The organism is Alphaproteobacteria bacterium, from assembly GCA_019635875.1.
In the GTDB taxonomy this organism is placed as follows: domain Bacteria; phylum Pseudomonadota; class Alphaproteobacteria; order Reyranellales; family Reyranellaceae; genus JAFAZJ01.
Genome location: JAHBYP010000001.1, coordinates 1,170,732 through 1,228,402 on the forward strand (window position 1 = coordinate 1,170,732; position 57,671 = coordinate 1,228,402).

Sequence of the window (57,671 nt, forward strand, 5' to 3'; positions counted from 1 at the left end):
ATTACCCCCTTCGGAAGACGCAGCCTGTTATATTGGCTTGAACCGTGCACGTAGAGGCTGGTCGTGCCGAGGTAAACTAGGGCATTGTCTCGCGTGACCGGCCGGTTTCGCATTTGAGACGAAATGATCGACGGGTTGCTGTAATTGCGCCGGTAGTCTGCGCCGATGCGCGGGCTCAGCATGAGCAGCGCGACGAGCTTGCCACCCAAGAGCCGACTGTAAGGCGGGATCGCGCCGCATGTAGTAATTTCCAGCAGATTTGCGCCCGCACGGCGACCCTTGAGCGCCTCGAGGATTATGTGGATGGCGCTGCGCACGGCTTCGATTTGAAGCACGGTGAGGGCGAGCGTGGGATCGGTTAGAGCCTCGCGATGGCGCGCGATCGTTATACGCGCCGACAAGAGCCGCGAAAGTGCCGTGGCGCGTTTCTTGGCGACTAGCTTCTTGCGAGCGCTGTGCATCCGGACATCTACGGATGCCTTAGGCTCGAGCTGTAGAATGTCGTCATCGACCGGTGGGGCATATTCGTCGGACCAATGGCCGGGATCAAAGGCATCGCGGTCAGCACCAATGACCTCTCGCAACAAAGCTTCTCGCCTCTGCGCGAAGTCCTTACCCTGGCGCGCCAAACGACGTATGAGTTCGTCATCGGGCGCTGCGACCTGCTCGGGCGTGACGAGATTGGTCCAGTCGATCTCTTCCAGCGATGTCGCGATCTGTTGCTCAAGCCATCGCACCTCGACATCCAGCGCTTCTGTGCCCTCGAACGACGCCTTGGTGAAGCGCTCAATGATGGTCTTCAAATGCCAGCCGATATAGGCTTCTCGCTTCTCGCCCATCTCGAGCGGACAATTGTTGAGCGCCGCGATGCCGATCACGGGGTGCGCGGGATGAGCTGCATCGCGGACGAGGTAGAGAAGCTGGCGGCCCGGCGTTGGCACTTGCGGGATTGACCAACTATAGCGGAAATACCGCCAGATCTCGCGGAGACGGCGCCCGGTGATCGCGTCGGCGGTGCCATCCGCCTCCTGAAGATAGGGCCGGATTGCAGTGGCCAAAGCCTCTCTGCCTTCGTCTCTTGCTTTCGACAGACGCTGGGCCAGCTCCCGCCCTTCCGCCATTAACAGCCGGACGCTTTTTCGTCCCAGTCGATCCTCACCCTCCATCTTCGCAATGAAATCGATGATTGCGGGGTGGCGACGTTGCTCCTCGACGACCGGTCGAAGCTCGTTGCGAAGGGAATCCTTGTTGGCGATCGTTTCTTGCGCGGAGCCTCCCGTTACCAGCTCCTTGGGATTTTCGAGCGCGAAGCCATAACCTTGTTCAATCACCCGCCAGCGCAGACGAGCAAGGTCGGTTAGCACCCTGACGCAAGCCTCATAGGCGAGCGCGGTCTTGCCGAGATTTGTTGCCGACCGGCACCAGGCGATCTCAGTTTCGAGGGCATCAATCATCTCGTCTCTTCGCCCATTACATTGGGCGTTGGAGAGCCTCATTGCAAAATCGTGGAATCGCTCGGCAGACTCGCCGTCGAGTGGTGGGTAAAGCGGAACGATCATTAGTGCGTCGGACGTTCGGCGAGTAGCCGCAGACAAGGCAAGCGGCTAGGAAGTTTGGCGGAAGGCGACACAGCGACCCTCACTACATCTTCAGCTCGCTGAAGAAGTCGTTGCCCTTGTCGTCGGTGACGATGAAGGCCGGGAAGTTCTCGACCTCGATGCGCCAGATCGCTTCCATGCCGAGCTCGGGATACTCCAGCACCTCGACCTTGCGGATGTTGTTCTTGGCCAGGATCGCGGCCGGGCCGCCGATCGAGCCGAGGTAGAAGCCCTTGTGCTTCCGGCAGGCGTCGACGACCTGCTGGCTGCGGTTGCCCTTGGCCAGCATCACCATCGAGCCGCCGGCGGCCTGGAACAGATCGACGTAGGAATCCATGCGGCCCGCGGTGGTTGGGCCGAAGGAGCCCGAGGCCATGCCCGTCGGCGTCTTGGCCGGACCGGCGTAGTAGACCGGGAAATCCTTGAAGTACTGCGGCAGGCCCTGGCCGGCGTCGAGCCGCTCCTTGAGCTTGGCATGCGCGGAGTCGCGCGCGACGATCAGCGTGCCGCTGAGGCTGACGCGCGTCTTCACGGGATGCTTCGTGAGCGTCGCGAGGGTGTGCGCCATGCCCTTGTTGAGATCGACCGGCACGACCTCGCCGGAGAGCTGCGTCGGCTCGACCTCGGGCAGATACTGCGCCGGGTTGGTCTCGAGCTGCTCGAGATAGACGCCGTCCCGGGTGATCTTGCCCATGGCCTGGCGGTCAGCGGAGCAGGAGACGCCGAGCCCGATCGGCACCGAAGCGCCGTGCCGCGCCAGCCGGATCACGCGCACGTCGTGGCAGAAATACTTGCCGCCGAACTGCGCGCCGATGCCCATCTTGCGCGTGAGATCGAGCACCTTCTGCTCCATCTCGCGGTCGCGGATGGCCACGCCGTGCTTGTTGCCCTCTCCCGGCAGGTTATCGAGGTAGCGCGTCGAGGCGAGCTTCACCGTCTTGAGGTTCAGCTCGGCCGAGGTGCCGCCGATGACGATGGCGAGGTGATAGGGCGGGCAGGCCGCGGTGCCGAGCGTGCGGATCTGGGTGTCGAGGAACTTCAGCAGCGAGGCCTCGTTCAGCACCGCCGGCGTCTGCTGGTAGAGGTAGCTCTTGTTGGCCGAGCCGCCGCCCTTGGCGATGAACAGGAATTTGTAGGCGTCGCCCTCGGTGGCGTAGATCTCGATCTGCGCCGGCAGGTTGGTGCCGGTCTGCGCCTCCTTGAACATCGAAAGCGGCGCGACCTGCGAGTAGCGCAAATTGGTCTCGGTGTAGGTCTTGAACACGCCCCTGGCGATCGCCGCCTCGTCGCCGCCGCCGGTCCAGACCCGCTGGCCCTTCTTGCCCATGACGATGGCGGTGCCGGTGTCCTGGCACATCGGCAGCACGCCGCCGGCCGAGATGTTGGCGTTCTTCAGGAGCTCCAGCGCCACGTACTTGTCGTTGGCCGTCGCCTCGGCATCGTCGAGGATCGAGGCGAGCTGCTTGAGATGGCCGGGCCGCAGCAGGTGCGAGATGTCGTGGAAGGCGGCGGCGGTCAGCGTCGTGATCGCTTCGGGATCGACGGTGAGCACCTCGGCGCCGTTGAGCGTCGTGGTGCCGACGAAATCCGACGTCAGCTTGCGGTACGGCGTGGCATCGTCGCCGAGCGGAAACATGTCCTGATAAACGAAATCGACCATCGCGCCCTCCGGGGTGGGCGTTGCCTACACGTGCCGGCCCGTCCAGGCAATGGCCGCGCGCCAGCCACGCCGCCCGATCACGATGGCGAGGAACGGGCGTCCTCTTCCCGGCCTGTTGTCGTGGTAGAGTGCTCGCCCGGTGGGCGCATGCCGACCGACCTCCAGTGGAGACGCGATCATGTCCGATCTGACGCCAGAGAATGTCCTGGTGATGCTGTCGCGGATCGGACTGAGCCAGAGCGAGGTGGCGCGCGTGGTCGGCGCGCAGGAGCGCACGGTGCGCCGCTGGCTGGGCGGCGAGCCCGGGCCCGATGGCGATGCCTTCCTGCCCTCGCCGCAGCACTGGCTGCGCCTGTTCAACCTGTGCAAGGCGCAGGATCGCGCCGCCGAGCAGGCGATGCGCCTGATCCGCCGGCTGCGGACCAACGCCGAGGAAACCGGCCGGCCGCTCGACCCGGTCAGCGTGCGGCTGGCACGCGACGATTCGGACGCGCGACGCGCCGGCATGCCGTTCCTGTCGGCCCATGTCGCCGTGGTGCGCCGGATCGTCGAGCGCTGCGAGGCGGAGCGGATTCCCTACGAGGTCGTCGCCATGGCGCCGTCGCCGCGGCGCGGTTAGCGCATCGAGCGGTTGGTCGGACGCATCTGTCATCCCGAGCGCAGCGAGGGATCCAGGGAAGCTGCCTGGATTCCTCGCTGCGCTCGGAATGACAGTGGAGGTGAAAAGGTTACTTCTTGCGGAAGGCGTCGAGGGCCACGACCTTGGCGTCGCCGTCCGTGGCCGGCTTGTCGTCCTTCATGTCCTCCGGCGTGACATGCATCGAGGCACTGTCGGCCGTCGCGGCGGTGCCGTCGGCCGGCGGCTGGTCAGTGCCGGGCGGGCCCGCCAGCGCCGGCAGCTTTTCCGGCGCCGGCAGCTGGCCGGCAGGCTGGTCGCGCTTCTCGAACTGCAGGCCGAATCGCACCGAGGGATCGACGAAGGCGAGCATGGCGGCGAACGGCACCTTCAGCCGCTCGTTGCGCTTGTTGAAGCTCACCGTGACCTCGAACGACTCCTCGCCGACCTCGAGACCCCAGTACTGGTGCTGCAGCACGATGGTCATGTCGTCGGGATACTTCTCGCGCAGATAGTCGGGCATCTCCACGCCCGGCGCCGTGGTGCGGAAGCTGATGTAGAAATGATGCGCGCCGGGCAGGCCGTCGGCCGCGATCATGCTCAGCACCCGGCGAACCACGGAGCGCAGCGCATCGTCGACCAGCGCGTCGTATTGCAGCTTGTCTGCCATTCTTTCGTCGGACCTCTAGGCTGAGACTTGGCCGCGCGCCGCGCCCATGTCAACCCGCGGCGTCACTGCTTGGTCCAGGTGATCCGGTAGATGCAACCATCGAGAAATTCCACCAGCGTGCTGCGCATGTTTCCCCCGTACGAGCGCACCGGCCGGCCGTCATAGGCGATGGTTACGGCCCTCAGCCCATCCTCGCCGATGCGGATCACCATCGGGCCGCCATAGGTCGTGCTCGCCTGCAGGACGCCGTTGGTCGCCGTGCCGGTGATGGTGAAGGAGCCCGTGCAGACGCGGCCGCGCGCATGGGTCTGCACGGAGGCGGTCGCCGACCAGCGCCCGTCGCCGGCATGCAGCGATGGCGGCGGCTTGCGCGCCGCCTCCTCGCGGCGACGGCGTTCGGCCTCGGCGGCGGCACGCCGACGCGCTTCCTCGGCCGCCGCCCGCGCCCGCGCTTCCTCCTCGGCTCTGCGCCTGGCTTCCTCCTGCGCGCGGCGTTGCGGATCGTCGGCCGCCGCCTTGCGTCGCGCCTCCTCCTCGGCCGCACGACGGCGTGCTTCCTCGGCGGCTGCACGGCGTGCCTCCTCGTCGGCGCGACGACGTGCCTCCTCGTCGGCGCGGCGACGTGCTTCCTCGTCGGCGCGGCGTCGCGCTTCCTCGTCGGCGCGGCGGCGTGCTTCCTCGTCGGCGCGGCGGCGTGCTTCCTCGTCGGCGCGGCGACGTGCTTCCTCGTCGGCGCGGCGGCGTGCTTCCTCGTCGGCACGGCGGCGAGCTTCCTCGTCGGCGCGACGGCGCGCTTCCTCCTCCGCGGCGCGGGCCCGCGCGGCCTCCTCGTCGGCGGCGCGCTGGCGGGCAGCCGCTTCCTCGATGCGGCGACGCTCGGCCTCGTCGGCGGCGGCCTTGGCGCGCGCGGCTTCGGCGGCGAGGTCGGCCTGACGGCGCTCCTCGGCGGCGCGTCGCTCGGCCTCGAGGCGGCGTTGTTCAGAGCCGTCGAACAGGCCGAGCCCGCCGGCGAACAGCAATCCGCCGCCGATGCCCAGCAGCAGGACCGCGAGCGTGCCGACGATCAGCGGCCAGCGCGCGGGTCTGGCCGGCGGATCGGCACGCGGCGAAAGGCGGCTGGGCGACTGCTCGCGCAGCGACGGCTGGCGGACCGACGGCTCGCGCATCGAAGGCTGGCGTTGCGATGGCAGCGGCGCGGCCGGCTGTGCGGGAGGCGCCATCGCCATCGCCTCCGACCTGCTCGAGCGCTGGCCGGCGATCACTGTCGGGAACTCGGCGCGGGTCGCCGAGAGGGTCGCGTCGGCCGGCATCGGCTCGTCGAACAGGATGGCCCGCCAGGCCGCCACCGATGGCGGACGGTTCTCCTTGCGCAGACCCAGCCCGGCATCGATGCCGGCAAGGAAGGAGTGGGGATACTTGCCCGCGGCCGCCTGCGCCGCCGGCACCATGCGGTCGTTGAGCAGGCGGGTCGTGGCGTCGGGCGGCGGCCAGCCTGTGATCGCCTCGTAGAGCGTCGCGGCCAGCGCGTAGATGTCGGTCCACGGACCCTGCTCGCCATCGGCGGCGTACTGCTCGGCGGGCGCGTAGCCCGGCGTGTAGACGCTGGTCATGGCATGCGTGCCGCTGCGCCTGGAGATGCGCGCGGCACCGAAATCGACCAGCACCGGCTGGCCGTTCGGCCGGATCAGGATATTGCCCGGCTTGATGTCGCGGTGCAGATAGCCGCGCGCATGCACGGCCTCCAGCCCGCTCAACAATTGCCGCGTGATCGGCATCAGGCGGTCGGCGGCCATGGGGCCGTCGCGATCGAGGATCAGCGCCAGGCTGCGCCCCTCGATCAGCTCCATGACCATGTAGCCGGTGCCGTTGGTTTCCATGAAATCGTGCACGGCCACGATGTTGGGCGCGCTCATCGCCGCCAGCGTGCGCGCCTCGTCGACGAAGCGCTGCAGGCCCCACTGGTAGAGCCGCGTGTCGGACTCGGTGCGCGGGCGGATCGTGGTGTCCTGCTCGCGCACAGCGACGTCGGCCGGCAGGTACTCCTTGATGGCGACGTCGCGGCGCAGGGCTTCGTCGCGCGCCCGGTAGGTGATCCCGAAGCCGCCTTCGCCCAGAACCGCGCTCAAGGTGTAGCGACCGACACGGTAGCCCGTCGGCAGCGCCACCAGTCGACCGCCCTCCATCCGGCCTGCCTCCGTCCCGGCACCTCAGTCCAGAAACCTGAGCATACGCTCACAACGCCGGACAGGAAACATCACGACTGCGCCAGCGGTAAGGCGAGTCAGAGGCGAAGCGGTGGATGAAATCAAGTGGAGGGGCTTCTGTTGCCCGGTGCCCCTCCGAACCGCGCTTACGTCCGCTGTTTAGGCGGCAGCAGCGAGTGCAACGTCGTTATCGTTGGCACTTCTGGTTTGGCCCGGTAACGGCGGTACCATGCCGAGCGAAAACTACGCCTTTACTGCGTCCGTCGATCCTGTTTCGCCCCCTCATGGTGGAGGCGCCGGGTACTGCCCCCGGGTCCGAGCCGCCTATGTCACGCAGCGTTTATCGCCATAGCCGGTTGCCCGGCAGGACCAATATAGGCGAGCGGGCGGGCGAAATGAAGGCCGCTGCGCTTTGAAGGTCCGGCATCCACAGGCAATATCGTCGGTAGGCACCGCGGAGCCGTGGGGCGGCCGGGGACATGGACCAGCAAGAAGGAGACCAGCGGGAGAGGCTGCTCACCACCACCAGCGCGGCGATCCTGCCGCTGGGCGTCGACGGCCATCCGCTGCACGGCCGCCAGGACCAGATCCGCGCCGTGGTCGAGCGCCGCCTGGGCCGGCGTCACGCCCTGCTGCTGGCCGAGGCCGAGCACCGGCCCGACAGCGACATCACCGACTGGTATTCGCCGGCCGCGGGCGCGGCCATCGGCGCGGCGGCGATGGACGAGGAAGGGCGCAACGCCCTGCGTGGCGAGATCGACGCCCTGCTGGCGGACATCGACCGGCTGGGTGGCGAGCTCGAGCGCGCCAAAGGCGCCGCCGCGCAGGCCGCCGGCCGCCATCTGAGGCTGGCGGCGCGACGGTCGCCCGACGATGCCTTCCTCTACCGCGTCGGCGAGCAGCCGGTGCTGGTCGCCTGGGGTCATGACGACACGCGGCCGGCGGTGAAGGTCGCGCCGCCGGTGGCCGCGGCAACGCCGGCCGCTGCCGTGCCGGCCGTCGCCGCAGCGGAGCCTCCGCCGCCACCGCCACCAGCGCCGACGCCGTTGCGGGAAACTGAAGAGAAAAAGCGCGGCGTCTTCCCCTGGCGGCTGATCGCTGCCGGACTGGCCGCGTTCCTCGCCGGCCTCGGCACTGCCTGGATCCTGGCGCGCTTCATGCCGCCATCCATCGTGCAGGTCGCCGACGATCAGCGGCGCGTGGTGCCGGTAACCGTCGTGCTGCAGCGGGAGATCGACCGGCTGCGCGAGGAGGGCGAGCAGCTGCGCGCGACCCTGGCATCCCTGCGCCAGGAGTTCGCGCGCAAGCACGCGCTCTGCCCGCCGCCCGGGCTCAAGCCGCAGGAGGAGCGCGTGGTGTGCACCCGCCCGCCGCGGCGGGCGCGCATGGTGGTGATCTTCGACACCTCCAACAGCATGGGCCTGCCGACCGACAGCCCCGAGGACATCGCCGATCTCGAGCGCCGCTGGGGCGCGGGCGATGCCGAGGCGCAGCGGCGCGGCATGGAGCTGGTGCGCGGCCCCGGGCACAAGCGCATCGACGACGCGCGCGCCGCCGCGCTCGGCCTGGTCGAGGCCATGCCGCCCAACATCGATGTCGGGCTGATCACCTTCCTCACGCGCTGCGAGGTCGGCGTCGACGTGCGCCCCGGCGAGCCGCGCGCCGACGTCGCCGAGGAGCTGCGCCGCGTGCAGCCGCGCGCCAGCACGCCGCTGGCCGCCGCGCTGCGGCTCGCCGCCTCGCAGCTCTCGACCGACCCGGCGATCGCCGCGGCGCAATCGATCGTGGTGATCACCGACGGCCACGAGGGCTGCGGCGGCGATCCCTGCGCCGCGGCGGCCGACCTGAAGGCGGCCTTCCCCTCGGTCAAGGTGCACGTCATCGACGTCGTCGGCATCTCGCGCCTGCAATGCGTCGCCGACATCACCGGCGGCTCGACCGTCGGCGCTCGCGACACCGGGCAGCTCAAGGCCGCGATGCGCCGCACCCAGGCGGCGATCGAGCAGGACGCCTGTCGTTAGGCTGTCATCCCGAGCGCAGCGAGGGATCCCGGCCAGCCGTAGATCCCTTGCTCGCTGCGCTCGGGATGACAAGTGCCTTAGTCGAACCTGCGTTGCGGCATCGGCGGCGCCGGATAGCGGCCCATCATGAGGTTCCAATACGTCCACGAGCGCCCGTCAAAGACGCCGGGCGGCGCGTGGTCGAGCGCTTCGCGCAAACCGTCGTCATCGACATGCTTGCGCAGCATCTTTACGTCGGCAGGGGTTCCATAAGTCAGAGCGTAGGCGATGAAATGTGCCGGATTGTTCAACGTCGCGGCCGGCTCTTTGAACCAGACGGTATTTCGAGCAACGTCTAACAGGTCAGGAAAGGGAGGGAGTGCTTTCATCGCGGAGTATCTGCGGCATTGAGGATCGGCGATAGACCCGGCAGCAGCCACGGCCGTTACGAGTCGTAGCCGTACATCGGCCGGCAATGTCGGCAGGTCGCCGTCTTCAAAGAAGCAAAGCGCCTTGAGCGGGATGAATGGATTGAAATGGGGCGCGTGGATGATTTCTGCGGCAGCCAGTGCCGTTGGCAGATCGATCCCCGCCATGATGAACGAATCGATTTCCACATAGTCCCTGGCTTCTGCTCGGGACGCCGTCATCCACAACAGCCGCGCAGCACGTTCGATCGCAGGAGTGATCCATACGGTCGGAAGATCAGCACTGGGTTGGGAGATTGTTGTCGATTTCCCCGTTTCGGTCCGCCGGGCAACGGCGATAGATTGGCGGTCAACCAAGGAAACCGCCATGCCCCTCTCGACCGACCAGAAAGCCGAAATCGACCAGCTGCGCGCCGACGCGACGCCGACGCGGCGTGCCGTGGCGCCGGCGCTGGAGGAGATCCTCTATCAGGCGTTGCCGGTGCTCGACCACGGCTTCGTGCGCGTCGTCGACTACATGGGCGACGACGCCGCGGTGGTGCAGGCGGCGCGCGTGTCGTACGGGCGCGGCACCAAGAAGGTCAGCGAGGACAAGGGGCTGATCAACTACCTCATGCGCCATCGCCACACGACGCCGTTCGAGATGTGCGAGATCAAGTACCACGTCAAGCTGCCGATCTTCGTGGCGCGCCAGTGGATCCGCCACCGCACCGCCAACGTCAACGAGTACTCGGCGCGCTACTCGATCCTCGACCGCGAGTTCTACATCCCCAGGCCCGAGCACCTCGCGGCGCAGAGCAAGGTCAACCGCCAGGGCCGCGACGCGGTGCTGGCCGGCAGGGAGGCCGAGCGCGTCTTCGAGATGCTGCGCAAGGATTCCGAGCTGGTCTACGAGCACTACATGGAGATGCTCAACGAGGGCGAGGACGGCGCAATGCTCGATCCCGAGCGCTCCGGCCTGGCGCGCGAGCTGGCGCGCATGAACCTGTCGCTGAACTTCTATACCCAATGGTACTGGAAGACCGACCTGCACAACCTCATGGGCTTCCTCTCGCTGCGCGCCGACGCGCATGCGCAGTACGAGATCCGCGCCTACGCCGACGTGATGATCGACACGCTCAGGCGCTGGACGCCCTTCTGCCACGAGGCGTTCATGGAATACCGCATGGGCGGCGCGCATCTCTCGGAGAAGGGCCTGACGGCGGTCAGGCGCATGCTGGCCGGCGAAAGCGTCGATGCGAAGTCGAGCGGCCTGTCGGCGCGCGAATGGCGCGAGCTGATGCAGTCGCTGGGCCGCCAGGGGTGAGCTGTCATTTGCCTCCCTCTCCCCGCTTGCGGGGAGAGGGTCGGGGTGAGGGGTCGATTCAGGTTGCGCACGATGATGGTGCGCAACTCGATGCAGCCCCTCACCCCAACCCTCTCCCCGCTTGCGGGGAGAGGGCGCAAGACGTGATTAAGCGAATCAGCGCCCGTCCTCGAACTCCAGCGTGACGCGATTGGGATGGGCGGCGGCGAAGCGGCGCAGATCCGCCGCGATGCGCCGGGCGTCGGCGGGGTCGGTGACGTAGATCGAGAAGGCGGCGTCGGGCGAGGCGACCGGCCGGCCGGTGGCGATCCGGGTGAAGGGCGGCGGGCCGCCGACCCATTGCGCGTAGTAGTCGTCGAACAGGATCGCCAGCTTCACCTCGCGTCGCCTCGCCAGCGCGCGCACCGCCTCGTTGTCGAGGCGGCGGGCCAGCACCAGCGCGGCCGCTTCCCGGTCGCCCAGCGCCAGGATGTCGGTCAGCTCCGGCGCGGCGCGCCACATCAGGGCGCCGATGTTCATCGCCATGACGGCGCTGCCGGACTGCGTCTCCTCGATGAAGTCGGCGGGCCAGAAATCGCGCTGCCAGACCGTGGCGGCGGCGGGCCCGGGATCGCGGTGCATGACCACGCCGCGATGGACCAGCAGGCCGCCGGCCAGCGCGGCGGCGGCCAGGGCGAGGATCGTGCCGCGCCTGGAGAAGGGGCGCGCCGGCGGCTCGAGATGGGCCAGCGCCACCGGCAGGTAGACGCAGAACAGCGCCAGCAGGTATGCCTCGTAGCGGCCGCCCCAGCCGAAATGGCCGAAGGTGGCGTGGATCCAGGCGCCGGCGAGCGACAGCGCCAGCGCGATCCACCAGGCGCGCCTGGCGTTCTCGCGATCGCGCGCCAGCGCCCACACCAGCACGACGGCGGCGACCGCCATCAGCGCCGCGAGCAGCGGCACATAGGCGACCAGCCGCTTCAGCGGATACCACAGCAGGTACTTGGCGAAGGCCCAGGCCGAGCCCTGCGCCAGCAGATCGCCGAGGCCCGATTTCACCAGGATCGGCGTCGGCAGCATCCACCAGCCCTCGGACATCGCCAGGGCGCCGAAGACGTAGGGGCCGACCGCCGTGGCCAGCAGCGCGGCGAGCGCGAACAGCCATTGCCGCGTCGCCAGGCCGCCCAGCACGGCGAGCCCGCCCAGCCACAGGCTCTCGTAGCGCAGCAGCGGCAGGGCGAGGAGCGTGAGATAGAGCGCGATGCCGCTGGCCAGCTCGTCGGCGTCCGACAGGCGGCGCGCCACGGCGTCGACGCCGATCAGCATCAGCGCGGCATGGGCGACGTGCTCCATCGCGCCCAGCACCAGGGCGATCGGCGCCGTCGCCAGCATGAGGGCCACCGCGCCGGCGATCGCCCAGGACACGCGCCAGCGGCCGCCGACGGTCTGCCAGCGCGTGCCGCGCTGGGCGTTGGCCAGGCTCACCGCGCTGTCGGCCGGCCGCGACAGCTGCTCGGCGGCGATCAGCAGCAGGCCGATGGCGGCGAGGATATTGAGCACGAAGGCCACGCTCTCGCCGACGCCGAACAGGCTGTAGGTCATCGACAGCGCCAGCACCCACAGCGGTGAGGACGACGCGGAGGTGAAGGCGCCCGGGGTGAGGCCGTAGACACTGTGCTCGGCCAGGCTGCGGGCGATCGCCATGTGGATATAGGCGTCGTCGAGCCACGAGATCAGCCGGCCGTCGCAGGCCTCGACCACCGCGACGATGGCCATGGCCATGCCGGCCGCGAACGCCAGCAGGAGCGCGATCGACAGCAGGAGCTGGGTGGGGCGTGTCAGGCTCGCGAGCATCGGCGGATCACCATAGCGATGCGTCCCGCGCGCTGCCATAAACCCGCGCAAGAGGAAGAGCCGCGCGGAGACGCCCGATGATCGACACGCCGCACAAGCCCATGCGCATCCTGCCGGAGCGCAAGCGTCACGCCGCCGCCATCGAGGCGCTGGTCGCCGCGTCCTTCGGTCCCGACCGCATGCAGAAGACCGTCTACAAGCTGCGCGAGAACGTCAAACCGATCCGGCAGCTGTGCACGGTGGCGATCGACGATAAGGGCAAGCTGGTGGCCAGCCTCCGGTTCTGGCCGATCCTGATCAACGGGCAGTGGCCGGCGGTGCTGCTGGGGCCGCTCGCCGTGTCGCCCGAGCTGCGTGGCCTGGGCTTCGGCAAGGCGCTGATGTGGCATGCCCTGGCGCGCTGCCGCGAGCTCGGCATCGCGCGCATCATCCTGGTCGGCGATCCCGAGTACTACAACCCGTTCGGCTTCCGCCGCGAGCTGGCGCTGCACCTGCAGCTGCCGGGCTGGGTCGAGGAGCGCCGCTTCCTGGCGCTGGAGACCATCGCCGGCTCGATGATCGGCGTGCACGGCATGATCGGCAAGGCCGAGCCGCCGCCGAAGAAGAAGCCCGAGCCCAGGAAAGCTCCAGCGAGGAAGCGCGACCGCATGCGCGACCAGGCGCGCAAGGCTCAAGCCAAGCGCCGCCTGGAGCGCCGACGCAAGGCGGCGAAGCGCAAGCGCGGCTGAGCGCAAGCGCGGCTTGAGCATCGGGCGCGTCGACGAATGACGCGTGCGCGCCGGCGCTGCGCTTGGCTTGAGCGCGGCCTGACGATGTCGCCCACGCGTCGGCGACGCGTGCCGCGGCCGTCAGAGAAACGCACGTGGGGAAAGGAAAGGAAAGGAAAGGGAAGGGAAGGGAAGGGAAGGGGAAAGGGAACGGTATTCCGACGGAGTCGGCCGCGCGGCGGGCGCGGCGCGATGGCTTTCAGCGGATGACGATCCGCGGCGCCGGCCGGCCCTGCTCGCCGCCCTCGAGCGCCGACCAGACGCGCTGGGCGATGTAGCGGTAGATGCGCGCATGCTCGCCCTCGGGCCGGGCGGCGACGATCGGGTTGCCGTCGTCGGAATGGCTGCGGATGTCGAGATGCAGCGGCACCTCGCCGAGGAAGGGCACGCCGAGCTTCTCGGCCTCGTGCCGCGCGCCGCCATGGCCGAAGATCTCCGAGCGCTCGCCGCAATGCGGGCAGAGGAAGAAGCTCATGTTCTCGACGAAGCCGAGCACCGGCACGGCGGTCTTGCGGAACATGTTGAGCCCCTTGCGGGCGTCGATCAGGGCGATGTCCTGCGGCGTGGACACGATCACCGCGCCGGCCAGCTTGACCTTCTGCGCCATGGTGAGCTGGGCGTCGCCGGTGCCCGGCGGCATGTCGACGATCATCACGTCGAGCTCGCCCCAGTCGACGTCGCGCAGCATCTGCTCGAGCGCGCTCTGCACCATCGGGCCGCGCCAGATCATCGGCGTGTCCTCGGCCACCAGGTAGCCGATCGACATGGTCTTCAGCCCGTGGCGCTCGATCGGCGCCAGGATGCGGCCGCCCTCCCTGGGCTGCGGCTTCTCGGTGACCTTCAGCATGCGCGGCATCGAGGGGCCGTAGATGTCGGCGTCGAGCAGGCCGACCCTGCGGCCCAGCGCGACCAGGCCCAGCGCCAGGTTGACCGCCGTGGTCGACTTGCCGACGCCGCCCTTGCCCGAGGCGACGGCGACGATGTGCTTCACGCCGGGCGCCAGCAGGGCGGCCTGGGCGTCGCCGCCGGGTGCGGCGCGGCCGGCGCGCTGGCCGGCATGGTGGTGCGGCGCCGGCGCGCGCTGGGCGGGCCGCTCGGCGGTCATCACGGCGGTGACGCTCTGGGCGCCGGGAATGGCGCGCACGGCGGCTTCGCAGGCCTGGCGCAGCTTCTCGATGCCCGCGCCCATCGTCGGATCGACCTTCAGCGCGAACTGGACATGGCCGCCGCGGGTGGCGATGCCGTCGATCAGGCCGGCCGCGACGACGTCCTTGCCCGACGCCGGATCGCGCACCGCGGCCAGGGCGGTCTCCACCGCCGCGCGGTCGATATCCGCCATGGTTCAGCCTCCGCCCGCTTGAATAGCCACGCCAGCGCCCAATATCGACATCGGGCGCCGATCGTCCGGCCGCGGACGCTTCCTTGCGCCGCTCCGGTGCGTGTCATATAGGCGTCCCAGACGAATGCAAGAAGGACGGAGCCCGTCGCGGGCCAGCCGTCCAGCGAGGGTGTGAATGCCTTGGAATAACAATACCGGCGGCGGCGGTGGTCCGTGGGGCGGCGGCCAGGGTGGCGGACCCTGGGGCGGCAAGGACAACAAGCCGCGCGGCCCGTTCGGCGGCGGCCCCAAGCCGCCCGACCTCGAGGAGGTCCTGCGCAAGGGCCAGGACCGGCTGAAGAATCTCATGCCCGGCGGTATGGGCTCGATACGCGGCATCCTGCTGATCGCGCTCGGCGTCGTGACGGTCTGGCTGCTCACCGGGTTCTATCGCGTCGAGACCAACCAGCAGGCGATCGAGCTGGTGTTCGGCCGGCCGCGCGGCGCGCCGACCGGTGAGGGCCTGCAGTACAACCTGCCCGGCCCGTTCGGCCGCGTCATCAAGGTCGACGTGACCAACCAGCGCTCGGTGGTCATCGGCGCCGGCGCCCAGCCCGACCCGCGCATCACCTCCCGCGGCCCGCGCCAGATGGCGACGACCGAGAACCTGATGCTGACCGGCGACGAGAACATCCTCGATGTCGGCTTCGTCGTGTTCTGGCAGGTCGCCGACGCGGTGAAGTACGTCTTCAACGTGCCCAATCCGGACGAGACGGTGAAGGCGGCCGCCGAATCGGCGATGCGCCAGGTGATCGGCCGCTCGCAGCTGCAGTTCGCGCAGACCGAGGGCCGCAGCCGCATCGAGCTGGAGACGCGCGAGGAGATCCAGCGCATGCTCGACAGCTACGGCGCCGGCATCCGCATCACCCAGCTGCAGCTGCGCCAGTCCGACCCGCCTTCCCAGGTGATCGCCGATTTCCGCGACGTGCAGGCGGCCCGCGCCGACAAGGAGCGCCGCATCAACGAGGCCAACGGCTACCGCAACGAGATCCTGCCGCGCGCCAAGGGCGAGGCCGAGACCATCGTCCAGGCGGCCGAAGCCTACCGCACCGAGATCCTCAACCGCGCCCAGGGCGACGCCCAGCGCTTCATCTCGGTCTACACCCAGTACAGCGTGGCCCGGGACATCACGACGCAGCGCATCTACCTCGAGACCATGGAGCAGGTCCTGCGCAACGTGAACAAGGTGCTGATCGACAAGAACGGCGGCGGGGTCGTGCCCTACCTGCCGTTGCCGGAGCTCAGGCGCCTGCAGGGCGCCCCCGAGCCCGCGCCGCAGCAGGCGACCCAGGGAGCCACGCGATGAGCCCCCGTTCCGTCGCCCTGATCGTCGTCGTCGGCCTGCTGGCGATCCTGCTCCAGCAGTCCTTCTTCATCGTCGATCCGACCAAGCAGGCGCTGGTGACCCAGTTCGGCGCCATCGTCGGCAAGCCGCGTTCCGAGCCCGGCCTCTACTTCAAGTGGCCGCTGGTGCAGGACGTGGTGAAGATCGAGAAGCGCCTGCTGCACATCGAGGCCGAGGAGTTCGAGCTGATCGCCGGCGACCAGAAGCGCCTGGTGGTCGACGCCTTCGCCCGTTACCGCATCACCGATCCGCTGAAGTACTATCAGTCGACCGGCAACAACGAGATCCTGTTCCGCGGCCAGCTCAGCAACCTCATCAACGGCAACATCCGCCGCGAGCTGGGCACCGTGCCGCTGCAGGCCGTGCTGTCGGAGCGCCGCGCGCAGGTCATGCGCGAGATCACCGACATGGTGCAGGGCGCCGCCCTGCGCGACTACGGCGTCGAGGTGGTCGACGTCCGGATCAAGCGTGCGGACCTGCCGCAGGCCAACTCCGAGGCGGTGTTCAACCGCATGAAGACCCAGCGCCAGCAGGAGGCCCGCCAGCTGCGCGCCGAGGGCGACGAGGAGAACCAGCGCATCCGCGCCAACGCCGACCGCGAGCGCACCGTGCTGCTCTCGGAGGCCCGCCGCAGGGCCGAGGTGCTGCGCGGCGAGGGCGACGCCACGGCGATCAAGGTCTATGCCGAGGCGTTCGGCCGCGATCCGCAGTTCTATGCCTTCTACCGCTCGATGGAGGCCTACCGGCAGGCGCTCGCCGGCAACGGCACGACCATGGTGCTGAGCCCGGACAGCGAGTTCTTCCGGTATTTCGGCTCGATCACCGGCAAGCCGCCGGAGGGCGACAGGAAGTAAGAGCAGTAGCGCACTACCTTCCCCCGGAGAGCCCGTGAAAGTATGCGGGGTTTTGGCGGGAGTTGGCGTGAGTTGAAGTGGGCATGGGTGGCGGTTGAAGAGGGGATTATTGGTACTGCGGGGTCATGGTGTGGCGGCCTTGAGGCGGTGGGCGGCGAGGATGTTGTTGGCGAGGGCGAACCAGAGCAGGACGGTTCGGACCTTCTCGACGCCGCGGACGAGGAACTGCCTGAGCCCCCATTGTCGGGCGCGGGCGTTGATGCATTCGCCCATGGTGCGGCGCTTGTAGACGGCCTTGCCGCGGGCGCTCCTCATGCGGCGGCGCCAGGCGGCGACGCCGGGCCCGTCGTCGGGCCGCGGCGCGTAGGGGTCGCTCTTGTGCTTGTTCTCGGTGGCGGGGACGTGGACGAGGACGCCGTGCCCGGCGGCCCACTCGGTGTCGTCGTTGTTGTGGAAGCCGCCATCGGCCAGGTAGCGGCGCGGCCAGTGGCTTTGGCGCTGGTGCAGGTTCTCCAGCATGGGGCGCAGCAGGCCGCGATCGGAACCGGTGGTGTCGACATCGAGGTCGACGATGATCTGGCCCTGGGAGACGGTGGCGAGCTGGCAGTTGTAGGCCGGCCGGAAGCCGCCATCGGCCATCTTCATGACGCGCGCCTGGGCGTCGCTGGTCGAGGCGCGCGGCGGCTTCTGCTTCTTGACCTGCTTGGCGTGCGTCCTGGCGCGCCGCTGGCGCTCGGCCTCGAGCTCGGCCAGCTTGTCCAGCGCGGCCGCGACGCGCGCCTCGCGTTCGCGCGCGGCGCGCTGCTGCGCCGCCTTGATGCGCCGGCTGCTGGCCTCGGGATCCGCGTCGAGCTCGCCCTTGAGCCGGGCCACGAGCCGCTGCGCCTTCCTGAGTTCCTTGTGCAGCGTCTTGCGCCGGCGGAACGAGGCGGCGCCGGCGCTGGCGCGCACCCGCACGCCGTCCTGCGTCACCTCGTCGAGATCGATCACGCCGCTGGCCGACAGCGTCGCGACGTTCTCGCTCAGCAGCCGGTCGAGCAGCTCGCCATTGCCGCTGCGGAAGTCGGACAGGCCGTGATGGTTCAGGCTCACCCCGCCGCACAGCCAGCGATAGGCGTCACAGCTCTCGCACAGCCGCGCCAGCGCCCGCGCGCTGCCCACGCCCTGGCTCGTCGCGTAGAGCCACAGCGCCACCAGCAGATGCGGGCTCGGCGGCGCCTGGCCCGGCGTGTGCTCGCGCGCCTCGATGGCGTCCTCCAGAACGCTGAGGTCCAGCCGCTCGACATAGGCCCAGATCACCCGTGCCGGGTGGTCCGCCGCCAGCAGGCTGTCGAGATCCACCGCCCGCAGCGCCACCTGCCGGCGCTCCGGCTCGCGCATCCGCGGCCTGCCGCCGACCTTCACTTCCGGTGCCTTCATCTCGGCAAGCCCGCTGAACAATTCCTTGTCGGCCATCGACGCCTCCGCACCATCGCCGACCGTCGAATCACCAATGACTCTTGCGCGCAAGCCAAACATTCACAGACTCGGAGGGGGAAGGTGCCCGAAGGGCGGATGGGGGATGTCCAAGACGGACGGCGGTATCGTTGCGACATCCCCCATCCGTCGCGCTTCGCGCGCCACCTTCCCCCTCCGGGGGAAGGCAAGGCGTTCCGCGTTCAACTACCGTTGCAAGAATGTCACCATCACGAAAGTTTTAGCGTTCGTCCCGCATGCGCGGCCGCGCCACATTTGCGCCACCTCGGCCCCCCATGTAGGACTATCGGTCAATGGGTTTCGACGCGTTCCCGGCGGGCGGTTTTCGGCCCGGCAGGGAACCCTCGGAGGCTAGTCGTGAGCATCACATCCGTCTTGTCATCGGCCGACCTCCGGGGAGGGGGATCGGTTCGCGGCGTTTATTCCCTGGTCCGCGCCACAGCGTTCGCCGTCGCCGGCGCCTTCGCCCTGCTGGTCGTCCTGCCGGCAGGCGCGCGCGCCGCGCCGCCCAGCTTCGCCGACCTCGCCGAGAGGCTGTTGCCGGCCGTGGTGAACATCGCCACCACGCAGACCGCCGCGGCCGACCGCCAGCGCCCGCGCGACATGCCGCAGGCGCCGCCGGGCTCGCCGCTCGAGGAGCTGTTCCGCGAGTTCTTCCGCGACCGCCCGGGGCAGGGCCCCAGCCAGCCGCGCCGCGGCACCTCGCTGGGCTCGGGCTTCATCATCGACCCGCAGGGCTACATCGTCACCAATAACCACGTCATCGACGGCGCCGACGAGATCACGGTGCAACTGCACGACGACACGCAGCTCAAGGCCAAGCTGATCGGCCGCGACACGCTGATCGACATCGCCGTGCTCAAGGTCGAGCCACCCAACAAGAAGCCGTTGCCGTTCGTGAAGTTCGGCGACTCCGACAAGACCCGCATCGGCGACTGGGTGGTGGCGATCGGCAACCCGTTCGGCCTCGGCGGCACCGTCACCGCCGGCATCGTCTCGGCGCGCGCGCGCGAGATCGGCGGCAGGTACGACGACTACATCCAGACCGACGCCTCGATCAACAAGGGCAATTCCGGCGGCCCGCTGTTCAACATGGACGGCGATGTCGTCGGCGTGAACACGGCGATCTTCTCGCCCACCGGCACCAGCCTGGGCATCGGTTTCTCGATCCCGGCCAACATCGCCCGGTCGGTCGCTGACCAGCTGCGCGAGTTCGGCAAGGTGCGCCGCGGCTGGATCGGCGTGCAGATCCAGGGCGTGTCGGAGGACATGGTCGAGCCGTTCGGGCTCGACAAGGCCCGCGGCGCGCTGGTCGCCGGGCTGACGCCCAATGGTCCCGCCGAGAAGGGCGGGCTGAAGCAGCGCGACGTCGTGCTGAGCTTCAATGGCAAGGACGTCGCGGATTCGCGCAAGCTGCCGCGCATCGTCGCCGACACCCGGGTGGGCGACACCGTCGAGGTCGTGGTCCAGCGCGCCGGCAAGCGCCAGACGCTGCGCATCAAGGTCGGCGAGCTCGAGGAGCCGGACAAGCAGGTAGCCTCGGCGCCCGGCCGCAGCCGACCGGGCGGGCCGCCGAAGGATCCCGACCCGCCGGGCACGATCGAGCCGTTCGGACTCACCGTCTCGCGTCTCACCGACCAGCTGAGGGAGAAGTACAATCTCGGCGACGCGCAGAAGGGCGTCGTGGTGATCGCCATTGCCGATGGCAGCCCGGCCGCGCAGAAGGGCATCAAGGTCGGCGACCTCGTGCTCGAGATCGCGCTGCAGGAAGTCTCCTCGCCATCGGAGATGAAGGCCAAGGTCGACGAGCTGGTGAAGCAGAAGAAGAAGGCCGCCGTGCTGCTCGTCGAGAGCAAGGGCGATCCGCGCTTCGTGGCGCTGCGGCTCGAGAAGTAGCCGCACCGAACCGGCAAGGAACACGGCCGGCCCGCGTGGCCGGCCGTTTCTTTTTGGGGCGCGTCGGCGCTAGGCTGGCGGCATGACCGGCATCGCGGGCTCCATCCTCTGCGGCGACATCGGCGGCACCAACGCCCGCCTGGCGCTGCTCGCCGATGGCGCGATGGGCGCCGTCGCGACCCTGGCGGTGGCCGACCATCCGGACCTCGCCTCGGCGATCCGGGCCTTCCTCGGCAAGCATCCCGACGTCGACGGCGCCCTGCTGGCGGTCGCCGGCCCGGTGACCGACGGGCGCTGCGTGCTCACCAACAGTGGCTGGGTGGTCGACGCCGCCGAGCTCAAGCCGGCGCTGCGCGCCGAGTGGGTATCCGTGGTCAACGACTTCGAGGCCCAGGCCTGGGCCTTGCCGACGCTGGGTGCGAGCGACCTGGTATCCCTGGGCGGCGGCCCGATCCGGCCGGACCAGCCGATGGCGATGATCGGGCCGGGCACCGGCCTGGGCATGGCGTGCCTGATGCCCAACGGCACCGTCATCGTCTCCGAGGGCGGCCACGCTACCCTGGCGGCGGGCGACGATCGCGAAGCGGCGGCACTCGCCTGGCTGCGGCGCGGCTTCGATCACGTCTCGGCCGAGCGCGTCCTGTCCGGTGACGGCATGGAGAACCTGCACGCCGCGCTCGCGGCGATCGACGGCGTCGCGCACACGCACCGCGAGTCGGTCGTCATCACCGCGGCCGCGCTCGACGGCTCCTGCGCGCGCAGCGCCGAGACCGTCGACCGGTTCTGCGCCATTCTCGGTTCGGTGGCCGGCGACCTGGCGCTGCTGTTCGGCGCGCGCGGCGGTGTGTTCGTCACCGGCGGCATCGCACCGGCGATCCTGCCGGCGTTGGCGCGCTCGGCCTTCCGCGCCCGCTTCGAGGCCAAGGGCCGCTTCCGCGACTGGCTGGCGCCGATCGCGACCTCGGTCGTGACGCGCCCCAACGCCGCCTTCGCCGGCATCGCCGCAAGGCTGGCGTCGGGGCGCCGCGACTGAGCCCACTCCCTTCCCCCGGAGGGGGAAGGTCGCGCGCAGCGACGGAAGGGGGATGTCGAAGACGAACGCGGGAGTCCGACTTCGGCATCCCCCTTCCGCCCTTCGGGCACCTTCCCCCTCCGGGGGAAGGCAGTGATTAAGCGATCTTCACGATCAGCTTGCCGAAGTTCTCGCCCTTGAGCAGGCCCATGAACGCCGCCGGCGCCTTCTCCAGCCCGTCGACCACGCTCTCGCGATGGCGGATCCCGCCGGCCTTCAGGAGCCCGCCGACCTCGCTGACGAACTCGCCCATGCCGGCGATATGGTCGGAGACGATGAAGCCCTCGATGCGCAGGCGCTTCTGAACGATCGAGAACATCTTCTCCGGCCCGGGCCGCGGCGTGGCGTCCTGGTACTCGGAGATCGCGCCGCAGAAGACCATGCGGCCGAAATTGTTCATGCGCGCGAAGACGGCGTGCATGATGTCGCCGCCGACATTCTCGAAATCGACGTCGATGCCCTTGGGGCAGAGCCGGTCGAGCACCGCGCCGTAGTCGCTCTCGCGGCGGTGATTGAAGCAGGCATCGTAGCCCAGTTCCTTGACCGCCCAGTCGCACTTGGCGTCGTCGCCGGCGCAGCCCACGACGCGCGCGCCGCGCAGCTTCGCCAGCTGGCCGGCGAGCTGGCCGACCGCGCCGGTGGCGGCGGAGACGAACACGGTCTCGCCTTCCCTGGGCTGACCGATGCGGACGATGCCATGCCAGGCGGTGTAGCCGGGCATGCCGAGGATGCCGAGATGCGCGGGCAAGGGCGCGGCGGCGGGATCGATCTTGCGCAGGCCGGCACCCGAGTGCCGGGTGTAGTGCGCCCAGTCGAGCAGGCCGACCACGGTGTCGCCGACGGCGAGTTTCGGGTTCTTCGACTCGACGATTTCGCCGACGGCGCCGCCGGTCAGCGGCTGGTCGAGCTCGAAGGGCGGCACGTAGGAGCGCAGCTCGCTCATGCGCGGGCGCATGTAGGGATCGAGCGAGAGGTAGCGCGAGCGCACGACGACCTCGCCGTCCCCGGCCGCCGGAATCTCGGCGCTCTCGGTCCGGAAGTTGGCGGCCGTGACGTCGCCGGTGGGGCGACTGGCGAGCACGATGCGGGTGTTGGCGGCCATGGAGGTTCTCCTATTCGTGGTGCGTGGATAGACGGCGCGCCGTTCACCGTCCACACTGAGGCAGGCATGGCGCGGGAGGAATCATGAGGGCGTTTCGTATCGTGATGCTGGCAGCCTGCGCCGCCATGTCCGCCACGGCGGCGTCGGCGCAGATCGACCTGTCGCGCGATATCGCCGGCGCCAGGGACCATCCGCTGATCCCGCGCTACCAGGGCTCGGTGATCTTCGGCTACAAGGTCGAGCGCTACGTCGAGGCCACCATGCCGCTGGGCCCGGCGACCAAGTCGATCGAGGCCAGGCGCGGCTTCGAGCGGGTCGAGAAGCTCGAGGGGCCGCGCACGCGCATCCTCTACCTCGCGCCGCCGCAGCGCACGTCGCTGGAGGTCTACCGAAACTACCGCAACGCGCTGGAGAAGCAGGGCTTCGCCACGGTCTACGAATGCCGCGCCGACGAGTGCGGCGTGCAGATCGAGGACGCGATCTACTACGATTCGAAGGAGCGGCAGATCACCGGCAACCAGGTGGCCGAGCACGCCTTCACCATGGGCGTCGAGGATCCGCGCCTGTGGGTCGGCAAGCTCGACCGCCGCGAAGGGCCGCTGTGGGTGCTGGTCTTCGCCGGCCATTCCGGCAACTCCGCCGACAGCCGCGCCGGCAATCGCGTGAGCGTGCTGGTCGACATCGTCGACAAGGGCGCGATGGAACAGCGCATGGTCACGGTCGACGCCGGGGAGATCGCGACCAATCTCGGCCGCGACGGTCGGCAGGTGATCTACGGGATCCTGTTCGACTTCGACAAGGCCGACATCAAGCCGGAGTCCAAGCCGCAGCTCGAGCAGATGGCGGCTCTGATGAAGACCAATCCGGCGCTCAAGGTCTTCATCGTCGGCCACACCGACAACCAGGGCGGCATCGAGCACAATCTCGGCCTCTCGCAGCGCCGGGCGGAGTCGGTGGTGCGGGCGCTCTCGACGCAGTACGGCATCCCGGCGGCGCGCATGGCGGCGCGCGGCCTGGGCCCCTTCGCGCCGGTGGCGACCAACGACACCGAGGACGGCCGCGCCAGGAACCGGCGCGTCGAGATCGTCAAGCAATAGGCACATGCGCCGCTGTCATCCCGAGCAATGCGAGGGATCAAGGCTGACCCTGGATCCCTCGCATTGCTCGGGATGACAGCGGTTTCAGCCAAGCTCGATCTGGTAGCGGATGAATCCGCGGTTCTCCGCCACCTGATCGTACAGCCGCCGCGCCGTCGCGTTGGTGTGATGCGTCAGCCAGTGCACGCGCACGAGCTTGCGCGCGCGCGACCAGTCGCATACCGCCTCGATCAGCGCGCGGCCGACGCCTTGGCCGCGTACGTCGGCGGCGGTGAACAGGTCCTGCAGGTAGCAGACGTCGGGCCCCGACGTGCTGGCGTGCGGCAGGAAGTGCACGATGCCGACCAAGCGGCCCTCGAGCCTGGCGCCCAGCGCATGCACGCGCTCGTCGGCCTGGAACGCCGCCCAGCAGCGGTCGTACTCGGCCTGCGGCAGGGTGCGCTCGTAGAAGGTGATGTAGCCGCGGAACAGGACCTCCCATTCGCCGCGGTCGGCTTCGGTGAGCTTTCCGATCGTGAGCATGCTCACACGCTAGCGAGCCATCATGGCCGCCACGAGCGCGGACTTGTATCGATCGCTCTATCGGCTGAACTGGCTGCGCTTGTATCCTTGCAAGTACAGGAGTGCGGTCAGGTCACCGTGGTCGATACGCGCCCGCACCGCCGCCGCCACCGCCGGCTTGGCGTGGAAGGCGAGGCCGGTTCCCGCCGCCTGCAGCATCGGCAGGTCGTTGGCACCGTCACCCACCGCCATGGTCTCCTCCAAGCGCACGCCGAGCGCCGCCGCCAGCGACTGCAGCGCTTCGAGCTTGGCCTCCTTGCCAAGGATCGGCTCGCCGACCTTGCCGCTGAGCGTTGCGCCGTCGTCGAGCAGGCGATTGGCGCGGTCCTCGTCGAAGCCGACCTTCTCGCGCACCATCGCCGTGAAGAAGGTGAAGCCGCCCGACACCAGCGCGCAATACGCACCGTTGGCGCGCATCGTCGTCACGAGCTCGCGCGCGCCCGGCATGTAGCGGATGCGCTGGGCCGCTTCACCCAGCCGCGCGACCGGCAACCCCTTCAGCAATTCGACCCGCTCGCGCAGCGCGCCGGCGAAATCGATCTCGCCGTTCATGGCGCGCGCGGTGATGGCGGCGATATGCGCGCGCAGGCCGAGGAACTCGGCCAGCTCGTCGAGCATCTCGTTCTCGATGATGGTCGATTCCATGTCGGCGACCAGCAGACGCTTGCGCCGATGCGCGATGGGTTGCACGACGGCGTCGACCGGCCGGTTCTCCAGCGCGGCACGAACCGCATCGGAGGCGTCGGCGCCATCGAACGGCAGATCGACGGCGACGCCCTCGGCCAGCCAGGTCGCGGCGCCCGCGCCGACCCCCAGCGCCCGCGCCACGGCCTCGACGCAGGCACGGTCGATCGCCGGCCTGGCCGGGGCGGCAATCAGCGTCAGGACGTGGGTCATTGCGACGGCTCTCCGCAAAGGCGGCGCAATATGGTCACCCGCCGTCGCCCCGTCCACCGCCACACCGCCGCGTGCTATGAGCCGCCGATGAACGCCCAGCGACAGGCACTGATCCTCACCGGGCCGACGGCGTCCGGCAAGTCGGCGCTGGGCCTCGAGATCGCGGCGCGCGCGCGCGGCGTGATCATCAACGCCGATGCGATGCAGACCTACGGCGCGTTTCCGATCCTCACGGCGCAGCCGACGGCAGCCGAACGCGCCGCCTTGCCGCATGCTCTCTACGGCGTGCTGCCGCTGACCGAGACGCTGAGCGCGCAGCGCTGGCGGGAGCTGGCGCTGGCGGAGATGGAGCGTGCGGTCGGAGCCGGTCGCATGCCGATCCTGCTGGGCGGCACGGGCCTCTATCTCAGGGCGCTGACCCGGGGGCTGGCGCAGGTGCCCGACGTGCCGTCGAGCATTCGCGATCGGGCCAATGCCGAGTGGCGGGAGCTCGGCGCGGCGGCGTTCGGCGCGCGGCTCGCGCGCCACGACCCGCAGACGGCGGCGCGGCTGAAGCCCAACGACCGGCAGCGGCACGTGCGGGCATGGGAGGTCTGGCTGGCGACAGAGCGGCCGCTCTCCGAATGGCAGCAGGCACCGCTGGAAGGAGGACCGCGGGGCTGGCACTTCCGCACGGTGGTGCTGGCGCCGCCGCGCGCGGCGTTGCGCGCGAAGATCGCCGCCCGCTTCGACGCCATGGTGGCGGCGGGCGTCGTCGAGGAGGTCCGGCCGGTCTGGCGGGATGTGCGGGCAGGGCGGTTGCCGGCGAGCCTGCCCGGGCTGAAGGCGCATGGCGCACCGGAGCTGATGCGGCATCTCGACGGCGAGATCGACCTCGCGGAGGCGGTCCGCGTTGCTGTCGATCACACGAGACAATATGCAAAGCGTCAAACGACGTGGCTCAGGCATCAGATAATTGCGGATTTGATCATAGATGAGACATCTTCGGACAAGATCAGCAGCATATTGAAATTTTAGGACAATTCAGATGCCCCAAACTTTACGTTTGTTTGCGATTTCGAGTTGACCCGGGGTTGGACCGTCGCTAAGGTCCGCCCCGCCGCGAAGCGCCTGCTTCGCGGCTCGTTTTTCCAGTGGAGAGGGCCATGACTGCCGAGAGCAAGACGACCGGTGCCGACCTGGTGATCAAGACGTTGATCGACCAGGAGGTCGAGGTCGTCTTCGGCTATCCAGGCGGCGCCGTCCTTCCGATCTACGACTCGCTCTTCAAGCAGAACCGCCTGCGCCACATCCTGGTGCGCCACGAGCAGGCCGCCGTGCATGCCGCCGAGGGCTACGCGCGTTCGACCGGCAAGGTCGGCGTGGTGCTGGTGACCTCGGGTCCGGGTGCCACCAACGCGGTGACCGGGCTGACCGACGCGCTGATGGATTCGATCCCGATCGTGTGCATGACCGGGCAGGTGCCGACCCACCTGATCGGCAACGACGCCTTCCAGGAGGCGGACACCACGGGCATCACGCGGCCCTGCACCAAGCACAACTACCTGATCAAGAACGTCGCCGACGTGCAGCGCGTCGTCGGCGAGGCGTTCTACGTGGCCAAGTCCGGCCGTCCCGGCCCGGTGGTGATCGACCTGCCCAAGGACGTGCTGATGGCGCCGCACGAGTACGAGGCGCCGAAGAAGGCCGTCACGCAGCACAAGAGCTACCGCCCGCAGGTCAAGGGCGACCTCAAGCAGATCGAGGCCGCGGTCGAGCTGATCGCCAAGGCCAAGCGGCCGGTGTTCTACACCGGCGGCGGCGTGATCAATTCCGGCCCCAACGCCTCGAAGCTGCTGGCGCAGTTCGTGCGCATGACCGGCTATCCCATCACCAACACGCTGATGGGGCTGGGCAGCTATCCGGCGTCGGATCCGCTGTTCCTCGGCATGCTGGGCATGCACGGTACCTACGAGGCCAACCTGGTGATGCACGGCTGCGACGTGCTGATCAACATCGGCGCGCGCTTCGACGATCGCATCACCGGCCGCCTCAACGCGTTCTCGCCCAACTCGAAGAAGATCCACGTCGACATCGATCCGTCGTCGATCAACAAGAACGTGCGCGTCGACATCCCGATCGTCGGCGACGTGGCGAATGTGCTCGAGGACATGATCAAGGTCTGGAAGGCCAGGCAGCCCAAGATCGACCAGAAGGCGCTGAAGGCGTGGTGGGCGCAGATCGCGCAGTGGCGCGCGCGCGACTGCCTGCGCTATCGCCCGTCGACCGAGATCATCAAGCCGCAATACGCGCTCGAGCGCCTCTACGCGCTGACCAAGGACCGCGAGCCGATCATCACCACGGAAGTCGGCCAGCACCAGATGTGGGCGGCGCAGTTCCTGAAGTTCGAGAAGCCCAACCAGTGGCTGACCTCGGGCGGGCTGGGCACGATGGGCTACGGCCTGCCGGCCGCGATCGGCGCGCAGATCGCCCATCCCGACCGGCTGGTGATCGACGTCGCCGGCGAGGCCTCGATCCTCATGAACATCCAGGAGATGTCGACGGCGGTGCAGTACCGCGCGCCGGTCAAGGTGTTCATCCTCAACAACGAGTACATGGGCATGGTCAGGCAGTGGCAGGAGCTGCTGCACGGCGGCCGCTACTCCGAGAGCTACACCGCCGCGCTGCCCGACTTCGTCAAGCTGGCCGACGCCTTCGGCGGCGTCGGCCTGCGCTGCACCAGGCCGGACGAGGTCGATCGCGTGATCAAGGAGATGATCGCGGTCGACCGGCCGGTGATCGTCGACGTCTGCGTCGACAAGGCCGAGAACTGCTTCCCGATGATCCCGTCCGGCGCGGCGCACAACGAGATGCTGCTGAGCCCCGAGGACAAGGCGGCGAAGCCGATCTCGGAAGAGGGCATGGTCCTGGTCTGACGAGCGACCGCCATCCATGCGGGGCGCCGCGGCGACGCGGCCGCCCATCCCCAGACGTGCCTCCGGAATCCCCGATCATGACCCCGCCACCGATCAACGAGCGCCACACCATCTCGGTGCTGGTGGACAACGAGCCGGGCATCCTCGCCCGCGTCGTCGGCCTGTTCTCCGGCCGCGGCTACAACATCGAGAGCCTCACGGTCGCCGAGACCGACCGCAAGCGCAACCTCTCGCGCATCACCATCGTCACCACGGGCACGCCGATGGTGATCGAGCAGATCAAGGCGCAGCTCGACCGCCTGGTGCCGGTGCACACGGTGCACGACCTCACGGTCGAGGGCCCGCATGTCGAGCGCGAGCTGGCGCTGGTCAAGACCAGGGGCTCGGGCGACAAGCGCGTCGAGTCGCTGCGCATCGCCGACATCTTCCGCGCCAAGGTGGTCGACAGCACCAACGAGTCGTTCGTCTTCGAGGTCACCGGCGCCAGCGACAAGGTCGACGCCTTCATCAAGCTGATGGAGCCGCTGGGCCTGGTCGACGTCTGCCGCACCGGCATCGTCGCCCTGCTGCGCGGCCCCGACGGCGTGTGATGGGCGGCGGGTTCATCTACCTTCCCCCGGAGGGGGAAGGTGCCCGAAGGGCGGAAGGGGGATGCCGAAGACGGACTCCGGCGTTCGTCCTCGACATCCCCCTTCCGTCGCTGCGCGCCACCTTCCCCCTCCGGGGGAAGGGAAGGGGAGAAGGCCCATGGACCTGACCTACGGCCTGATCGGCTTCGCCATCGCCCATATGCTGGCGGTCGCCAGCCCCGGCCCGAGCTTCGTGCTGGTGGCGCAGGTCGCCGCCTCGCGCTCGCGCGCCGCGGCGCTGGTGGCGACGGCGGCGCTGACCCTGGGCGCGGCGCTGTGGGCGGCGGCGGCGCTGTTCGGCCTGCAGTCGCTGTTCAAGCACGCCGACTGGCTGTACCTGGCGCTGCGCATCGGCGGCGGCCTGTACCTGCTGTGGCTCGGTTACCAGCTGATCCGCCACGCCGGAAGCGGCGATCTTGCGGCGCCGGCGGGCGGCGAGCCGGCGGCTGCCGACATGCGCGGCATCTTCTGGAAGGCGCTGCTGGTGCAGCTGTCGAACCCGAAGGTGATCGTCTTCTTCAGCGGCATCATGGCGGCCCTGCTGCCGCGCGATCTGTCGCCGCAGGCCGCCGCGATCGTCGTGATGGTCGTCGCCTTCAACGAGTTCGTCTGGTACGCGCTCGTCTCGCTGCTGTTCTCCGGCGGCCGCGCACGGCGGATCTACCGCGGCGCGCGGGCCTGGATCGAACGGCTCACCGGCGGCGTGCTCGCCGTCCTCGGACTTCGGCTGGCGCTCGACCGTTGAGGTCTATCTGCCCTGGATCATCTGTTGCGAGAAGAATTCGACAAACGTCTGGACGTCGCGTTCCATGCCGGGTGCGGTCTTTGCCGTCACCGAAACCGGTTTGCCTTTGTAGCCGCGCGTATAGTGGGCCAAGATTGTCTGAGTTGACTGCCTGACTTGCTCAAATCCCCCACAATACCAGTCAACGCCGCCGATCGGGCACCGGGCGGTAGGCAAAATGCCCAATCGCGGAATATGGGACACGGTATATCTGCTCCCTCCCATCGCCTCCGACCAGTGATAGATCCCAACCATTCCCCGTTTGAACTCCATTTCAACGTCAGCGCTGTTAGCTCCATCAGCAACAGCGCGGTTGACCGTTGTCACGTCGATCGTGGCGCGTCCGTTGGCAAAGGACGTGATTGAGACAGACCCACGCTTCTCGGTGCTCATTCGGCGAAATCCAGCAAGCCACTGCGGAAGAGCGAGCCCAGTGAATTCCTCCCTTGTCGTATCCGCTCTGTGTTGGCCGCCGGAGGTCGTTGCGGGAGCTTGCGCCGTTGGCGTGCACGCGGAAAGCGTTGCCGTGACTAGCGCAAATGCCAATGCACCAACGGGCTTCAAGCTATCAGTCATAGTCACCTCCCCAGGAATTATCGCCCGACCTTCGTAGCGATTTGTCGAAGTGTTGTTGGCTCGCGGTCGAGCACGAACGGGACGGCGGAACGCTGTGTCAAGCCCAGCACATCGCCGGTGGCACTCTCTCGCGTGCGGCGCAGGCTGAGGGCGGCGTAGCTGCAGTCCCATCCTGCGCCTTGGGAGCCTGTGACCGGGTTGTAGGTATTCGAGCCGTACCGATAGCACACGTGGACGATGTCCTGACGCGTTCCCCAAATTACGCCTTGGCGCCGCTCCACTTTCCAGAAGCCTGGCAGGATGGCGTTGTTACCAGGGTACCAGAGGAACGAGCGACCGTCGGTGCTGGTGTAGTTGATCTGTGTCCCGTGGCCGGAGTCATGGACGTTGCGCGTGCGGTCGCTCAGATTGGCGCGGGCTTCCTCCTCGGTCATGCCCATGACGGCGTCGACCACCAATCGCATCAGGGCTGGTTGCGCGGCGATCTCGCGTTCGGATTTCTCGGCCAGCGGCGCCAACGTTCGCAACATGGGCGTCGGTGGCATGAGGACGATTTCACGGGTAGGAACGGTGGTGGCGGGCAATGCGTCAGGCGTGCAGGCGGCCGCGAGCACCGCCACGACGGCCAGAAGAGGAGACCGCATACTCTTTGTTTCGCCCCCGGGATGCAGACCGGCGGCACCTTAGCACGCGTCGCGGGTCAGACCAGCGAGCCAAGCGGCGGATCGCCGCTGGCTTTTTCCCCACCTGTTGAGTAGTAACCCCCGCAACTGGAAAGGCCGGGCAGGCCGGCGGAAGGGCGGAGAGATATGCGGGTCTATTACGATCGCGACGCGGATGTGAACCTGATCAAGGGCAAGAAGGTCCTGGTCGTCGGCTACGGCAGCCAGGGCCACGCCCATGCGATGAATTTGCGCGACAGCGGCGTCAAGGACGTGCGCATCGCGCTCAAGACGGGCTCGGCCACGGCCAAGAAGGCCGAGGGCGCGGGCTTCACGGTGATGACCCCGGCCGACGGCGCCAAGTGGGCCGACGTGGTGATGGTGCTGACGCCCGACGAGCTGCAGTCCGACATCTACAACGCCGATCTCGGCCCCAACATGCGCGAGGGCACGGCGCTGGCCTTCGCGCACGGGCTCAACGTCCATTTCAACCTGCTCAGCCCGCGCGCCGACCTCGACGTCTTCATGATCGCGCCCAAGGGCCCGGGCCACACCGTGCGCTCGGAGTACACCCGCGGCGGCGGCGTGCCCTGCCTGGTCGCGGTGGCGCAGAACTCCTCGGGCAACGCGCTGGAGATCGCGCTCAGCTACTCCTCGGCGATCGGCGGCGGCCGCGCCGGCACGATCGAGACCTCGTTCAAGGAGGAATGCGAGACCGACCTGTTCGGCGAGCAGGTCGTGCTCTGCGGCGGCCTGGTCGAGCTGATCAAGGCCGGCTACGAGACGCTGGTCGAGGCCGGCTACGCGCCGGAGATGGCCTATTTCGAGTGCCTGCACGAGGTGAAGCTGATCGTCGACCTGATCTACGAGGGCGGCATCGCCAACATGAACTACTCGATCTCCAACACCGCGGAGTACGGCGAGTACCGCTCGGGCCCGCGCATCGTCACCGAGGAGACCAAGAAGGAGATGAAGCGCGTGCTCGACGACATCCAGTCCGGCCGCTTCGCGCGCGACTGGATGCTGGAGAACCGCGTCAACCAGGCCTCGTTCAAGGCCATGCGCAAGAAGATGTCGGAGCATCCGATCGAGGAGATCGGCGCCAAGCTGCGCGCCATGATGCCGTGGATCAAGGAGAAGGCGCTGGTCGACAAGGCGCGCAACTAGCGTCCGAACTGAGGCGGCGCTCCGCCGCTCCCGTCACATTTTCAGTGGACGAGCCGTCATTCTCGCGTCAGGGTAACGCCCGATTTTCGAGAAATTCACGCGGACGCAAAGAATCAGAATACGGGAGGCTTCCGCGTCGAACGCCCGGGTCGCAAGACCCGGGCGTTCTGCTTTTGCGGCGGCTTGCGCGCTGGCCATTCCCATGCGAACGTTCGTTAAGTTCGCAGGGAGGGCGCCATGACCCGCTTCGATCGCGTGATCCGCAACGGCATGATCGTCGACGGCAGCCGCGGCCCGCGCTATCGCGGCGACATCGGCATCAGGGACGGGGTGATCGCCGAGATCGGCCGCATCGATCCGTCCGAAGCGCGCGAGGTCATCGATGCGCAGGGCCTGATCGTGGCGCCGGGCTTCATCGACCTGCACACGCATTATGATGCGCAGCTCTTCTGGGATCCCTACTGCACGCTGTCCGGCTGGCACGGCATCACGTCGGTCGTGATCGGCAATTGCGGCTTCGGCTTCGCGCCGGTGCGGCCCGACATGCGCGAGCGCTCGATGATGACGATGACGCGCGTCGAGGCGATTCCCATGCCCTCGATGCAGCAGGGCATGCCGTGGGACTGGGTGACGTTCCCCGAATTCCTCGACAGCGTCGAGCGCGCGCCCAAGGCGATCAACATCCTGCCCTATGTGCCGATCAGCCCGCTGCTGATCTGGGTGATGGGCTTCGAGGCCGCCAAGGCCGGCAGGCGGCCGACCGACGCCGAGCATCGCGAACTCTGCCGGCTGCTCGAGGAGGCGATGGATGCCGGCGGCTGCGGCTGGTCGGCGCAGCGCATGCTGCCGTCAGGTCCCGCCTGCGTGCAGCGCGACTTCGACGGCTCGCCGATGCCCACCGACGTGATGCACGACGACACCTGTCGCGAGCTCGCCAGGGTGCTGCGCCGGCGCAACGACGGCTTCATGCAAATGCTGCTGATCTCCGGCGACAACAGCAAGGACCAGGAATTCTACGAGGAGATGGCCGAGCTGAGCGGCCGGCCGATGATCATGAACGTGGTGCAGGCCTTCGATCACCGCCCGGAGATCCACCGCCGCGTGCTGGCCTGGCTGAAGAGCTGCCGCGAGCGCGGCATCCGCGTCGTCGGCCAGGGCCTGACGACCGATGCCGGCTTCACCTTCACCTTCGAGAACTGGAACCTGTTCGATGACTCCCAGGCATGGTGTGATGCCACCACGGGTACCCTCGAAGAGCGCAAGGCCAAGCTGGCCGATCCGGCGCGCCGCGCGGCGCTGAAGGACAAGATGCCGCGCACGGCGACGGGTCCGCTCCCCGACATCGTCATCGTCGGTCCGCAGACGGAGCAGAACAAGGCGTGGCTCGACCACACCCTGGCGCATGCCGGCCAGAAGATGGGCAAGCATCCGGTCGACGTCATGCTCGACATGGCGGTCGAGGAGGACCTGAAGACCGAGTTCTTCGCCGCACCGCCCAACGGCAACATCGAGCACCTGCGCGAGATCGTCGACGATCCCTACGTGCTGTTCGGCGTCTCCGACGGCGGCGCGCACACCAAGTTCCTCACCGCCGGGCGCTATCCCACCGAGACCATCTGCAAGGTGGTGCGCGAGCACGGCATGATCTCGCTGGAGGAGGCGCATTGGCGGCTTTCCGCCCTGCCGGCCGAGGTCGCGGGCTTCACCGGCCGCGGCGTGCTGCGCAAGGGCGCGCCGGCCGACATCGTGGTCTACGACTACGACAATCTCGCCGTGCTGCCGGACGAGATCGTGCACGACCTGCCGGGCGGCGAGTGGCGCCGCATCCAGCGGGCGCGCGGCTATCGCTACGTGCTGGTCAACGGCGAGGTGACGATCCGCGACGACCAGCAGACCGGCACGCATTCCGGCATGCTGCTGCGTCACGGCACCGGGCGGCGCGCGCCGCGGGCGATGGCGGCGGAGTAGGGCGTGGCGGTTTCCACAGCGGTCAAGGAGCGTCCGGCGCCCGAGGTCGACGGCGCCGAGGCGATGCTGCGCGTGGCGCTGTCGCTGTTCGTCGAGCAGGGCTATCACGGCGCCTCGATGCGCGATATCGCCACGCGCGCCGGCGTCAGCGTCTCGGCCGCCTACCACTATTTCCCGGCCAAGGCCGACATGCTGCGCACGATCATGGGGCGCGTGACCGAGGACCTGATCGCCGATCTCGAGGCGGCGCGCGACGGCGCCGGCGCCGATCCGGCGGCCCGGCTGGCCGCCATCGTGCGCGCCCATGTCCTGCTGCACACCAGGCGCCAGGACGAGTCGTTCGTCGCCAACAGCGAGCTGCGCAGCCTGGCGCCCGCCGAACGCCGCAAGGTCATCGCGCTGCGCGACCGGGTCGGCCAGGTGTTCAAGGATGTCGTCGCCGAGGGCTGCCGCCGCCGGGTGTTCGGGCAGCCCTATTCGCCCGAGACGGTGCGGGCGATCCTGACCATGTGCACGGCGGTGGCCGGCTGGTACCGCGCCCAGGGCGCGGACCAGCCGGAAACCATCGCCGATCGCTATGCCGCACTGGCCCTGCGTCTGGTCGGTGCCGCGGAGTTCGATTCTACCTTCCCCCGGAGGGGGAAGGTGGCAGCGCGCGTAGCGCGATGACGGAAGGGGGATGTCGAAGACGGACTCCCGCGTTCGTCTTCGACATCCCCCATCCGCCCTTCGGGCACCTTCCCCCTCCGGGGGAAGGTAATGGAGCGGGGGCTGCGCTCCAGTGCCGCACCGGGGGCCGCACGTTAGCCTCGGAAAGCTTGCCGGGTCGGCGAGGGCGGTCTAAGACGACGCCCGTTCGTGCCGCGGGCGGGGTGAGAGCAGTCGGCGGTCGCGGCCTCGTGTTTCTCCACGCAGGATTGGAAGACCGCGCGCATGCTTTCGCGTCTGATGGGCCTGTTCTCGGCCGACATGGGCATCGACCTAGGCACGGCCAACACGCTGGTCTACGTCAAGGGCCGCGGCATCGTCCTCAACGAGCCGTCGGTGGTGGCGCTGACGAACTCCTCCGGCAAGAAGGCGGTGCTGGCCGTCGGCGAGGAGGCCAAGCTGATGCTCGGCCGCACCCCCGGCAACATCCAGGCCATCCGCCCCCTGCGCGACGGCGTGATCGCCGACTTCGAAGTCGCCGAGGAGATGATCAAGCACTTCATCGGCAAGGTGCACAACCGGCGCTCCTTCGCCCATCCGCAGATCGTCGTCTGCGTACCCTCGGGCTCGACCGCGGTCGAGCGCCGCGCCATCCAGGAATCGGCGGAGAACGCCGGCGCCCGCAAGGTCTGGCTGATCGAGGAGCCGATGGCTGCGGCGATCGGCGCCGGCCTGCCGGTGACCGAGCCGACCGGCTCGATGGTGGTCGACATCGGCGGCGGCACGACCGAGGTCGCCGTGCTGTCGCTGGGCGGCATCGTCTATCCGCGCTCGGTGCGCGTGGGCGGCGACAAGATGGACGAGGCGATCATCGCCTATATCCGCCGCAACCATAATCTGCTGGTCGGCGAGAGCTCGTCGGAGCGCATCAAGAAGGAGATCGGCTCGGCCATGGTGCCCGAGGACGGCGAGGGCCGCACCATGGAGATCAAGGGCCGCGACCTGATGAACGGCGTGCCCAAGGAGCTGGTGATCAGCGAACGCCAGATCGCCGAGAGCCTGACCGAGCCGGTCAGCGCCATCGTCGAGGCGGTCAAGGTGGCGCTCGAGCATACGGCGCCGGAGCTCGCCGCCGACATCGTCGACAAGGGCATCGTGCTGACCGGCGGTGGCGCGCTGCTGTCGAACCTCGACAAGGTGCTGCAGCAGGCCACCGGCCTGCCGGTCTCGGTCGCCGAAGAGCCCTTGCTCTGCGTCGCCCTGGGCACCGGCCATGCCGTCGAGAATATCGTCCGCCTCAAGGGCGTGCTGTCGACGATGTACTGAGTGGTGCTGTCATCCCTCGCTGCGCTACAGGGGCCGCGGACGGCCCCGAGGATGACAGACAAACCACCTGCAGATGGCGTAGACTGCGCAACCTGCGGATCGCAAGCCGGGGGGATTGATCGGCACGATGGCCTTGGGCGAGACCTTCACCCAGACGGCGGTGTCGTTGCGCGCTGTCGTGCAGCGGTTCTCGCTGGGCCTGCTCGTGCTCGCCGCCGTGGGCACCATGCTGATCGGCAAGGCCGACACCGTGCTGGTCGAGCGCGTGCGCTCCGCCGTCGCCGACCTGGTGACGCCGCTGCTCGACGCTGTCGCCCAGCCGGTGGCGGCGGTCAACGATTTCGTCGCCCGGCTCGAGGACGTCGCCAACCTGCGCGCCGAGAACGCCCGGCTGCGCGAGGAGAACGCACGGCTGCTGGCCTGGCAGGGTGTGGCGCGCCGGCTCGATGCCGAGAACGCCGAGCTGCGCGGCCTGGCGAACTTCCAGGAAGGCCCGCCGGCCCGCTTCATCACCGCGCGGGTGGTGGGCGATTCGGGCAGCGCCTTCATGCGCAGCATGCTGCTCAATGTCGGCCGGCGAGTAGGCGTGGCGCCGGGCCAGGCCGTGATCACCGCCGAGGGCATGATCGGTCGGATCACCGATGCGGGCGAACACTCCGCCCGCGTGCTGCTGGTCACCGATATCAGCTTCCGCCTGCCGGTCATGATCGAGCGCACGCGCGAGCGCGCCATCCTGGCCGGCGACAACTCCAGCCGGCTGAAGCTCAACTTCATGCAATCCGTCGGCGGCATCCAGCAGGGCGACCGCATCATCACCTCGGGCCATGGCGGCAGCTTCCCGGTCGGCCTGCCGGTCGGCGTGGTGACATCGGTGGGCGAGGACGGCATCCGCATCCGGCCGGTGGGCGACCTGTCGCGGCTCGAGCTGGTGCGCGTGGTCGACTACGGCGTCACCGGGCTGGTGACCAATCCGCCGCCGCCGCCGCCGCCGCTGCATCCGGTGCGGGGCCGCTGATGGAGTTCCTGCACCGCCTCGACCGTGCCGCCTATGCGCTGGCGCCGGCCTTCGTGATCCTGGTGCTGATGCTGGCCAGCCTGATCCCGCTGCGACTGCCGTTCCTGCCCTCGGTGGCCACGCTCCTGCCGTTGATGGCCGTGTTCCATTTCAGCCTGCACCGGCCCGACGCCATACCGGCGGTGGCGCTGCTGCTGTTCGGCCTGCTGTTCGACCTGCTGCAATACGGCCCCGGCGCGCCGCTCGGCATCTCGGCGCTGCAATTCGTGCTGGTCTGGCGCGTGGTCTCGGCCAGCCGCAAATACCTGCTGGAGGTCTCCTTTGCCTTCATCTGGCTGCTCTACGCCGTGGTGATCGGTGCCGCGGTGGCCGTGGCCTGGCTGCTGACCTCGCTGCTGCTGGCCAGCCTCGTCGACCCCTGGCCGGCACTGCTGCAATACGTCGTCTCGCTGTTCCTCTATCCCATCCTCGGCTGGCTGCTGGGCCGCAGCCGGCTGGTGGAGGCTGCGTCGTGAGGCGCGATCGCGACACCGACCGTCACGTCCGCTTCGGCCGCCGCGCCCTGCTGCTGGGCGTCGGCCAGGCGGCGCTGCTGGGCGGGCTGGGCGCGCGGCAGTACTGGCTGACCATGGTCGAGGGTGGCAAGTACAAGGTGCTGGCCGACGACAATCGCATCGGCATGCGCCTGCAGGCGCCCTCGCGCGGCCTGATCTTCGACCGCACCGGCGAGCCGCTGGCGGCCAACCGCAACAACTACCGCGTCGTCATGACGGCGGAGAAGCTGCGCCAGGCCGAGGAGGCGATGGAGCGGCTCGACAAGATCCTCGGCCTGGGCGAGGTCGAGCGCAAGCGTCTGCTCGGCCAGTTCCGACGCTTCACGCCGATCACGGTGAAGGAGAATCTGAGCTGGGAGCAGGTGGCGCAGATCGAGTTCAACGGTCCCGAGCTGCCCGGCGTCGCCATCGAGCTGGGCCAGACGCGCGACTATTTCCATGCCGAGCTGATGAGCCACATCGTGGGCTATATCGGCCGCGTCGATCGCAGGGACCTCGGTGAGGACGACGATCCGCTGCTGCAGCTGCCCGGCATGCGCATCGGCAAGAAGGGCATCGAGAAGCGCTACGACGACAGGCTTCGCGGCAAGGCCGGCGCGGTGCAGATGGAGGTCAACGCCGTGGGCCGCGTGGTGCGCGAGCTCGACCGGTCCGACGGCGAGCCCGGCGGCAACCTGCTGCTGACCATCGACCTTGAGCTGCAGCGCTTCGTCGCCGAGCGGCTCAAGAACGAGAGCGCCTCCGCCGTGGTCATGGACGTGATCAGCGGCGACATCCTGGCCATGGTTTCGGTACCGGGCTTCGACAGCAATGTCTTCGCCCGCGGCATCACCCAGACCGAGTGGAACGAGCTGCTCAGCCACCCGATGAAGCCGCTGTTCAACAAGGCGGTGTCGGGCGCCTACCCTCCCGGCTCGACATACAAGATGGTGACGGCGCTTGCGGCGCTTGAGGCCGGCGTGATCGATGTCTGGACCCCGCTGCCGTGCACCGGATCGATCGACCTGCCAGGCAAGGACCAGAAGAAGTACTGCTGGATTCATCCCGCCGGGCATGGCTGGCTCAACCTGCACGGCGCGCTGGCGCAGTCCTGCGACAGCTATTTCTACGAGGTGGCCAAGCGTGCCGGCGTCGAGCGCATCGCCGACATGGCTTTCAGGCTGGGTTTCGGCCGACCGACGGGCGCCGGCCTGCCGGAGGAGTCCGCGGCGCTGCAGCCGACGCGCGCCTGGAAGCAGGACACCCAGAGCAAAGCCTGGAACGTCGGCGACACCTACAATCTCGGCATCGGCCAGGGCGACATGCTGGCGACGCCGCTGCAGATGGCGGTGATGACCGCGCGCATCGCCAATGGCGGCTACGAGGTCAAGCCGCGGCTGGTGGCCTCGGTCGCCCGTGCGCGCGATCAACTCACCGCTCCGCCGGTGCAGACCGTGCCGGACGCGCCCAGCCTGCGCCTGAAGCCGGCCAACCTTGCCGCCGTGCGCCAGGGCATGGTGATGGCAGTCAATGGCGAGCACGGCACGGCCTGGTCCTCGCGCATCACCCAGAGGGACATGGCGATGGCCGGCAAGACCGGCACCTCGCAGGTCAAGCGCATCACCGAGTCGGAACGCGGCCGCAGGATGAGCCAGACCGAGCTGCCCTGGCACCTGCGCCACCACGCGCTGTTCGTCGCCTACGCGCCGATCGACAATCCGCGCTATGCCTGTGCCGTGATCGTCGAGCACGGCATGGGTGGATCGACCACCGCCGCGCCGATCACCAAGGACATCCTGCTGCAGACCCAGAAGCTCGACCCCTCGCGCAAACCCGGTCGCTTCAAGGGCGCCGCCGTGCATGGCGTGCCGGACACCAGCGTGGCGGAACGCAAATGACGCTGGCCGCCGCCGCCACGCCCGAGCTCACGCTGGGCGACAAGATCTGGCGCATCCGCTGGGGCCTTGTGCTGCTGCTGATCCTGATCGCCGGTGTCGGCACGCTGGCGCTGTACTCGGCCGGCGGGATGAAGCCCGAGCCGTGGGCGGCCAAGCACGCGATCCGCTTCGGCGTCGCGCTGCTGCTGGCGCTGCTGCTGGCGCTGGTCGACGTCCGGTTCTGGATGCGGCTGGCCTACCCATTCTACATCGTCTCGGTGCTGATGCTGGTGGCCGTCGACTTGATCGGCAAGGGCGCGATGGGCGCGCAGCGCTGGCTCGATTTCAAGGTCATCCAGATCCAGCCCTCGGAGCTGATGAAGATCGCGCTGGTGATGGCGCTGGCGCGCTACTATCACCACCTCTCGCGCGAGCAGGTCGAGCGCATCGTCTATGTCGTCCCGCCGCTGCTGGCGATGCTGGTGCCGGTGGCGCTGGTGATGGTGCAGCCCGATCTCGGCACCGCCATGGTGCTGCTGCTCGCCGGCTCGGCCATCATGTTCGTGGCCGGCGTGAGGCTGTGGAAGTTCATGCTCGCCGGCCTGCTCTGCGTCGCCTCGCTGCCAGTCGCCTGGAGCTTGATGCGCGACTATCAGCGGGGTCGCGTGCTGACCTTCCTCGATCCCGACCGTGACCCGCTGGGCGCCGGCTACCATATCACCCAGTCCAAGATCGCCATCGGCTCGGGCGGGCTGTTCGGCAAGGGCTTCGGCCAGGGCACGCAATCGACGCTGAACTTCCTGCCCGAGAAGCACACCGACTTCATCTTCACCATGTGGACCGAGGAGACCGGCCTGCTGGGCGGCGCCCTGGTGCTGGCGTTGTTCGCGCTGCTGCTGGCCTACGGCTTCGCCATCGCCCGCTCCAGTCGAAACCATTTCGGTCGCATGTTGGCGATGGGCGTGACGATCAACATCTTCCTCTATGTCTTCATCAACATCGCCATGGTCATGGGCCTGATCCCGGTGGTCGGCGTGCCGTTGCCGCTGGTCTCCTACGGCGGCACCGCCATGCTCACCGTGCTCTTCGCCTGCGGCCTGCTGCTGGGCGTCAGCATCCACCGCGACGTGGCGATTCCCCGCAACTCCTGAAGCTTGCGCAAGCCGGAGGCCCTTGCTATATCGCGCGCCGCTTCGGGCGGTCAGGCCCGACAGCGCCTCCGGAATGGGCGCATAGCTCAGTTGGTAGAGCAGCTGACTCTTAATCAGCGGGTCCCAGGTTCGAGCCCTGGTGCGCCCACCATTCCGGCCCCGACCCGGCTGCGGGCTTCGAGCGCGGCGATCAGTCGCTGGCGCACGATGTCTGGTCGTTCCATCGGCAGGAAGTGCGTGGTGCCCGGCACGATATCGATCGTGCGCCGCGCCGTCGTGCGCGAGCCCGCGTCGAGGGCCGATCTCGACACGCTGCCGTTCTCGCCGATCAGGATCGTCACCGGCACCTTCACGCGCGCCAGCAGGTCGGCGCCATTCTGCCGCGAGCTGGCGAATGTCGTCGCCTCCCAGATCGGCTCGCAGGCGAGCGTCACCCCGTCGCCGTCGGGCATCGGCGTGAAGCCGTCCTCGACGTAGTCGTCGAGGAAGCGCCCGACCCAGGTCGCGAAGGCGCCGCGGTCGCGATAGGCCTCGATCGCCTCCCTCTTGTCCGCGAACCAGGCGCGGCGGCGTCGCGCGCCGCGGGCGATCGGCAGGCCGTCGATGCGCGAGTCGAGGTCCGTCGGCTCGTAGAGCTTCGCCACCCATTCCGCCGTGGGCATGACGGGATCGAGCAGGACGAGCGAGGCCACGCGCCCGGGCCGCTGCTCCGCCGCCATCATCGCCACCGCGCCACCCATCGAATGGCCCGCGAGAACAAGCGGCGGGCCGTCGCCCAGCGCGTCGAATACGGCGAGCATGTCGCGGCCGTAGAGCTCCCAGCCAGGCATCTGCCCAGGCACCGCCGGCAGGCGCGACAGGCCGTGGCCACGTTGATCGAGCGCGACGACGCGAAAGCGGCCGCCCAGCGGCGCGAGCAGCTCGCGATAGGTCAGCGCGTTGAATCCGGTGGCGTGCAGGAACACCAGGTCGGGCGGACCGTCGGTGCCGAAGCGGATGGCCGCCATCTCGCCGTCAGGCAGGGAAATCGTGAAGCGACGCATGTTCATCGCTTGCCCTCGATCGCCACCTCGACGAGATGCGGCTTCTTCGTCGCGAAGGCGGCGCGCACCGCGCCGGCGACGTCTGCGCCGCTGCTCACCAGCGTGCCGGCGACGCCCATACCGCGCGCCATGTCGAGGAAGCCCAGTTGCGGGCCGCCGAGATCCATATGCGGGTAGCCCTGGTTCGACAGCGCGTCGAAACGCTGGCGATAGGTGTCGAGGTTGTGCTTCAGCACGCGGTACTCGCGGTTGGCCAGGATGACGAAGACGATCGGCAGGTCGTGATGCGCTGCCGTCCACAGCGCCTGGATGCTGTACATCGAGGAGCCGTCGCCGGAGATGCAGACCACCGGCCGGTCGGGATGCGCCACCTGCGTGCCCAGCGCGCCGGCCAGGCCCTGGCCGATGCCGCCGCCGCGGCCGCTGTAGTAGTCGCCCGGCACGCTGAAGTCGAAGGTGCGCGCGAGGTCGACGTTGGCGGTGATCGACTCGTCGACGACGATGGTGTTGGGCGGCAGGCCGTCGCGGATGCCGGCCATGGCCCGCGCCATCGAGATCGGGGTGCGGTCCCAGCTCTTGCGCGCGCGCTCGGCCTGCGCCGCGGTCTCCGACTCCTTCAGCGCGGCGAACGCGGCGTTGCGGCGCTGCGCGGCGCTCTTGTACTCATCGGTCGCCACCGACTCGATCGCGGCCCGGATCGCCACCAGGCTGGCGCGCACGTCGCCGACGACGCCGGCGTCGGCGGCATAGTTGTAGGCCAGCCGCTGGTGCGAGGCCTCGACCTGGGCCACCGCGCAGCCCGCCGGGAAGGGCAGGCCGGGCGCATACCACACCTCCTCGAAGAACGGGCCACCGACCATCAGCACGGCGTCGACGCCGTCGAAGGACTTGCGCATCGCCGCGGCGTCGAACGGCACCGCCCCCCGCGCGCTCGGATGGCGGTTGGGGAAATTGGTCTGGTGGCGCAGGCCCTCGACCCAGACGGCGGCGCCCAGCGCCTCGGCGAGTGCCACCATTTCGGGTACTGCGCCGGCGCGGCCGACATCGTCGCCGGCGACGATCACCGGGTTGCGCTTCGAGACCAGCAGCTTCGCCACGGCTTGCACCGCAGCGGGATCGGGCGGGGCGGCACGAAACAGTGCGCCGGGACCCTGCACGCCGACCTCGGTCTGCTGCTCCATCACGTTGATCGGCAGGGCGACGAAGACCGGCCCGGCCGGCGGGTCGTTGGCGATCTTGAAGGCGCGGCGCAGGATCGGCGCCATCTCGTCGGCCCGCTCGACCTGCACGCTCCACTTGGTCACCGGTGCGGCGATCGACGGCAGGTCGTGCCCGAGCAGCGGATCGCGCAGCCGCATGCGCGTGTCCTGTGCGCCCGCCGTGACGATCATCGGCGAATTGGCCTTGAGCCCGCCGTAGATAGCGCCGATGGCGTTGCCCAGGCCGGGCGCGACGTGCAGGTTGACGATCGCCGTCTTGCCGGTGGCCTGGGCGTAGAAGCTCGCCGCGCCGGTGGCGACGCCCTCGTGCAGCGCCACGATGTAGCGCATCTGCCTGTAGTCGAGCAGCGAGTCGATCAGCGGACTCTCGGTCGTGCCGGGGTTGCCGAAGATCGTGTCGGCGCCGTGCGCCAGCAGGCTCTCCATGAACACCTGACGTCCGCGCATGTCTCCTCCCCGCGTTTGCCGCGCCGACCTTAACGGAAGAAGCCGGCGCGCTGTCGTCTTTTGTCGACCGAGGTCCTAACATCGCTGCCATTCGCGAAGGAGGGGAGCGATGCTCAAGCTGCCGTATCACGGACGCTACGACTACTCGGCGATCGTCAAGCGGCCGGCCTACGACTGGCCCGGCGGCAAGCGGCTGGCGGTCTGCGTCGCGCTCAACATCGAGCACTTCGCCTATGCCGGCGGATTGGGCCATGCGCTGTCGCACGAGCTGCCGCAGCCCGACCCCAGGACTTTCGCGTGGCGGGATTACGGCAACCGCGTCGGGGTGTGGCGCCTGCTCGATGCGCTCGACGAGTTCTCCTTGCCGGCGTGCCACCTGATGAACACCACGGTGTTCGACCACGCGCCCGAGATCGCGCCGGCGATCATGGCGCGCGGCGACGAGTTCGTCGGGCACGGCCGCACCAACGCCGAGCGCCAGGGCCAGATGTGGGAGGACGACGAGCGTCGCCTGATCGAGAGCGTGCGCGACGCCATCGCGGAGCGCACCGGCAGGAGGCCGCGCGGCTGGATGGGGCCGTGGATGTCGTCCAGCGCGCACACGCCGGATCTGCTGCAGGAGGCCGGCTTCACCTACGTGATGGAATGGCCGACCGACGACCAGCCGATCTGGATGCGCACGCGCGCCGGTCGCATCATGCTGGTGCCGTACTCGCTGGAGATCAACGACAGCCCGCAGATCCTGGTACGCCACCACACGCCCGAGCAGTTCCGCGACTTCATCATCGGCCAGTTCGAGGAGATGCTGCGGCTGTCGGAGAAGCAGCCGCTGGTCTGCGCCATCGAGCTGCACACCATGATCTTCGGTCATCCCTATCGCCTGCGCTGCCTGCGCGAGGCACTGAGGCACATCGCCCAGCATCCGCGGCGCGAGCGCGTCTGGTTCGCGCGGCCGGGCGAGGTCTACGACCACTGCGCGGCGCTGCCGCCGGGAACCGTCCCCGGGAGCTGAAGGCGCGGGCACCTTGTGAGCGCGCGTGGCCGGCGACTACAATGGCCGCCAGCTCACACACCGGCTCAGCCGAGCACAAGGGCCATCACGGGGGGCCATGTCGACATCGCCAGTCAAGCGCAGGCTCGCCGCGATCGTGTCGATCGACGTGGTGAGCTATTCGGCGATGATGGGGGCCGACGAGGAAGGCACCCTGCGCCTGCTGCGCGCGCATCGCGCCTATACCGACAACGCCATCCGCAATCGCGGCGGCCGCATCGCCAACACCGCCGGCGACAGCATCCTGGCGGAGTTCTCCAGCCCGGTCGAGGCGGTGCGCTGCGCCGTCGAGATCCAGGCCGGCGTCGCCGACATGAACGCCAAGGTGCCGCCGGACCGGCACCTGCGCTTCAGGATCGGCGTGCATCTCGACGACGTGATCGTGCAGGACAATGGCGACCTGATCGGCGAGGGCGTCAATATCGCCGCCCGCCTGCAGGCGGCGGGCGATCCCGGCGGCGTCATGGTGTCGGGCGAGGTCGCCTCGCAGGCACGCGCCAAGCTTCCCGATCTGGGTTTTGCGCCGGTAGGCGACTCGGTCTTCAAGAACATCCTGCGGACCGTCGAGGCGTTCCGCATCGTCACCGGTGCGGCGGCCCGCGACGTCGCCCGGGCGCCGGTCTCGTCGACCGCCGGCCTGACCTCGCGCCAGGCCAAGGCCGAGGGCGGCCGGCGCGGCGCCATGCCGGTGATCCTGATCGCCGCCGGTGGCCTGGCGCTGGTCGTGGCGGCGGCGCTGGTCTGGCTGTTCGTGCTGCGGGGCCCAACCGAGTCGACGGCCGAGGCGGAGGCATGGAACGCCGTCAGGCAATCGACGCGCAGCGCCGACGTGGCGGGCTTCCTCGAGAAGTTCCCCAAGGGATTCCGTGCAGAAGAGGCCAAGGCGCGGCTCGTCGCGTTGCGCACCGAGGAGCAGCGGCGCGCCGCGGCCGAGGCAGAGGAGCGGCAGCGGCTGGAAGAGGCTGCGCGGGCGGAAGCGGCCCGGGCCGAGGCGGCGCGAAAGGCGGCCGCGAGCGACGCGGCGCGACGCCGCCAGGCGCGCATGGCGGCGACCCGCCATCTTGACTGGAAGGACGTCCCCTGTCCCCGGACGCGGCTGGTTACGGTCGCCGGCATGTCCTGCAACGCCACGTCGCCCTACGAAGGTCACGATGGGCGTGGACGATTTCAGCGGTCGGCCGCCGGCCTGCATTCCGGCGGCACATCGACTTACATCCTGCTGATCGAGGCCGCCGACGCCGAGTCGGCGCATGAGGCGCTCAATCCGGATGACGAGGAGAATTTCATCGTCGAGATCAGCAACTTCACGCGCAACAACTCGCGTGGCTGGTCGGGGCTGGTCGGCCACGCCGGCGGATACTATGCGACGTTTACCGCGCTCGACGGCCGCAGTTGCGTGGGCTTCGTCAAGCCCGGCCGACCACGGGGCGACGGGCTGGAATGGGTGATTCGGGCGTATCACTGCGTGCCGGCCGGCCGCACCCTGCAGCCGGACCAGATCCGCGCGGTGATGGACGCCCAAACTGCGCGGTAGGGGGCGGCTGCAGAGCGTGCGCTCACCTTTTCCCTTGTTCTTGCAGGCCCGTATCGCGCACAATTCAGAAGCGATTTATCCGGCGGTAGAAGGCGGGATCGTTTGTCGAATGGCTGGTGATCGGGTGAGGCCGCCGCATGGGGACGAATAACCGCGTCGTCTGGGGGGAGGGCATGTTCCTCCGCCCCCAGCATTTCCAGCAGCAGACGCGCTACGTCGAGCGCATCCTGCATCAGCGCGTGCAGCCGGTGCGCGCGTTCGGCTGGGGATTCAGTTCGTACCAGATCGACCGCGCGGCGCTGTCGATCGGCAAGTTCGGCATCAGCTCGGCGGCTGGCGTCCAGGAGGACGGCACACCGTTCGCGATGCCCGAGGATGTCGAGCCGCCGCCGCCGATCGACGTGCCGGAGACGGTCCGCAACCAGCGCGTCTGCCTGGTGCTGCCGCTGGCGCGCGCCGGCACGCCCGACACCGTGCTGCGCGATCGCGACGACGTCGCCGCACGCTACGCCGCGGTCGACTACGAGGCGCAGGATGCCAATGTCGGCAGCGAGATCGCCACGCCGGTCACCGTCGGCAAGCCCCGGCTGCGCTTCGCCATCGAGGGCTTCGGCGATCTGGGCGGCTTTTCCTCAATCCCCGTGGCGCGCATCATCGAGGTGCGCGGCGACTCGCGGCAGGTGGTGATCGATGACCAGTACATCCCGCCCTGCCTGTCGATTGGCGCCGTCCAGCCGCTCTCGGCCTTCGCCATCGAGCTGCAGGGCCTGCTGCATAATCGCGCCGAGACGCTGGCGGCGCGCCTGAACCAGCCCGGCGCGCGCGGCGCGGCCGAGATGGCCAATCTGCTGCTGCTGCAGATTGCCAACCGCTACGCGCCGATCTGCGCCCACGTCGCCCAGACGCCGACGCCGCATCCGCAGGACTGGTTCGCCTTCCTGGTCGGCATGGCCGGCGAGTTCTCGACCCTGACCTCGCCACGGCGCCGGCCGCCGGAGTTCCCGGCCTATCGCCACGACGATCTGCAGAAGGTCTACGATCCGGTGATCGCGGCCCTGCGCCAATTCCTGTCGGCGATGATCGACACCGGCGCGGTGCAGATCCCGTTGCAGGAGCGGCGCTACAACGTCCATGTCGGCGTCATCCAGGACAAGACCCTGCTGCGCAATGCCGCCTTCGTGCTGACCGCCAAGGCCGAGGTGTCGCCCGACAACATGCGCCGGATGTTCCCGGCCAGCGTCAAGATCGGCCCGGTCGAGCAGATCGCGCAGCTGGTCAACGTGGCGTTGCCCGGTATCAAGGTGGCGCCGCTGCCGGTGGCGCCGCCGCAGCTGCCGTTCAACGCCAACACGGTGTATTTTGAGCTCGACCGGTCCAGCGAGTATTTCCGCGGCCTGGCGAGTTCGGGTGGTATCGCGGTCCATGTCGGCGACCAGTGGCCCAAGCTCCAGATGGAGCTCTGGGCCATCAAGACCCAGGGCTAGGCCGCGTCGACGGAGGGTGGGATGACCCCGGCGGGTAACAATGACGATCCGTTCGCCGATCCGGCGGCGGGTGAACGCACGGTGATCGCGGGCGTGACGCCGCGACCCAGGGCGCCGGCCGCGCCGGCCGCCCCGATGCCTCCGCAGCAGCCGCAGCAGGCTGCGCCGAACCTCGCGCAGACCATGGCGCGAGGCAGCGGTGCCGCGCCGATCGACATGAACGATCTGATGCGCGGCATGGGCTCGGCCCTGGCCGCGGCCGCCGTGCCGCTGCTCGGCCTGGTCGCGCGTCTGCGCAACACGGCCGGCAACGTCAACGTCGCGCAGGTGCGCGAGCGCGTCTATCGCGAGTTGCACACCTTCGCCAAGGCCGGTCGCGAAGCCGGGGTGCCCGCCGAGCAGCTGCGTGCGGCGCACTACGGGCTGTCGGCGGCGGTGGACGACGTGGTGATGAACACGCCATGGGGCGCGCACAGCGACTGGCGCAACCGAACCATGGTCAACGAGTTCCACAAGGACACCGAAGGCGGCGAACGCTTCTATGCGTACCTTGCCAAGCTGATGGAAGCCCCGGCGCCCAATCGCAACATCCTGCTGTTGTATTACGAATGCCTGTCGCTGGGCTTCGAGGGCCGCTACCGCGTGCGCCAGCGCGGCCACTCGGAGCACGCCACGGTGCGCGAGAAGGTCTGGCAGACCCTGCGCGGCGTCCTGGGGCCGCTGGATCGCGAGCTGTCGCCGGAGTGGAAGGGCGCCAATGCGCCGGCGCGCGGCCAAAAGCGCCTGATTCCGGTCTGGCTGGTGGCCTCCGCCGCGGCGCTGGTCGGCTTCATGGTCTTCATGGGCCTGCTGTTCATGGTCTCGCTGCGCGCCGAGCCGGCCGAGGCCAAGGCCGCCGGCCTGATGCCGCTGCAAACCATCAACCTGCCGATCAGCGCGCGCCAGCCGCCGCCTCCGCCTCCGCCGCCGCAGCAGAAGCCCAGCGCCGTCGACAAGTTCCGCGTCTTCCTCGAGAAGGAGATCGCGGCGAAGAAGGTGTTCGTCGACGAGGTCGGCCGCGAGATTCGCATCACCATCAACTTCGCCGAGATGTTCGCGCCGGCCTCGGCGACGCTGCGGCCGGAGCTGGACGAGCTGCTTCGGCGCATCGGCGTCGAGCTGAAGACCGAGATGCAGGAAAATCCAGGCAGCTCGGTGCGCGTCGTCGGGCATACCGATTCCGATCCGATCTTCACGGCGCAGTTCAGGAATAATCTCCAGCTGTCGAAGGCGCGCGCCGACAGCGCCGCAAAGATCCTGGTGGCGGCGATGGGCGACGCTTCGCGGCTGACGGCGATCGGCAAGGCTGATTCCGAGCCGGTCGGCAGCAACAAGACGGCCGAAGGCAAGGCGCGCAACCGGCGCGTCGAAGTCATCCTCGTGCGACCGGAATAGGGCTTGGGAAGCCTCCGATCGCCAAGGTACGGGAGTTGAGACGATGATTTCGCGGGTGCTCCTGAGCCGGTGGTTCCTGTGGCCCCTGGGCGGGTTGATCCTCTCGGCGCTGGTGTGGTTCGCCGGTCCGATCGTGGGCTTCGGCCTGCTCGACGAGTGGTGGGTCCGCCTGATCGTCATCGGCGTGATCTGGCTGGTCATCGGCATCATCCTGCTGGTCGGTTCGCTGCGCCGGCGCGGCAAGGAGAAGAAGCTCGCCGCCAACATCGCCGGCAGCGATCCCAAGGATCCGACCGCCGAGGCGATCGACGCGCAGCAGCAGCAGCTCCAGGAGCGGCTGAAGGCGGCGATCGCCGACATGAACAAGATGCAGGCGGCCAAGGGCGGCATGACGCTCTACGAGCTGCCCTGGTACACCATCATCGGCCCGCCCGGCGCCGGCAAGACGACGGCGCTTCTGAACTCCGGCCTGCGCTTCCCGCTGGCCGAGCGGCACGGTGCGCAGGCGCTGCAGGGCGTCGGCGGCACGCGCAACTGCGACTGGTGGTTCACCGAGCGCGCGGTGATCCTCGACACCGCCGGCCGCTACACCACGCAGGACAGCGACTCGGCGGTCGATCAGGCCGGCTGGAAGCACTTCCTCGGGATGCTCAAGCAGACGCGCGAGCGGCAGCCGCTCAACGGCGTGCTGGTGGTGTTCGGCGTGCGCGAGCTGCTCGAATCCTCGCGCGACCAGCGCATTGCGCATGGCCGCGCCGTGCGCACGCGCCTGCTCGAGCTGCAGGAGACCTTCGGCCTGTCGCTGCCGGTCTACGTCGTGCTGACCAAGCTTGACATGATCGCGGGCTTCACCGAGTTCTACGACGACCTCGACAATGACGGTCGCGAGCAGGTGCTCGGGCTGACCTTCCCGCTGGCCGCCGCCGATGGCGGCGATCTGCCGCAAACGCAGTTCGCGGCCATGTTCGATCGCATGATCGAGCGCCAGCGCACCCGCGTGCTCGACCGTCTGCAGGACGAGAGGGATCTGGCGCGCCGCACCCTGATATTCGGCTTCCCGCCGCAGCTCGCCTCGCTCGGTCAGCCGGTCGACGAGCTGCTCAAGGAGATGTTCAACGATTCGCGCTTCGCCAAGCGCTTGTCGCTGCGCGGCGTCTATTTCACCTCGGCGACGCAGACCGGCAGCCCGATCGACCGCCTGATGGGCGTGATCTCGCAGAAGTTCGGCGTCGCCCAGCCGCCGCCGCCGCCGCAGGTCGGCAAGGGACGCGGCTTCTTCCTCCGCCGCCTGTTCGACGACGTGATCTTCAACGAGGCCGGCCTGGTCGGCACCGACCCGAAGGTCGAGCGGCGCCTGAAGCTCATCCGCCTCGGCTCGTTCGTGGCCATGAGTGTCGTGCTCGTGGCGGCGATCGGTCTGTGGGTCGCGAGCTATTTTGACAACACCAGCCTGATCAGCCGCGTCAACGCCGCTGTCGACCGTCTCGAACCGCAGGTCCGCGCCGCCGAGCGCGTCCCGTTGGGCGAGGGCGATCCACGCCCGATCCTGCCGCTGCTCGACGAGTTGCGCCGTCTGCCGACGGGTTACGAGGTCACCAAGGCCGGCAAGAGCGAGTCGATGGGTTTGGGGCTGAGCGTGCAGGACCAGGTGTCGCTGCACACCAACGCCCTCTATCGCCGCGCGCTGCACAATCTGCTGTTGCCGCGGCTGCTGATGCGGACGCAGCGTCAGCTGGCGCTGCGCATCGGCGATCCGGACTATGCCTTCGGCGCACTCAAGGCGTACCTCATGCTGGGCGACGCGAAGCGCTTCGAGCTCAAGTTTCTCGATCGTTGGCTCGACGACGACTACGGTGCGGCCGGCCTGTCGGAGTTCGAACGCCGCGAGCTCTCGGGACACCTCAAGGCGTTGTCCGAGGAGCCGTGGGCCTCGGTGACGCTCGATCGCAACCTGATCAGCGAGGCGCGTGAGCGTGTTGGTACGTTGTCGTTCGCTGAACGGGCCTTGAGTGCCTTCGAGGAAGGGCAGGCGGTGAAGGATTTGCCGTCGTGGAAGCTGATCGACAATGTGGGCCCGCAGTTGGAGATTGCCCGGCGCGTCGTCTTGCGGCGCTCCGGTCGGCCGCTGAGCGACGGGATTCCCGGCCTCTACACACGAAGCGGCTATTACGAGACGTTCTTGCCGGCGATCCCTGGCATTCTCTTGGAGGGGAACCGCGATGCCTGGGTGCTTGGCCCCGAGGCCGAAGCGCAGGCTAGGACCGGCCGGCCGAAAGCGGACCTGATCCGCCTCTATACCAGCAAGTACATCAATCTGTGGAATGACCTGCTGGACGACGTCACGTTCACGCAGCTAACGGACGTCCGCCAAGCAGCGGAAATCCTGGGCATCCTCTCCGACGAGAGTTCGCCGCTGCGCATGATTTATCAGGGCGTTTCAATTCAGACGCGACTCACGGCACTTCCCGTGCCGAAGGGCGCGCTTACGGTGGTCGGCGCCGCATTGGAGAAGCTCATCCAACAGGAGCACAACACCATGCGGGAGCTGTCCCGGGCAGCCGGCGACGGACGCGACCCGGCTCTGACCATCGAGAGGGGTTTTGCTACGCTGCATCGCTGGACCGGCGCCGAAAACGCCCCGTCGACTCCCCTTGTCGCCTTCCTCAAGCAACTCGAACAACTGGCCAAGAGAGCGGGCGATGCGGTGCCGGTAGGCGGCTCGACGACTGGTGGCGGCGCCGCTGGAACCGCCGGCCTCAACCTCGCGCAAGTGGCGACCACGTTGTCGACCTACCTGGTGAGGCTGCCACTCCCGGTCAATCGGGCAATGAAGGGGTTGACCGAGAGTGTCACCATCACCGGTCAGCGCGCGGCCTGGGAAGAGTTGCAGCAAGCCTGGAGAGCGGAAGTCCAGACCTTCTGCGAGCAAACCACGAAAGGGCGGTACCCTGTCGTGCGAGGCGCTGGAAGTGAGATCCCGTTGGGTGATTTTGGCAGGCTGTTCGGGCCGACTCAGCTGATCGACAGCTTCTTCCAGGGCAACCTCAAGAACTACATCGACACTTCCAAGAAGCCTTGGAAGGCCAATGGGCCGTTCCAGATCTCGCCTGCGGCACTGGCAATGCTCGAGAAGGCCGCTGACATCAAGGAGGCATTCTTCTCAGGAGGCCCGATACCTGGTGTTGCGTTCTCGATAGCGCCGTTGCAGGTCGAGATGAAGGGCACCGGCATCGAGATCGATGGGCAGGTCATGCAGCTCGACCCCGCCAACATGTCACCGTCGGCGATGCAGTGGCCACGCGGTGCGGGCGGCGCCAAAGTGCTGGGCGACAAGGGGCCGCTCAACGAGTTCACCGGAGCCTGGGCTTTCCTCAAGCTGTTTGACGCCGCCACGCTGGCGCGGCGCTCTGACGACCGCTGGGAGGCGTTCCTGCCCAACGGCGCGCGCCTGGAGATCCAGTGGAAGAGCTTGAAGAACCCGCTCTCCGCGCGCGCGGCGCTGAACAACTTCCAATGTGTCCCGCTCTAGGTACCGCCTCCGGCGGCGACCTGCGCTCGGCGGAGGCCGGGCGAGTGGGATTCTTCGGCAAGATGCCCGGCCGCGGCGACTTCGTGCGCCGCGACCTGCCCAACGCCTTCGTCGATGCCTGGGACGAGTGGCTTACCGAGTGCATCGCACGCAGCCGCGCGGCGCTTGGCCATCACTGGACCGATGCGTGGCTCTGCGCGCCGGTGTGGCGCTTCGCGCTGGGCGGCGGCCTGTGCGGGCCGACGGCGTGGGCCGGCGTCATGATGCCCAGCGTCGACTCGGCAGGGCGCTACTTTCCGCTCACCCTGGCTGCGTCGGTCGCGGGCAGCGAGGTTCCAGTGTCGCTGCTGATCGGCGAATGGAGCGACGCTCTGGAGAATGCTGCGATCTCCGCGCTCGACGACGCAACTGGCTTCGACGGCTTCGCCAATGCGGTCTCGGCGCTGCCGGCGCCCACGCCACAGATCCGCGGGTCGTCCGACGTCGCGCGCTCGGTCGGCAGTGCGCTCGATCCGATGGGATTCGCCGGCCTGCTCGCGAGCGCGGGCGCTCTGCGCGGCGGACGTGCACTCTTCATCACGCGCGGCGCCGAGCACGTTGCGCCGGCGTCCATCCTGTTTCCCGGCCTGCCGTCGCCCTCGCGCTTCGCCTCGCTGATCGAGGATGGCGACAGCGAAGGCGTGATCGCCAACGCGCTGCCGCAGGCGCCGGTCGCCGCGCAGATCATCCCGGTCGACGAGTTCCAGACCCTGGGCGCCGATCTGCCGCCGGCCCAGGGCGACACGTTGTTCGATGAAGCGGCCTTTGCCGCGTCGGCAGCCGATGCCACGCCGCCCGGTGGCGGCGCCTTCGACGCCGGCGACAACAACGCCGTGCCGGAGGCGATGCCGGCGGGTCCTGCCGGCCCCGAATCGGACATCGTGCCGCCGAATTCCGGCAACACGCTGTTCGATGAAGCGGCCTTCGGCGAACCAACGGCCGACCCGGCCCTGCCCACGGGCGGCGCTTTCGACGACGGCGACGCTACTCTCAATCCGGCGAGCCGGCCGACGGTGAAGGGCGGGCCGGCGGCGTCCGAGGACGATCTGTTCGGCGGCGTGCAGCATCCGGCCATGGACAATCTGTTCGGTGACGAGGACGCGACGGCGGGGGCCGATCGCGATACCTTGAGCCCGTCGAGGGAGGCTCCGCGATGACGGAGGATCAGATGGCCCGGTTGGCGGATTCGGGTGATCCCGAGCCGACGACGGTCAATCCGTTCGCGGCCGCCGCCGCCGCGCGTCCCCGGCTGCGCGGGTTCGGCGCGACGCATCAGGGCAACGTGCGCAGCCACAACGAGGATTCGATGCTGACGCGCGACGCGGCCGGCATCTGGATGATCGCCGACGGCGTCGGTGGCGCCTCGGCCGGCGACTGGGCCAGCGCCCAGGTGGTCGACGTACTCAACGAGATGCGCGTGGCCGAGCGCGCGCCAGATTTCCTCGTCGAGGCGATCGACCGGCTGTACGAGGCCAACACGCGCATGCTCGATCGCGCCTCGCAACGCGGCGGCGGCATGATCGCCACCACGGTGGTGCTGCTGCTCGCCCATGGCTGGCACTACACCTGCATCTGGGCCGGCGACAGCCGCGGCTACCTGCTGCGCGATGGCAGGATGGAGCAGATCACGCACGACCACAGCGAAGTCCAGGAACTGCTCGACGCCGGCGCCTTGACAGCCGACGAGGCCGAGCGCTATCCGCGCGCCAACGTGATCACGCGCGCGCTCGGCATCTCGGCCGAGGTCGATCTCGATCGTGTCGCCGGCCGGCTGCAGGCGGGGGACCGCTTCCTGATCTGCACCGACGGCTTGACCAAGATGGTTCCGGAACCGCAGATCGCCGCTGTCCTGACCGAAGAGGATCCCTCGCGCAGCCCGCAGATCCTGATGCAGATGGCGCTCGACGCCGGCGGGCTGGACAACGTCACGATAGTGGTCGTGCAGTGCGACGGCCCAGCGGGTCAGGGCAACGGCGCCGCGACTCCCGGAGAGTCATGATGGCTGACGACAACGAAGACAACGATCCGTTCGGCGCATCCTCCGCCGCGACCGTCGTGCGCGCGGCGCCGCCGGCGGCGTCGCCGACATCGTTGCGGCCTCGCCAGACCACCGGCTCCGACCTGTTCGGCGGCCCGGCCGCCGGCGGGCCGCTGGCGCCGGGCACCGTGCTCAGCAGCACCTTCGAGATCGAGGAGCTGGTGGCGCGCGGCGGCATGGGCGAGGTCTATCGCGCGCGCCACCGCATCACCGGCGACGCCATCGCCATCAAGACCATCCGGCCCGAGCTGGCCGGCGATCCCAAGGTCGCCGAGCTGTTCAAGCGCGAGGCGCAGGCGCTGCGCAACCTGCGCCATCCCGCGATCGTGTCCTACGAGGGCGTGTTCGACGACGGCACCGGCTCCCTGTACCTCGCGATGGAGTATGTCGACGGCCCCTCGCTTTCGAAGCTGATGCACAACGGCGCGGTGCCGGCGGCCGACCTCGCGCGTCTGCGCGACCGCCTCGCCGGTGGGCTCGCCGCCGCCCATGCCCAGGGCGTGGTGCATCGCGACCTCTCGCCCGACAATGTCATCCTGCCGGGCGGTCGCATCGACGATGCCAAGCTGATCGATTTCGGCATCGCCAAGCAGACCGAGGGCTCGAAGGCCACCATCATCGGCACCGACTTCGCCGGCAAGTACGCCTTCGCCGCGCCCGAGCAGCTCGGCATGCACGGCGGCGACGTGGGGCCGCGCGCCGACATCTACAGCCTCGGCCTTGTGCTGGCCGCCGCGGCCCTGGGCGGGCCGCTCGACATGGGCAACTCGCCGGGCACCGCGGTGCAGGCGCGCCTGAAAGTGCCGGATCTGACCAAGGTGCCGGCGGATCTGCGGGCCGGTCTGAGCCGGATGCTGCAGCCGGATCCGGCACAGCGGCCGGCTTCGATGGCGGAGCTGGTCTCGCCGACCGGCGCGCGCCGCCCGGCCGTGAACCAGGCCAGGACTTCGGGCGGCGGCGGCAAGGGAGCGATCATCGCCGTCGCGTCGGCGCTGGTGCTGGTGGTAGCGGCCGGCGCCGGCGCGTTCGTCTTCCGCGACAAGGTCCCCTTCCTCGCCGAGCTCTTCGGCGGCAAGGCGGATGACCCCATTACGGGCGATCCCAAGACGGGCGACCCCAAGACGGGCGACCCCAAGACGGCAGGCGATCCACCGGCCACCGACCCCAGGATCGCTGCCACGGATCCGAAGCCGCCGGCCATGGATCCCAAGCCGCCGGTAACCGACGTGAAGCCGCCGGCGACGGATCCCAGGCCGCCGGTTACCGACGTGAAGCCGCCGACGATCGATCCGAAGCCGCCGGTTACCGACGTGAAGCCGCCGACGACGGATCCCAGGCCGCCGGTAACCGACGTGAAGCCGCCGGCCACGGATCCCAGGCCACCGGTAACCGACGTGAAGCCGCCAGCGACCGATCCGAAGCCGCCGGTCGCCGACGTAAAGCCGCCCGTCACGGATCCCAAACCCCCGGCCACCGAGCCGAAATCGACCGTCGCCACGGCGGCCCTCGACTCGGCGCGCTTGCGCACTTTGATGGATGCGGAGTTCACGAAGTACTCCTGTGCCGGGCTGAGCGGCCGGGTCGATCCGGACGGCTCCCTGCGCGTCGATGGTTACGTCGGCAGCGAAAGCGACCGAACGGCATTGCTCAACGGCCTGCGCCAGTTGCCTGGCAGCCCGCTTGTTCAGTCGCGGGTTTCGGTCCAGCCGTGGCCGATGTGCGAGCTGAACCGCGTCGCCGGCGCGGCGACCAATCCGTCGTTCCGTCTGATCCCCAGCAAGCCAGACCAAGCCTACAAGATCGGCGTCGACCGGTTGTCGTTCCGGGTCATGGCGCCACCCAGCCGGGGCGGCTTCCTCAACGTCGTGATCATTAATTCCGACGGTACCGTCGCGTCGCCCGGCTTCTGGTCGAGGATGCCGATCAAGCCGGGGGAGGCGCTTCCCTTCGGCGAGAGCGAGGCCGGCGGCGGCTTTCCGCTCGACCCGCCCCCGGGCAAGATGGTTCTCATCGCCGTCTTCACCGGCCGACCGCTCTACAACACACCCCGGCCGGAGGAAGAGGCGACCGCAAGCTATCTGACAGCATTGTCCGGGGCCTTGGCGCGCCACAGTGATGCGATCGTCTCGTTCGTTGCCATAGACACGGTCAACTAGGCCACTTTGGGCGGCTGCAAGCCGTTGGAATCACGGGCAAAGAGTGTCGCAATGCCTGTGGCAATCCGGCTGCGAATAGGCGATACTGTCAAGTGAGCCACGGGTCAGTTTTCCGGGGGAGTGATGTCGCAGCGTGCGTCGTTGCCGAATTGCCCGTTCGTGGGCTGTCTACGCGCGCTCGCCCTAACGGTGGTACTCGCGACGACTTTTGCGCTCGCCGATTCGGGGATCTCACCGGCGCTCGCGCAGGCGCCGCCGCCGGTCCTGCAGGCACCGCCGCCGCTTGCCCCGCTACCGCGTCCGCCGGAGCCCGGCACGATCCCCGCACCGGCTGGCCCAGCCGCCCCCGGGGCGCCGCCGGGCGCCGAGAGCGTCACGTTCACGCCCATCGACATCCAGGTCGAAGGCAACACGATCTATTCGCGCGGCGAGCTCGATGCGCTGGTGCGCCCGCTGGTCGGCCGCCAGATTACCGCCAGCGAGATCTTCAAGCTCGCCGAGGCGATTCAGCTCAAGTACCGCGACGACGGCTACTTCCTGGCCACGGTGACCGTGCCACCGCAGCGCGTTGCCGATGGCCGGGTGCGCCTGGTGGTGACCGAGGGTTACATCTCGAGCGTCGCCGTCGAGGGTGATGTCGGCCCGGTGGCGGAGAAGGCCAAGGAGTATCTCGAGAACCTCGTCGGCAAGAAGCCGATCAACATCAGCGACCTCGAGCGCTACCTGCTGCTGACCGAGGATCTGCCGGGCATCAGCGTCAAGGCGGTGATGCGGCCGGGTCGCGAGCCGGGATCGTCGGAGCTGATCGGGCAATTGACCCGCGAATGGTGGGACCTGTTCAACCAGACCGACAACCGAGGCCCAGACTTCACCGGCGTGCAACAGAACCTGCTCGCCGCCGGCTTCAACTCGTTCACCTCGATCGGCGATCGAATCGAGCTCAGCTACTTCACGACCTTCAACAGCGAGAACAACTTCGTCCAGGCCGCCTATGGCGGCCATATCGGCTCGGAAGGCTTCCGCTTCCGACTCTACGGAGGGTATGGGCGCATCCGGCCGGGCGATCCGATCAGCCAGACCGGCTATTTCGGCCAGGTCACCATCGCCGGCCTGCAGGTCTACCATCCGATCGTCCGTTCGCGTCGCATGAACGTCGCGGTGCACGGCAGCTTCGACTACTACCGCTCCATCGTCGACGTCTCGGGCGGTATCCGGCTGAGCGAGATCGACCTGCGCTCGGTGCGCGCCAGCCTCGACGCCAGCTACCGCGACCCGTTCAACGGCGTGACCTACGGCAACGTCCGGCTCAGCAAGGGGATCGATGTGCTGGGCGCCAGCAAGGCGGGCGACCAGCTGCTGCCGCGCCAGGGTTCCGATCCCAACTATTTCAAGGTCAATGGCGAGCTGTCGCGACTGCAGGGCCTGTACAGCGACGAGGATTTCACGCTCAACGTCTTCGTGTCCGGGGCCGCCCAGTACACCAACGACATCCTGCCGCCCAGCGAGAAGTTCTTCCTCGGCGGCGAGCGGCTGGGCCGCGGCTATTATGCCGGTCAGGTCACCGGCGATCGGGCGATCGCCGCGTCGATCGAGCTGCAACTCTCCTTCGCCGTACCCTACAGCGACGTCCAGCCGACTTCCTCGCCCACCAGCGTCTCGGGGCGCGTGCGCGGCCTTCCGCTGCA

Annotated in this window: 45 protein-coding genes, 1 tRNA gene and 1 other RNA gene (2 of these 47 cut by a window edge); 31 read left to right on the forward strand and 16 right to left on the reverse strand. The window is 68.7% G+C overall.

Annotation, left to right across the window (positions count from 1 at the left end; genetic code table 11):
• Positions 1 to 1,454: the 5' portion of a DUF4338 domain-containing protein gene (locus KF889_05785; GenBank protein ID MBX3498937.1), read on the reverse strand. 490 nt of this gene lie to the left of the window's left edge; 1,454 of the gene's 1,944 nt are visible here — the first part of the coding sequence; the start codon lies at positions 1,452 to 1,454; its stop codon lies off the left edge, out of view.
• 187 nt (positions 1,455 to 1,641) lie between these two features.
• A complete protein-coding gene (locus KF889_05790) occupies positions 1,642 to 3,258 on the reverse strand; it encodes a fumarate hydratase (protein MBX3498938.1) in 1,617 nt (538 codons plus the stop codon).
• A gap of 178 nt (positions 3,259 to 3,436) precedes the next feature.
• On the opposite strand from KF889_05790, the gene KF889_05795 reads away from it, so the two are divergent.
• Entirely contained in the window at positions 3,437 to 3,877 is a 441-nt protein-coding gene (locus KF889_05795; protein MBX3498939.1) for a hypothetical protein, read from the forward strand.
• Positions 3,878 to 3,986: 109 nt separating this feature from the next.
• Here KF889_05795 and KF889_05800 read toward each other — a convergent pair whose 3' ends face one another.
• The 3 genes from KF889_05800 to ssrA all read right to left on the reverse strand — a co-directional run bounded on the left by KF889_05800 (position 3,987) and on the right by ssrA (position 7,152).
• The gene (locus KF889_05800; GenBank protein ID MBX3498940.1) at positions 3,987 to 4,544 is read right to left on the reverse strand and encodes a hypothetical protein; all 558 of its coding nucleotides are present in this window, start codon (positions 4,542 to 4,544) and stop codon (positions 3,987 to 3,989) included.
• A 62-nt stretch (positions 4,545 to 4,606) separates the two neighbouring features.
• On the reverse strand, positions 4,607 to 6,727 hold the full coding sequence (locus KF889_05805; GenBank protein MBX3498941.1) for a serine/threonine protein kinase: 2,121 nt from the start codon (positions 6,725 to 6,727) through the stop codon (positions 4,607 to 4,609).
• Positions 6,728 to 6,852: 125 nt separating this feature from the next.
• Positions 6,853 to 7,152: a transfer-messenger RNA gene (gene ssrA / locus KF889_05810) on the reverse strand.
• A 75-nt stretch (positions 7,153 to 7,227) separates the two neighbouring features.
• Between ssrA and KF889_05815 the strand changes: the two genes are divergently transcribed.
• Positions 7,228 to 8,769, forward strand: coding sequence for a VWA domain-containing protein (locus KF889_05815; GenBank protein ID MBX3498942.1), 1,542 nt, complete (start codon positions 7,228 to 7,230; stop codon positions 8,767 to 8,769).
• A gap of 77 nt (positions 8,770 to 8,846) precedes the next feature.
• On the opposite strand, the gene KF889_05820 is transcribed toward KF889_05815, so the two are convergent.
• Entirely contained in the window at positions 8,847 to 9,137 is a 291-nt protein-coding gene (locus KF889_05820) for a hypothetical protein (GenBank protein MBX3498943.1), read from the reverse strand.
• A 406-nt stretch (positions 9,138 to 9,543) separates the two neighbouring features.
• Here KF889_05820 and KF889_05825 point away from each other — a divergent pair, with 406 nt between their 5' ends.
• A complete protein-coding gene (locus KF889_05825) occupies positions 9,544 to 10,482 on the forward strand; it encodes an FAD-dependent thymidylate synthase (GenBank protein ID MBX3498944.1) in 939 nt (312 codons plus the stop codon).
• A 156-nt stretch (positions 10,483 to 10,638) separates the two neighbouring features.
• Here KF889_05825 and KF889_05830 read toward each other — a convergent pair whose 3' ends face one another.
• Complete coding sequence (locus KF889_05830; GenBank protein MBX3498945.1) at positions 10,639 to 12,315, reverse strand: hypothetical protein; 1,677 nt, start codon at positions 12,313 to 12,315, stop codon at positions 10,639 to 10,641.
• A 101-nt stretch (positions 12,316 to 12,416) separates the two neighbouring features.
• On the opposite strand from KF889_05830, the gene KF889_05835 reads away from it, so the two are divergent.
• The gene (locus tag KF889_05835; protein ID MBX3498946.1) at positions 12,417 to 13,043 is read left to right on the forward strand and encodes an N-acetyltransferase; all 627 of its coding nucleotides are present in this window, start codon (positions 12,417 to 12,419) and stop codon (positions 13,041 to 13,043) included.
• Between the two features lie 238 nt (positions 13,044 to 13,281).
• Here KF889_05835 and KF889_05840 read toward each other — a convergent pair whose 3' ends face one another.
• On the reverse strand, positions 13,282 to 14,421 hold the full coding sequence (locus tag KF889_05840) for an Mrp/NBP35 family ATP-binding protein (protein MBX3498947.1): 1,140 nt from the start codon (positions 14,419 to 14,421) through the stop codon (positions 13,282 to 13,284).
• Positions 14,422 to 14,596: 175 nt separating this feature from the next.
• Between KF889_05840 and hflK the strand changes: the two genes are divergently transcribed.
• Together hflK and hflC are read left to right on the forward strand one after the other, a co-directional pair.
• Positions 14,597 to 15,766, forward strand: a complete 1,170-nt coding sequence (gene hflK / locus KF889_05845; GenBank protein MBX3498948.1) for an FtsH protease activity modulator HflK — start codon at positions 14,597 to 14,599, stop codon at positions 15,764 to 15,766.
• Complete coding sequence (gene hflC, locus KF889_05850; GenBank protein ID MBX3498949.1) at positions 15,763 to 16,659, forward strand: protease modulator HflC; 897 nt, start codon at positions 15,763 to 15,765, stop codon at positions 16,657 to 16,659. The genes hflK and hflC overlap by 4 nt, the downstream gene beginning before the upstream one ends.
• A gap of 123 nt (positions 16,660 to 16,782) precedes the next feature.
• Here hflC and KF889_05855 read toward each other — a convergent pair whose 3' ends face one another.
• The gene (locus tag KF889_05855; protein ID MBX3498950.1) at positions 16,783 to 18,114 is read right to left on the reverse strand and encodes an IS1182 family transposase; all 1,332 of its coding nucleotides are present in this window, start codon (positions 18,112 to 18,114) and stop codon (positions 16,783 to 16,785) included.
• A gap of 99 nt (positions 18,115 to 18,213) precedes the next feature.
• Between KF889_05855 and KF889_05860 the strand changes: the two genes are divergently transcribed.
• On the forward strand, positions 18,214 to 20,031 hold the full coding sequence (locus KF889_05860; GenBank protein ID MBX3498951.1) for a DegQ family serine endoprotease: 1,818 nt from the start codon (positions 18,214 to 18,216) through the stop codon (positions 20,029 to 20,031).
• Between the two features lie 82 nt (positions 20,032 to 20,113).
• Positions 20,114 to 21,064, forward strand: coding sequence for a glucokinase (gene glk, locus KF889_05865; GenBank protein MBX3498952.1), 951 nt, complete (start codon positions 20,114 to 20,116; stop codon positions 21,062 to 21,064).
• 136 nt (positions 21,065 to 21,200) lie between these two features.
• On the opposite strand, the gene KF889_05870 is transcribed toward glk, so the two are convergent.
• Positions 21,201 to 22,205, reverse strand: a complete 1,005-nt coding sequence (locus tag KF889_05870) for an NADP-dependent oxidoreductase (GenBank protein MBX3498953.1) — start codon at positions 22,203 to 22,205, stop codon at positions 21,201 to 21,203.
• 83 nt (positions 22,206 to 22,288) lie between these two features.
• On the opposite strand from KF889_05870, the gene KF889_05875 reads away from it, so the two are divergent.
• On the forward strand, positions 22,289 to 23,302 hold the full coding sequence (locus KF889_05875) for a DUF4892 domain-containing protein (protein MBX3498954.1): 1,014 nt from the start codon (positions 22,289 to 22,291) through the stop codon (positions 23,300 to 23,302).
• A gap of 84 nt (positions 23,303 to 23,386) precedes the next feature.
• On the opposite strand, the gene KF889_05880 is transcribed toward KF889_05875, so the two are convergent.
• Positions 23,387 to 23,824, reverse strand: coding sequence for a GNAT family N-acetyltransferase (locus KF889_05880; protein ID MBX3498955.1), 438 nt, complete (start codon positions 23,822 to 23,824; stop codon positions 23,387 to 23,389).
• 57 nt (positions 23,825 to 23,881) lie between these two features.
• The gene (gene serB / locus KF889_05885) at positions 23,882 to 24,760 is read right to left on the reverse strand and encodes a phosphoserine phosphatase SerB (GenBank protein ID MBX3498956.1); all 879 of its coding nucleotides are present in this window, start codon (positions 24,758 to 24,760) and stop codon (positions 23,882 to 23,884) included.
• 87 nt (positions 24,761 to 24,847) lie between these two features.
• Here serB and miaA point away from each other — a divergent pair, with 87 nt between their 5' ends.
• From miaA to KF889_05905, 4 genes are all read left to right on the forward strand, one after another.
• The gene (miaA, locus tag KF889_05890; GenBank protein MBX3498957.1) at positions 24,848 to 25,777 is read left to right on the forward strand and encodes a tRNA (adenosine(37)-N6)-dimethylallyltransferase MiaA; all 930 of its coding nucleotides are present in this window, start codon (positions 24,848 to 24,850) and stop codon (positions 25,775 to 25,777) included.
• A 128-nt stretch (positions 25,778 to 25,905) separates the two neighbouring features.
• Positions 25,906 to 27,675 (forward strand): acetolactate synthase 3 large subunit, encoded by a 1,770-nt coding sequence (locus tag KF889_05895; GenBank protein ID MBX3498958.1) that lies wholly within the window; start codon positions 25,906 to 25,908, stop codon positions 27,673 to 27,675.
• Positions 27,676 to 27,752: 77 nt separating this feature from the next.
• Positions 27,753 to 28,265: an acetolactate synthase small subunit gene (gene ilvN, locus KF889_05900; protein ID MBX3498959.1), complete on the forward strand. Its 513-nt coding sequence runs from the start codon at positions 27,753 to 27,755 to the stop codon at positions 28,263 to 28,265.
• Positions 28,266 to 28,422: 157 nt separating this feature from the next.
• Complete coding sequence (locus KF889_05905) at positions 28,423 to 29,049, forward strand: LysE family transporter (protein ID MBX3498960.1); 627 nt, start codon at positions 28,423 to 28,425, stop codon at positions 29,047 to 29,049.
• A 3-nt stretch (positions 29,050 to 29,052) separates the two neighbouring features.
• Here the strand turns inward: KF889_05905 and KF889_05910 are convergent, their stop codons facing one another.
• Positions 29,053 to 29,481, reverse strand: a complete 429-nt coding sequence (locus KF889_05910; GenBank protein MBX3498961.1) for a hypothetical protein — start codon at positions 29,479 to 29,481, stop codon at positions 29,053 to 29,055.
• Between the two features lie 200 nt (positions 29,482 to 29,681).
• The gene (locus KF889_05915; GenBank protein MBX3498962.1) at positions 29,682 to 30,284 is read right to left on the reverse strand and encodes a hypothetical protein; all 603 of its coding nucleotides are present in this window, start codon (positions 30,282 to 30,284) and stop codon (positions 29,682 to 29,684) included.
• 189 nt (positions 30,285 to 30,473) lie between these two features.
• On the opposite strand from KF889_05915, the gene ilvC reads away from it, so the two are divergent.
• The 9 genes from ilvC (at position 30,474) to KF889_05960 (ending at position 40,162) form a co-directional block, all read left to right on the forward strand.
• A complete protein-coding gene (ilvC, locus tag KF889_05920; GenBank protein ID MBX3498963.1) occupies positions 30,474 to 31,493 on the forward strand; it encodes a ketol-acid reductoisomerase in 1,020 nt (339 codons plus the stop codon).
• 237 nt (positions 31,494 to 31,730) lie between these two features.
• Positions 31,731 to 33,461 carry an amidohydrolase family protein gene (locus KF889_05925; GenBank protein MBX3498964.1) on the forward strand — a complete coding sequence of 577 codons (1,731 nt, stop codon included), beginning with the start codon at positions 31,731 to 31,733 and terminating at the stop codon, positions 33,459 to 33,461.
• Positions 33,462 to 33,464: 3 nt separating this feature from the next.
• Complete coding sequence (locus KF889_05930; protein ID MBX3498965.1) at positions 33,465 to 34,130, forward strand: TetR family transcriptional regulator; 666 nt, start codon at positions 33,465 to 33,467, stop codon at positions 34,128 to 34,130.
• 264 nt (positions 34,131 to 34,394) lie between these two features.
• On the forward strand, positions 34,395 to 35,435 hold the full coding sequence (locus KF889_05935; GenBank protein ID MBX3498966.1) for a rod shape-determining protein: 1,041 nt from the start codon (positions 34,395 to 34,397) through the stop codon (positions 35,433 to 35,435).
• A gap of 127 nt (positions 35,436 to 35,562) precedes the next feature.
• Entirely contained in the window at positions 35,563 to 36,450 is an 888-nt protein-coding gene (gene mreC / locus KF889_05940) for a rod shape-determining protein MreC (protein MBX3498967.1), read from the forward strand.
• Entirely contained in the window at positions 36,450 to 36,965 is a 516-nt protein-coding gene (locus KF889_05945; GenBank protein MBX3498968.1) for a hypothetical protein, read from the forward strand. The genes mreC and KF889_05945 overlap by 1 nt, the downstream gene beginning before the upstream one ends.
• A complete protein-coding gene (gene mrdA, locus KF889_05950) occupies positions 36,962 to 38,881 on the forward strand; it encodes a penicillin-binding protein 2 (protein ID MBX3498969.1) in 1,920 nt (639 codons plus the stop codon). The genes KF889_05945 and mrdA overlap by 4 nt, the downstream gene beginning before the upstream one ends.
• Complete coding sequence (gene rodA / locus KF889_05955; protein ID MBX3498970.1) at positions 38,878 to 40,011, forward strand: rod shape-determining protein RodA; 1,134 nt, start codon at positions 38,878 to 38,880, stop codon at positions 40,009 to 40,011. Before mrdA ends, rodA begins: the two co-directional genes overlap by 4 nt.
• A 75-nt stretch (positions 40,012 to 40,086) precedes the next feature.
• Positions 40,087 to 40,162 (forward strand) — tRNA-Lys (locus KF889_05960).
• On the opposite strand, the gene KF889_05965 is transcribed toward KF889_05960, so the two are convergent.
• Entirely contained in the window at positions 40,125 to 41,060 is a 936-nt protein-coding gene (locus KF889_05965; GenBank protein MBX3498971.1) for an alpha/beta hydrolase, read from the reverse strand. The genes KF889_05960 and KF889_05965 overlap by 38 nt on opposite strands.
• Complete coding sequence (locus KF889_05970; protein MBX3498972.1) at positions 41,057 to 42,721, reverse strand: thiamine pyrophosphate-binding protein; 1,665 nt, start codon at positions 42,719 to 42,721, stop codon at positions 41,057 to 41,059. Before KF889_05970 ends, KF889_05965 begins: the two co-directional genes overlap by 4 nt.
• A 109-nt stretch (positions 42,722 to 42,830) precedes the next feature.
• Between KF889_05970 and KF889_05975 the strand changes: the two genes are divergently transcribed.
• The 9 genes from KF889_05975 to KF889_06015 form a co-directional block, all read left to right on the forward strand.
• A complete protein-coding gene (locus tag KF889_05975) occupies positions 42,831 to 43,733 on the forward strand; it encodes a polysaccharide deacetylase family protein (protein ID MBX3498973.1) in 903 nt (300 codons plus the stop codon).
• Positions 43,734 to 43,830: 97 nt separating this feature from the next.
• On the forward strand, positions 43,831 to 45,306 hold the full coding sequence (locus KF889_05980; GenBank protein MBX3498974.1) for an adenylate/guanylate cyclase domain-containing protein: 1,476 nt from the start codon (positions 43,831 to 43,833) through the stop codon (positions 45,304 to 45,306).
• A gap of 137 nt (positions 45,307 to 45,443) precedes the next feature.
• Positions 45,444 to 46,790 carry a type VI secretion system baseplate subunit TssK gene (gene tssK, locus KF889_05985; protein MBX3498975.1) on the forward strand — a complete coding sequence of 449 codons (1,347 nt, stop codon included), beginning with the start codon at positions 45,444 to 45,446 and terminating at the stop codon, positions 46,788 to 46,790.
• A gap of 21 nt (positions 46,791 to 46,811) precedes the next feature.
• The gene (gene icmH / locus KF889_05990) at positions 46,812 to 48,224 is read left to right on the forward strand and encodes a type IVB secretion system protein IcmH/DotU (GenBank protein MBX3498976.1); all 1,413 of its coding nucleotides are present in this window, start codon (positions 46,812 to 46,814) and stop codon (positions 48,222 to 48,224) included.
• A 43-nt stretch (positions 48,225 to 48,267) separates the two neighbouring features.
• Positions 48,268 to 51,753, forward strand: coding sequence for a type VI secretion system membrane subunit TssM (gene tssM / locus KF889_05995; GenBank protein ID MBX3498977.1), 3,486 nt, complete (start codon positions 48,268 to 48,270; stop codon positions 51,751 to 51,753).
• 44 nt (positions 51,754 to 51,797) lie between these two features.
• Positions 51,798 to 52,949: a type VI secretion system-associated protein TagF gene (tagF, locus tag KF889_06000; protein ID MBX3498978.1), complete on the forward strand. Its 1,152-nt coding sequence runs from the start codon at positions 51,798 to 51,800 to the stop codon at positions 52,947 to 52,949.
• 11 nt (positions 52,950 to 52,960) lie between these two features.
• Complete coding sequence (locus tag KF889_06005) at positions 52,961 to 53,791, forward strand: serine/threonine-protein phosphatase (GenBank protein ID MBX3498979.1); 831 nt, start codon at positions 52,961 to 52,963, stop codon at positions 53,789 to 53,791.
• Positions 53,791 to 55,986 (forward strand): protein kinase, encoded by a 2,196-nt coding sequence (locus KF889_06010; GenBank protein ID MBX3498980.1) that lies wholly within the window; start codon positions 53,791 to 53,793, stop codon positions 55,984 to 55,986. The genes KF889_06005 and KF889_06010 overlap by 1 nt, the downstream gene beginning before the upstream one ends.
• A 123-nt stretch (positions 55,987 to 56,109) precedes the next feature.
• Positions 56,110 to 57,671, forward strand: the 5' portion of a protein-coding gene (locus KF889_06015) for a ShlB/FhaC/HecB family hemolysin secretion/activation protein (protein ID MBX3498981.1). The gene runs 223 nt beyond the window's last position; 1,562 of the gene's 1,785 nt are visible here — the first part of the coding sequence; the start codon lies at positions 56,110 to 56,112; the stop codon falls past the right edge of the window.

Excerpts from the sequence above, each read along its gene's own strand:
- KF889_05790 (MBX3498938.1), bottom strand. The coding sequence starts at position 3,258 with ATGGTCGATTTCGTTTATCAGGACATGTTTCCGCTCGGCGACGATGCC.
- KF889_05795 (MBX3498939.1), top strand. The coding sequence starts at position 3,437 with ATGTCCGATCTGACGCCAGAGAATGTCCTGGTGATGCTGTCGCGGATC.
- KF889_05800 (MBX3498940.1), bottom strand. The coding sequence starts at position 4,544 with ATGGCAGACAAGCTGCAATACGACGCGCTGGTCGACGATGCGCTGCGC.
- KF889_05805 (MBX3498941.1), bottom strand. The coding sequence starts at position 6,727 with ATGGAGGGCGGTCGACTGGTGGCGCTGCCGACGGGCTACCGTGTCGGT.
- KF889_05815 (MBX3498942.1), top strand. The coding sequence starts at position 7,228 with ATGGACCAGCAAGAAGGAGACCAGCGGGAGAGGCTGCTCACCACCACC.
- KF889_05820 (MBX3498943.1), bottom strand. The coding sequence starts at position 9,137 with ATGAAAGCACTCCCTCCCTTTCCTGACCTGTTAGACGTTGCTCGAAAT.
- KF889_05825 (MBX3498944.1), top strand. The coding sequence starts at position 9,544 with ATGCCCCTCTCGACCGACCAGAAAGCCGAAATCGACCAGCTGCGCGCC.
- KF889_05830 (MBX3498945.1), bottom strand. The coding sequence starts at position 12,315 with ATGCTCGCGAGCCTGACACGCCCCACCCAGCTCCTGCTGTCGATCGCG.
- KF889_05835 (MBX3498946.1), top strand. The coding sequence starts at position 12,417 with ATGCGCATCCTGCCGGAGCGCAAGCGTCACGCCGCCGCCATCGAGGCG.
- KF889_05840 (MBX3498947.1), bottom strand. The coding sequence starts at position 14,421 with ATGGCGGATATCGACCGCGCGGCGGTGGAGACCGCCCTGGCCGCGGTG.
- hflK (MBX3498948.1), top strand. The coding sequence starts at position 14,597 with ATGCCTTGGAATAACAATACCGGCGGCGGCGGTGGTCCGTGGGGCGGC.
- hflC (MBX3498949.1), top strand. The coding sequence starts at position 15,763 with ATGAGCCCCCGTTCCGTCGCCCTGATCGTCGTCGTCGGCCTGCTGGCG.
- KF889_05855 (MBX3498950.1), bottom strand. The coding sequence starts at position 18,114 with ATGGCCGACAAGGAATTGTTCAGCGGGCTTGCCGAGATGAAGGCACCG.
- KF889_05860 (MBX3498951.1), top strand. The coding sequence starts at position 18,214 with ATGGGGGATGTCCAAGACGGACGGCGGTATCGTTGCGACATCCCCCAT.
- glk (MBX3498952.1), top strand. The coding sequence starts at position 20,114 with ATGACCGGCATCGCGGGCTCCATCCTCTGCGGCGACATCGGCGGCACC.
- KF889_05870 (MBX3498953.1), bottom strand. The coding sequence starts at position 22,205 with ATGGCCGCCAACACCCGCATCGTGCTCGCCAGTCGCCCCACCGGCGAC.
- KF889_05875 (MBX3498954.1), top strand. The coding sequence starts at position 22,289 with ATGAGGGCGTTTCGTATCGTGATGCTGGCAGCCTGCGCCGCCATGTCC.
- KF889_05880 (MBX3498955.1), bottom strand. The coding sequence starts at position 23,824 with ATGCTCACGATCGGAAAGCTCACCGAAGCCGACCGCGGCGAATGGGAG.
- serB (MBX3498956.1), bottom strand. The coding sequence starts at position 24,760 with ATGACCCACGTCCTGACGCTGATTGCCGCCCCGGCCAGGCCGGCGATC.
- miaA (MBX3498957.1), top strand. The coding sequence starts at position 24,848 with ATGAACGCCCAGCGACAGGCACTGATCCTCACCGGGCCGACGGCGTCC.
- KF889_05895 (MBX3498958.1), top strand. The coding sequence starts at position 25,906 with ATGACTGCCGAGAGCAAGACGACCGGTGCCGACCTGGTGATCAAGACG.
- ilvN (MBX3498959.1), top strand. The coding sequence starts at position 27,753 with ATGACCCCGCCACCGATCAACGAGCGCCACACCATCTCGGTGCTGGTG.
- KF889_05905 (MBX3498960.1), top strand. The coding sequence starts at position 28,423 with ATGGACCTGACCTACGGCCTGATCGGCTTCGCCATCGCCCATATGCTG.
- KF889_05910 (MBX3498961.1), bottom strand. The coding sequence starts at position 29,481 with ATGAGCACCGAGAAGCGTGGGTCTGTCTCAATCACGTCCTTTGCCAAC.
- ilvC (MBX3498963.1), top strand. The coding sequence starts at position 30,474 with ATGCGGGTCTATTACGATCGCGACGCGGATGTGAACCTGATCAAGGGC.
- KF889_05925 (MBX3498964.1), top strand. The coding sequence starts at position 31,731 with ATGACCCGCTTCGATCGCGTGATCCGCAACGGCATGATCGTCGACGGC.
- KF889_05935 (MBX3498966.1), top strand. The coding sequence starts at position 34,395 with ATGCTTTCGCGTCTGATGGGCCTGTTCTCGGCCGACATGGGCATCGAC.
- mreC (MBX3498967.1), top strand. The coding sequence starts at position 35,563 with ATGGCCTTGGGCGAGACCTTCACCCAGACGGCGGTGTCGTTGCGCGCT.
- KF889_05945 (MBX3498968.1), top strand. The coding sequence starts at position 36,450 with ATGGAGTTCCTGCACCGCCTCGACCGTGCCGCCTATGCGCTGGCGCCG.
- rodA (MBX3498970.1), top strand. The coding sequence starts at position 38,878 with ATGACGCTGGCCGCCGCCGCCACGCCCGAGCTCACGCTGGGCGACAAG.
- KF889_05965 (MBX3498971.1), bottom strand. The coding sequence starts at position 41,060 with ATGAACATGCGTCGCTTCACGATTTCCCTGCCTGACGGCGAGATGGCG.
- KF889_05970 (MBX3498972.1), bottom strand. The coding sequence starts at position 42,721 with ATGCGCGGACGTCAGGTGTTCATGGAGAGCCTGCTGGCGCACGGCGCC.
- KF889_05975 (MBX3498973.1), top strand. The coding sequence starts at position 42,831 with ATGCTCAAGCTGCCGTATCACGGACGCTACGACTACTCGGCGATCGTC.
- KF889_05980 (MBX3498974.1), top strand. The coding sequence starts at position 43,831 with ATGTCGACATCGCCAGTCAAGCGCAGGCTCGCCGCGATCGTGTCGATC.
- tssK (MBX3498975.1), top strand. The coding sequence starts at position 45,444 with ATGGGGACGAATAACCGCGTCGTCTGGGGGGAGGGCATGTTCCTCCGC.
- icmH (MBX3498976.1), top strand. The coding sequence starts at position 46,812 with ATGACCCCGGCGGGTAACAATGACGATCCGTTCGCCGATCCGGCGGCG.
- tssM (MBX3498977.1), top strand. The coding sequence starts at position 48,268 with ATGATTTCGCGGGTGCTCCTGAGCCGGTGGTTCCTGTGGCCCCTGGGC.
- KF889_06005 (MBX3498979.1), top strand. The coding sequence starts at position 52,961 with ATGGCCCGGTTGGCGGATTCGGGTGATCCCGAGCCGACGACGGTCAAT.
- KF889_06010 (MBX3498980.1), top strand. The coding sequence starts at position 53,791 with ATGGCTGACGACAACGAAGACAACGATCCGTTCGGCGCATCCTCCGCC.